This window comes from Streptomyces sp. NPDC031265, assembly GCF_055570295.1.
This window is the reverse complement of sequence record NZ_JBVIHM010000022.1, coordinates 10,221-67,225: the sequence shown is the minus strand read 5'-3', so window position 1 is coordinate 67,225 and position 57,005 is coordinate 10,221. Positions and strand designations below refer to the sequence as shown.

Annotated in this window: 49 protein-coding genes (1 of these 49 only partly in view); 29 read left to right on the top strand and 20 right to left on the bottom strand. The window is 71.8% G+C overall.

The genetic code is table 11. The annotated features are described in order from the left end of the window. The 4 genes from kdpB to ACZ499_RS28370 form a co-directional block, all read right to left on the bottom strand. Window positions 1-1,532 carry the 5' portion of a potassium-transporting ATPase subunit KdpB gene (kdpB, locus tag ACZ499_RS28385; RefSeq protein ID WP_468679199.1) on the bottom strand. Its footprint begins 565 nt before the window's first position, so only the first 1,532 of its 2,097 coding nucleotides appear in the window; its start codon is at window positions 1,530-1,532; the stop codon falls past the left edge of the window. A 32-nt stretch (window positions 1,533-1,564) separates the two neighbouring features. After that, complete coding sequence (gene kdpA, locus ACZ499_RS28380) at window positions 1,565-3,229, bottom strand: potassium-transporting ATPase subunit KdpA (protein WP_468679106.1); 1,665 nt, start codon at window positions 3,227-3,229, stop codon at window positions 1,565-1,567. An 8-nt stretch (window positions 3,230-3,237) separates the two neighbouring features. Then, window positions 3,238-3,327 (bottom strand): K(+)-transporting ATPase subunit F, encoded by a 90-nt coding sequence (gene kdpF, locus ACZ499_RS28375; protein WP_063801986.1) that lies wholly within the window; start codon window positions 3,325-3,327, stop codon window positions 3,238-3,240. Window positions 3,328-3,687: 360 nt separating this feature from the next. Further along, window positions 3,688-5,277 carry a hypothetical protein gene (locus ACZ499_RS28370; RefSeq protein ID WP_468679105.1) on the bottom strand — a complete coding sequence of 530 codons (1,590 nt, stop codon included), beginning with the start codon at window positions 5,275-5,277 and terminating at the stop codon, window positions 3,688-3,690. A 238-nt stretch (window positions 5,278-5,515) separates the two neighbouring features. On the opposite strand from ACZ499_RS28370, the gene ACZ499_RS28365 reads away from it, so the two are divergent. The 5 genes from ACZ499_RS28365 to ACZ499_RS28345 all read left to right on the top strand — a co-directional run bounded on the left by ACZ499_RS28365 (window position 5,516) and on the right by ACZ499_RS28345 (window position 11,094). Next, entirely contained in the window at window positions 5,516-6,055 is a 540-nt protein-coding gene (locus ACZ499_RS28365; protein ID WP_468679104.1) for a hypothetical protein, read from the top strand. A 183-nt stretch (window positions 6,056-6,238) separates the two neighbouring features. Then, the gene (locus ACZ499_RS28360; RefSeq protein WP_385540485.1) at window positions 6,239-6,694 is read left to right on the top strand and encodes a carboxymuconolactone decarboxylase family protein; all 456 of its coding nucleotides are present in this window, start codon (window positions 6,239-6,241) and stop codon (window positions 6,692-6,694) included. A 136-nt stretch (window positions 6,695-6,830) separates the two neighbouring features. Continuing rightward, complete coding sequence (locus ACZ499_RS28355; protein WP_385540483.1) at window positions 6,831-8,045, top strand: FAD-dependent oxidoreductase; 1,215 nt, start codon at window positions 6,831-6,833, stop codon at window positions 8,043-8,045. Window positions 8,046-8,466: 421 nt separating this feature from the next. Continuing rightward, window positions 8,467-9,009, top strand: a complete 543-nt coding sequence (locus tag ACZ499_RS28350; protein ID WP_468679101.1) for a cupin domain-containing protein — start codon at window positions 8,467-8,469, stop codon at window positions 9,007-9,009. Between the two features lie 357 nt (window positions 9,010-9,366). Then, window positions 9,367-11,094 (top strand): MFS transporter, encoded by a 1,728-nt coding sequence (locus ACZ499_RS28345; RefSeq protein WP_468679099.1) that lies wholly within the window; start codon window positions 9,367-9,369, stop codon window positions 11,092-11,094. 53 nt (window positions 11,095-11,147) lie between these two features. Here the strand turns inward: ACZ499_RS28345 and ku are convergent, their stop codons facing one another. Beyond that, complete coding sequence (gene ku / locus ACZ499_RS28340) at window positions 11,148-12,215, bottom strand: non-homologous end joining protein Ku (RefSeq protein ID WP_468679098.1); 1,068 nt, start codon at window positions 12,213-12,215, stop codon at window positions 11,148-11,150. Window positions 12,216-12,255: 40 nt separating this feature from the next. On the opposite strand from ku, the gene ligD reads away from it, so the two are divergent. Next, window positions 12,256-13,140, top strand: coding sequence for a non-homologous end-joining DNA ligase (ligD, locus tag ACZ499_RS28335; RefSeq protein WP_468679096.1), 885 nt, complete (start codon window positions 12,256-12,258; stop codon window positions 13,138-13,140). Continuing rightward, window positions 13,137-14,036, top strand: coding sequence for an ATP-dependent DNA ligase (locus tag ACZ499_RS28330; protein WP_468679095.1), 900 nt, complete (start codon window positions 13,137-13,139; stop codon window positions 14,034-14,036). The genes ligD and ACZ499_RS28330 overlap by 4 nt, the downstream gene beginning before the upstream one ends. 436 nt (window positions 14,037-14,472) lie before the next feature. Here the strand turns inward: ACZ499_RS28330 and ACZ499_RS28325 are convergent, their stop codons facing one another. Continuing rightward, window positions 14,473-15,273, bottom strand: a complete 801-nt coding sequence (locus ACZ499_RS28325; protein ID WP_468679093.1) for an NERD domain-containing protein — start codon at window positions 15,271-15,273, stop codon at window positions 14,473-14,475. Window positions 15,274-15,393: 120 nt separating this feature from the next. Between ACZ499_RS28325 and ACZ499_RS28320 the strand changes: the two genes are divergently transcribed. The 5 genes from ACZ499_RS28320 to ACZ499_RS28300 all read left to right on the top strand — a co-directional run bounded on the left by ACZ499_RS28320 (window position 15,394) and on the right by ACZ499_RS28300 (window position 18,999). After that, window positions 15,394-15,705 carry a zinc-ribbon domain-containing protein gene (locus tag ACZ499_RS28320; protein WP_468679092.1) on the top strand — a complete coding sequence of 104 codons (312 nt, stop codon included), beginning with the start codon at window positions 15,394-15,396 and terminating at the stop codon, window positions 15,703-15,705. A gap of 79 nt (window positions 15,706-15,784) precedes the next feature. Further along, window positions 15,785-16,429: a class F sortase gene (locus ACZ499_RS28315; protein ID WP_468679090.1), complete on the top strand. Its 645-nt coding sequence runs from the start codon at window positions 15,785-15,787 to the stop codon at window positions 16,427-16,429. Window positions 16,430-16,479: 50 nt separating this feature from the next. Next, window positions 16,480-17,226, top strand: coding sequence for a hypothetical protein (locus ACZ499_RS28310; RefSeq protein WP_468679088.1), 747 nt, complete (start codon window positions 16,480-16,482; stop codon window positions 17,224-17,226). Then, window positions 17,223-18,569 carry an ATP-binding protein gene (locus tag ACZ499_RS28305; RefSeq protein ID WP_468679086.1) on the top strand — a complete coding sequence of 449 codons (1,347 nt, stop codon included), beginning with the start codon at window positions 17,223-17,225 and terminating at the stop codon, window positions 18,567-18,569. Before ACZ499_RS28310 ends, ACZ499_RS28305 begins: the two co-directional genes overlap by 4 nt. Window positions 18,570-18,696: 127 nt before the next feature. Beyond that, window positions 18,697-18,999: an SH3 domain-containing protein gene (locus ACZ499_RS28300; RefSeq protein WP_468679085.1), complete on the top strand. Its 303-nt coding sequence runs from the start codon at window positions 18,697-18,699 to the stop codon at window positions 18,997-18,999. A 9-nt stretch (window positions 19,000-19,008) separates the two neighbouring features. Here ACZ499_RS28300 and ACZ499_RS28295 read toward each other — a convergent pair whose 3' ends face one another. Further along, window positions 19,009-19,263, bottom strand: coding sequence for an SHOCT domain-containing protein (locus tag ACZ499_RS28295; protein ID WP_468679083.1), 255 nt, complete (start codon window positions 19,261-19,263; stop codon window positions 19,009-19,011). Between the two features lie 3 nt (window positions 19,264-19,266). Beyond that, on the bottom strand, window positions 19,267-19,701 hold the full coding sequence (locus ACZ499_RS28290; RefSeq protein ID WP_468406259.1) for a DUF6325 family protein: 435 nt from the start codon (window positions 19,699-19,701) through the stop codon (window positions 19,267-19,269). Window positions 19,702-19,824: 123 nt separating this feature from the next. Here ACZ499_RS28290 and ACZ499_RS28285 point away from each other — a divergent pair, with 123 nt between their 5' ends. Further along, window positions 19,825-21,204: an FtsW/RodA/SpoVE family cell cycle protein gene (locus ACZ499_RS28285; RefSeq protein ID WP_468679080.1), complete on the top strand. Its 1,380-nt coding sequence runs from the start codon at window positions 19,825-19,827 to the stop codon at window positions 21,202-21,204. Next, a complete protein-coding gene (locus tag ACZ499_RS28280) occupies window positions 21,201-22,652 on the top strand; it encodes a penicillin-binding transpeptidase domain-containing protein (RefSeq protein WP_468679078.1) in 1,452 nt (483 codons plus the stop codon). Before ACZ499_RS28285 ends, ACZ499_RS28280 begins: the two co-directional genes overlap by 4 nt. A gap of 24 nt (window positions 22,653-22,676) precedes the next feature. On the opposite strand, the gene ACZ499_RS28275 is transcribed toward ACZ499_RS28280, so the two are convergent. Further along, window positions 22,677-23,783, bottom strand: a complete 1,107-nt coding sequence (locus ACZ499_RS28275; RefSeq protein ID WP_468679076.1) for a ferritin-like domain-containing protein — start codon at window positions 23,781-23,783, stop codon at window positions 22,677-22,679. A 285-nt stretch (window positions 23,784-24,068) separates the two neighbouring features. On the opposite strand from ACZ499_RS28275, the gene ACZ499_RS28270 reads away from it, so the two are divergent. From ACZ499_RS28270 to ACZ499_RS28250, 5 genes are all read left to right on the top strand, one after another. Then, complete coding sequence (locus ACZ499_RS28270; RefSeq protein WP_468679074.1) at window positions 24,069-24,998, top strand: AurF N-oxygenase family protein; 930 nt, start codon at window positions 24,069-24,071, stop codon at window positions 24,996-24,998. Between the two features lie 92 nt (window positions 24,999-25,090). After that, window positions 25,091-25,816, top strand: coding sequence for a TetR/AcrR family transcriptional regulator (locus ACZ499_RS28265; protein WP_468679073.1), 726 nt, complete (start codon window positions 25,091-25,093; stop codon window positions 25,814-25,816). Window positions 25,817-25,853: 37 nt separating this feature from the next. Next, complete coding sequence (locus ACZ499_RS28260) at window positions 25,854-26,123, top strand: hypothetical protein (RefSeq protein WP_468679071.1); 270 nt, start codon at window positions 25,854-25,856, stop codon at window positions 26,121-26,123. Between the two features lie 326 nt (window positions 26,124-26,449). Beyond that, window positions 26,450-28,756: an outer membrane protein assembly factor BamB family protein gene (locus ACZ499_RS28255; RefSeq protein WP_468679069.1), complete on the top strand. Its 2,307-nt coding sequence runs from the start codon at window positions 26,450-26,452 to the stop codon at window positions 28,754-28,756. Between the two features lie 146 nt (window positions 28,757-28,902). Next, window positions 28,903-30,057, top strand: a complete 1,155-nt coding sequence (locus ACZ499_RS28250; RefSeq protein ID WP_468679068.1) for a C40 family peptidase — start codon at window positions 28,903-28,905, stop codon at window positions 30,055-30,057. 659 nt (window positions 30,058-30,716) lie between these two features. Here the strand turns inward: ACZ499_RS28250 and ACZ499_RS28245 are convergent. From ACZ499_RS28245 to ACZ499_RS28225, 5 genes are read right to left on the bottom strand one after another with little or no spacing between them, the layout of a single operon-like run. Further along, window positions 30,717-31,958, bottom strand: coding sequence for a styrene monooxygenase/indole monooxygenase family protein (locus tag ACZ499_RS28245; RefSeq protein ID WP_468679066.1), 1,242 nt, complete (start codon window positions 31,956-31,958; stop codon window positions 30,717-30,719). A 58-nt stretch (window positions 31,959-32,016) separates the two neighbouring features. After that, complete coding sequence (locus tag ACZ499_RS28240) at window positions 32,017-32,643, bottom strand: GTP-binding protein (protein ID WP_468679064.1); 627 nt, start codon at window positions 32,641-32,643, stop codon at window positions 32,017-32,019. Then, window positions 32,624-33,022 carry a DUF742 domain-containing protein gene (locus ACZ499_RS28235; protein ID WP_468679063.1) on the bottom strand — a complete coding sequence of 133 codons (399 nt, stop codon included), beginning with the start codon at window positions 33,020-33,022 and terminating at the stop codon, window positions 32,624-32,626. Before ACZ499_RS28235 ends, ACZ499_RS28240 begins: the two co-directional genes overlap by 20 nt. Beyond that, on the bottom strand, window positions 33,019-33,504 hold the full coding sequence (locus tag ACZ499_RS28230; protein ID WP_468679061.1) for a roadblock/LC7 domain-containing protein: 486 nt from the start codon (window positions 33,502-33,504) through the stop codon (window positions 33,019-33,021). Before ACZ499_RS28230 ends, ACZ499_RS28235 begins: the two co-directional genes overlap by 4 nt. Beyond that, window positions 33,501-36,176 carry a sensor histidine kinase gene (locus tag ACZ499_RS28225; RefSeq protein WP_468679060.1) on the bottom strand — a complete coding sequence of 892 codons (2,676 nt, stop codon included), beginning with the start codon at window positions 36,174-36,176 and terminating at the stop codon, window positions 33,501-33,503. The genes ACZ499_RS28230 and ACZ499_RS28225 overlap by 4 nt, the downstream gene beginning before the upstream one ends. Window positions 36,177-36,552: 376 nt before the next feature. Here ACZ499_RS28225 and ACZ499_RS28220 point away from each other — a divergent pair, with 376 nt between their 5' ends. Continuing rightward, a complete protein-coding gene (locus tag ACZ499_RS28220; protein ID WP_468679059.1) occupies window positions 36,553-37,338 on the top strand; it encodes a hypothetical protein in 786 nt (261 codons plus the stop codon). Between the two features lie 94 nt (window positions 37,339-37,432). Here ACZ499_RS28220 and ACZ499_RS28215 read toward each other — a convergent pair whose 3' ends face one another. After that, on the bottom strand, window positions 37,433-37,912 hold the full coding sequence (locus ACZ499_RS28215; RefSeq protein ID WP_468406287.1) for a MarR family winged helix-turn-helix transcriptional regulator: 480 nt from the start codon (window positions 37,910-37,912) through the stop codon (window positions 37,433-37,435). A 111-nt stretch (window positions 37,913-38,023) separates the two neighbouring features. Next, window positions 38,024-40,912: a M4 family metallopeptidase gene (locus ACZ499_RS28210; protein WP_468679057.1), complete on the bottom strand. Its 2,889-nt coding sequence runs from the start codon at window positions 40,910-40,912 to the stop codon at window positions 38,024-38,026. A 437-nt stretch (window positions 40,913-41,349) separates the two neighbouring features. Here ACZ499_RS28210 and ACZ499_RS28205 point away from each other — a divergent pair, with 437 nt between their 5' ends. Both ACZ499_RS28205 and ACZ499_RS28200 read left to right on the top strand, forming a co-directional pair. Next, window positions 41,350-42,174 carry a lysozyme gene (locus ACZ499_RS28205; protein WP_468679055.1) on the top strand — a complete coding sequence of 275 codons (825 nt, stop codon included), beginning with the start codon at window positions 41,350-41,352 and terminating at the stop codon, window positions 42,172-42,174. 184 nt (window positions 42,175-42,358) lie between these two features. Continuing rightward, window positions 42,359-43,150, top strand: a complete 792-nt coding sequence (locus tag ACZ499_RS28200) for a trypsin-like serine peptidase (RefSeq protein ID WP_468679053.1) — start codon at window positions 42,359-42,361, stop codon at window positions 43,148-43,150. A 46-nt stretch (window positions 43,151-43,196) separates the two neighbouring features. On the opposite strand, the gene lon is transcribed toward ACZ499_RS28200, so the two are convergent. Continuing rightward, on the bottom strand, window positions 43,197-45,608 hold the full coding sequence (lon, locus tag ACZ499_RS28195) for an endopeptidase La (RefSeq protein WP_468679051.1): 2,412 nt from the start codon (window positions 45,606-45,608) through the stop codon (window positions 43,197-43,199). A 157-nt stretch (window positions 45,609-45,765) separates the two neighbouring features. On the opposite strand from lon, the gene ACZ499_RS28190 reads away from it, so the two are divergent. Further along, window positions 45,766-46,422, top strand: coding sequence for a GNAT family N-acetyltransferase (locus ACZ499_RS28190; protein ID WP_468679050.1), 657 nt, complete (start codon window positions 45,766-45,768; stop codon window positions 46,420-46,422). Then, window positions 46,419-46,949 (top strand): hypothetical protein, encoded by a 531-nt coding sequence (locus ACZ499_RS28185; RefSeq protein WP_468679048.1) that lies wholly within the window; start codon window positions 46,419-46,421, stop codon window positions 46,947-46,949. Before ACZ499_RS28190 ends, ACZ499_RS28185 begins: the two co-directional genes overlap by 4 nt. Here the strand turns inward: ACZ499_RS28185 and ACZ499_RS28180 are convergent. Continuing rightward, on the bottom strand, window positions 46,908-47,756 hold the full coding sequence (locus tag ACZ499_RS28180) for a rhomboid-like protein (RefSeq protein ID WP_468679047.1): 849 nt from the start codon (window positions 47,754-47,756) through the stop codon (window positions 46,908-46,910). The genes ACZ499_RS28185 and ACZ499_RS28180 overlap by 42 nt on opposite strands. Before the next feature lie 214 nt (window positions 47,757-47,970). Here ACZ499_RS28180 and ACZ499_RS28175 point away from each other — a divergent pair, with 214 nt between their 5' ends. The 4 genes from ACZ499_RS28175 to ACZ499_RS28160 all read left to right on the top strand — a co-directional run bounded on the left by ACZ499_RS28175 (window position 47,971) and on the right by ACZ499_RS28160 (window position 54,747). Further along, entirely contained in the window at window positions 47,971-48,657 is a 687-nt protein-coding gene (locus ACZ499_RS28175) for a spermidine synthase family protein (protein WP_468679046.1), read from the top strand. An 84-nt stretch (window positions 48,658-48,741) separates the two neighbouring features. After that, a complete protein-coding gene (locus ACZ499_RS28170; RefSeq protein ID WP_466824047.1) occupies window positions 48,742-49,479 on the top strand; it encodes a response regulator transcription factor in 738 nt (245 codons plus the stop codon). Further along, window positions 49,476-50,636 (top strand): HAMP domain-containing sensor histidine kinase, encoded by a 1,161-nt coding sequence (locus ACZ499_RS28165; RefSeq protein WP_468679044.1) that lies wholly within the window; start codon window positions 49,476-49,478, stop codon window positions 50,634-50,636. Before ACZ499_RS28170 ends, ACZ499_RS28165 begins: the two co-directional genes overlap by 4 nt. Window positions 50,637-50,895: 259 nt before the next feature. Then, on the top strand, window positions 50,896-54,747 hold the full coding sequence (locus tag ACZ499_RS28160; RefSeq protein WP_468679041.1) for a multifunctional oxoglutarate decarboxylase/oxoglutarate dehydrogenase thiamine pyrophosphate-binding subunit/dihydrolipoyllysine-residue succinyltransferase subunit: 3,852 nt from the start codon (window positions 50,896-50,898) through the stop codon (window positions 54,745-54,747). 86 nt (window positions 54,748-54,833) lie between these two features. Here ACZ499_RS28160 and ACZ499_RS28155 read toward each other — a convergent pair whose 3' ends face one another. Both ACZ499_RS28155 and ACZ499_RS28150 read right to left on the bottom strand, forming a co-directional pair. After that, entirely contained in the window at window positions 54,834-55,046 is a 213-nt protein-coding gene (locus ACZ499_RS28155; protein ID WP_468406306.1) for a DUF6191 domain-containing protein, read from the bottom strand. A gap of 144 nt (window positions 55,047-55,190) precedes the next feature. Continuing rightward, complete coding sequence (locus ACZ499_RS28150; RefSeq protein ID WP_468679039.1) at window positions 55,191-55,886, bottom strand: hemerythrin domain-containing protein; 696 nt, start codon at window positions 55,884-55,886, stop codon at window positions 55,191-55,193. A 325-nt stretch (window positions 55,887-56,211) separates the two neighbouring features. Here ACZ499_RS28150 and ACZ499_RS28145 point away from each other — a divergent pair, with 325 nt between their 5' ends. Then, window positions 56,212-56,913, top strand: coding sequence for a gamma-glutamyl-gamma-aminobutyrate hydrolase family protein (locus tag ACZ499_RS28145; protein ID WP_468679037.1), 702 nt, complete (start codon window positions 56,212-56,214; stop codon window positions 56,911-56,913). Window positions 56,914-57,005: the final 92 nt, after the last annotated feature.

Sequence of the window (57,005 nt, the reverse complement as noted above, 5' to 3'; positions counted from 1 at the left end):
GGGGTGGCCTCGGCGAGGAAGTCGTCCACGCCCGCCTCCTGGGCGATCGCCTTGGCGGTCAGCGGGTTGTCACCCGTGATCATGACCGTCTTGATGCCCATCCGGCGCAGCTCCTCGAACCGCTCCCGCATGCCCTCCTTGACGACGTCCTTGAGGTGGATCACGCCCAGTACGCGGGCGCCTTCAGCATCTTCCAGAGCCACCAGCAGCGGCGTGCCACCAGCCTGGGAAATCCGGTCGGTGAGCGCCTGGGCGTCCTCCGAAACACTGCCGCCCCGCTCCTTCACCCACGCCACGACCGAACCGGCCGCGCCCTTGCGGATCCTGCGCCCGTCGACATCGACACCCGACATACGGGTCTGGGCGGTGAAGGCGATCCACTCGGCGTCCGTCAGCTCGCCCTGGTGGCGCTCGCGCAGCCCGTACTTCTCCTTGGCCAGAACCACGATCGAGCGGCCCTCGGGCGTCTCGTCGGCCAGCGAGGAGAGCTGGGCGGCGTCCGCCACCTCGGCCTCGGTCGTCCCGCGCACGGGCACGAACTCGGACGCCTGGCGGTTGCCCAGGGTGATCGTGCCGGTCTTGTCCAGCAGGAGCGTCGACACGTCGCCTGCCGCCTCCACCGCGCGGCCCGACATCGCCAGTACGTTCCTCTGGACCAGGCGGTCCATGCCCGCGATGCCGATCGCGGAGAGCAGCGCGCCGATGGTCGTCGGGATGAGGCAGACCAGCAGGGCCGCCAGCACGATCATCGACTGCTCGGCGCCCGCGTACTTCGCGAACGGCTGGAGCGTGACCACCGCCAGCAGGAACACGATCGTCAGCGACGCGAGCAGGATGTTGAGCGCGACCTCGTTCGGCGTCTTCTGGCGCGCCGCACCCTCGACCAGATTGATCATCCGGTCGATGAACGTCTCACCCGGCTTCGTCGTGATCTTGATGACCACGCGGTCGGAGAGGACCTTCGTGCCACCGGTCACGGCGCTTCGGTCGCCGCCGGACTCGCGGATCACCGGCGCGGACTCGCCGGTGATGGCGGACTCGTCGACGGAGGCGACGCCCTCGACGACGTCACCGTCGCCGGGGATGATGTCGCCCGCCTCGCAGACCACGAGGTCACCGATGCGCAGCTCGGTGCCGGGCACCCGCTCCTCGACGGAACCGCTGAGCCGTCGTGCGACGGTGTCGGTCTTGGCCTTGCGCAGGGTGTCGGCCTGCGCCTTGCCCCGGCCCTCCGCGACCGCCTCCGCGAGGTTGGCGAAGATCGTGGTCAGCCACAGCCAGCCCGCGATCGCCCAGCCGAACCAGTCGCCCGGATCCTTGACCGCCAGGATCGTGGTCAGTACGGAGCCGATCTCGACCACGAACATCACCGGAGACTTGACCATCACCCGGGGATCGAGCTTCCTGACCGCGTCCGGGAAGGACTTCAGGAGCTGCTTGGGGTCGAACAGGCCCCCGCCGACCTTCCCCTGGTCCTTGTGGCCAGTGGGGACGTCGCTGTGCGGGGCCCGGGTGGGGGTGGCGGTGGACATGGAGCCGGGCTCCTCAGACTTCAGGTTCGTGGTCATGACGCCAGCCCCTCGGCCAGCGGTCCCAGCGCGAGGGCGGGGAAGTAGGTCAGACCGGTGACGATCAGGATCGTGCCGGTCAACAGGCCCGTGAACAGCGGCTTGTTGGTACGCAGCGTGCCCGCCGTCTCCGGGATCGGCTTCTGCTCGGCGAGCGAGCCGGCCAGCGCCAGCACGAACACCATCGGCAGGAACCGGCCGAGCAGCATGGCGAGGCCGATGCTCGTGTTGAACCACTCCGTGTTCGCGTTGAGACCCGCGAACGCCGAGCCGTTGTTGTTGGCGCCCGAGGTGTACGCGTAGAGCACCTCGGAGAAACCGTGCGCACCGGAGTTCGCCTGCGAGGCGGACGTGGAGTCCAGCGACATGGCGATCGCGGTGAAGCACAGCACCAGGGCCGGGGTGATGAGGATGTAGCAGGCCGCGAACTTGATCTCGCGGGTGCCGATCTTCTTGCCCAGGTACTCCGGGGTGCGGCCCACCATCAGGCCCGCCAGGAACACCGTGATGATCGCCATGATCAGCATGCCGTACAGGCCCGAGCCGGTGCCGCCCGGCGCGATCTCGCCCAGCTGCATGCCGAGGAGCTGGATACCGCCGCCGAAGCCGGTGAAGGAGGAGTGGAAGGAGTTGACCGCACCTGTCGATGTCAGGGTCGTGGCCACCGAGAAGATCGCGGAGCCGCTCACCCCGAAGCGGGTCTCCTTGCCCTCCATCGCACCGCCGGCGATGTCGAACGCCGGTCCGTGGTGGGCGAATTCGGTCCACATCATCAAAGCGGTGAACCCGACCAAGATGGTGACCATCGTGGCCAGGATCGCGTATCCCTGCTTGACGCTGCCGACCATCTTCCCGAACGTCCGGGTCAGTGCGAACGGGATCACCAGGATCAGGAAGATCTCGAAGAGGTTGGAGAAGCCGTTGGGGTTCTCGAAGGGGTGGGCGGAGTTGGCGTTGAAGTAACCGCCGCCATTCGTGCCGAGCTCCTTGATCGCTTCCTGGGAGGCGACCGCGCCGCCGTTCCACTGCTGCGAGCCGCCCATGAACTGGCCCACCGAGTGGATACCGGCGAAGTTCTGGATGGCGCCGCAGGCTACCAGCACGAGCGCGCCGATCACCGAGATCGGCAGCAGGATCCGTACGGTGCCGCGCACCAGGTCGGACCAGAAGTTGCCGAGCTCACCGGTGCGGGAGCGGGCGAAGCCGCGTACCAGGGCGACCGCGACCGCGATGCCCACCGAGGCCGAGACGAAGTTCTGCACCGCCAGACCACCGGTCTGGACGACGTGGCCCATGGACTGCTCGCCCGAGTACGACTGCCAGTTGGTGTTCGACACGAACGACGCCGCCGTGTTGAACGCCTGGTCCGCCGGGATCGACACGAAACCGAGCGAACCCGGCAGGTGGCCCTGGAGGCGCTGGAGCAGATAGAGGAAGAGGACGCTCACGGCCGAGAAGGCCAGGACGCCCCTCAGATACGCGGGCCAGCGCATCTGCGTGGACGGGTTGGCGCCGACGGCCTTGTAGATCCACTTCTCGACGCGCAGATGCTTGTCGGAGGAGTAGACGCGGGCCATGTAGTCGCCCAGCGGCCGGTAGGACAGGCCCAGTGCCGCCGCGAGCGCGGCGAACTGGAGCACACCGGAAAGAACAGGAGACATTGCGGGGCTCAGAACCTCTCCGGGTACACAAGGGCGAGGACGAGGTATCCCAGCAGGGCGACAGCCACGATCAGACCGACGATGTTCTCGGCAGTCACAGCTTCGCCACCCCCTTGGCAATGAGCGCCACCAACGCGAATACCGCGATCGTGGTGACGACGAAGGCCAGATCGGCCATCGCGAACTCCAGAACTGGAAGAGGCTCGAAAATGAGCGGGGAATGGGCGGACCTCTAGAGCAAACCTCTCCGCGCCGCCTCCGCACGTTTCGTTGACGGGCCCCATACGGCCACTGGCACGTCCTTGACGCCTTTCATACGCGGCCTCCTGCGCGGCGGCGCGGGGCGGCATGCGAACCGCGTGAAGCGCTGCGAGAAGGCAGTCGGGCCACGCCTGCATGGCCCGTACATCGACCTGGATTCCGTGGGTCGGACGGGCGGGCCCGCCCGTCCGCACCCCTCAGCGGAACTCCGCCAGCCGGGGCCGCAGGCCAAGGCCGATCAGCCCGGCCATCAGGACCAGGGCCGCCCCGGCCGTCGGGGCGAGGGTGGAGATCGCGTCCCGGCCCGAGGCGATCGCCTGGTCGTGGTGGCGGAGGTTGATCGCGGTCACCTCGTCCAGTGCCTTCATCCACACCCCGAAGTGCGCGTTGGAGGTGTCGGAGGCCCAGCCGATGCAGAACAGCGTCGCCTCCTGCTCCTTGCCGTGGGCGACCAGCTCGCGCAGTCTGCGATCGTCGCGCGCGTAGACGGTGTACGCGTCGACGGTCCGCTCGGCGGCGTCGCGCTCACCGGGGAAGGTGACGTTGTCCAGCTCGCGCCGGTACTCGCCGGTGAACCGCTTGTCGTGGATGTCGTTGCGGTACGCCGTCCACGTCACGCTCACCTGAGCGTCGTACGTGTTGATGTCGGCGCTCTCGACGCCGTACAGCTTCTGCGACTTCTCCAGGAACGCGTTCTCGTACCAGGAGCGGTGGCCGGGGTCGAGCAGATAGCGGCTCTCGTCCGCGTTGGCGTCGTAGCCGAGCGCCTTGGACCGGGCCAGCGCGACCACCGAGTCGAAGGCGTCGTGGCGGGCGGTCTTCAGGTCGTGGGCGCCGTCCGTGAGCAGCAGCGTGCCGCACACGGACGCGACCAGGGCGCAGCCGGTGGCGGCGAGCAGGCACGGGTTGAAGACGCGCTGGAAGTGCTGGGCGAGGCGCACCTGGAGGGCGACGAGCGCGAGGAGCAGGAGCGCGCCGAGGACGAGTTGGGCGGCCAGTCGGATGTGGCCGTCCGTGCGCGCCGCGCGGTAGTCCGCCCGGTAGACGGCGTCGTTGGCGTCGACGAGGCGGCCCGCGTCGGGCAGGATCCGGTAGGCGAGGAGGTTGGTGGCCTGGCTGTACTCGGCGCGGGCGGCGGCCTTGCCGCCGGGGTGCTCGTCGTTCTCCAGGGCGCGCCCGATCAGCTCCTGGTAGTGCGCGAAGTCGTCGGTGAGCGCGACCACCGTGTCCTCGGTGGCCGGGTCCCCCTCGGCGGCCGCGCCCAGGGTGCGCAGCGAGCGGCTGATGGTCCGCTGGGCGTCGGTGTAGAGGCCCTGGGCCTTCACGTACGACTCGTCGAGGCGGCCCTTGGCGGTGCCCGAATCACCGCTGGAGAGAAGGGTGTTGGCGGCCTGGGCGTCCATGTCGTTGAGGGCGAGTTCGAGCTCGGTGGCGGCGACCGTGCGGGGCGCGCTGCGGTGCTCGATCGTGTCCCAGGTGGACGAGGCTCCGACGGCTGCCACCACGAGCAGGATCAGCAGCCCGGCCCCCAGCAGTACGCAGCCGGCGCGGGCGAGCCGCAGCCGTCCGGGCAGGGTGGACCAGTGGCGCCGGGCCGCCCGGACCCCCGGCCGGACGAGCCGGGCGACGGCCTCCGGGGGCCGTCGCCACAGCCGTTCTCCTCGCGGCCCCCCTCCGGACCGCGACGGCGGGGCTCCCCCGTGACGAACGGCCGGCGCGGGGTCGGCTCCCGCGGCCGCCGGGGCTCCCGCTCCCTGACCGCGCTCGGTACCGGCGGTGATGGTCACTCACCCTCCAACCTCACCACGGGCCGCTCGTACGATCCCGTGCGGAGACCAGCATCAGGTCAACCGTTCGACGTGCGGCTGCCGTTGACGCCCCTCTGACGCCCGGGGCCCGCACATTGACGGGATCTTGACGCGGCGTCAGGGAGCCATATGCCCGCCGTCAAGACTTGACCGGCGCGCATCAACGGTTCATCAACGGACGCCGACGGGCCCGGGCCCGGTCCTTAGCGTCACGGGCATGAGAGCCAAGGGACGACGGACACGCCTTTCCCCGACGCCACCCGCGGTGTACGACCGGACCTGGGCGGGTGAGGCGCGCTCGGCGGCCGGGTGCGCAGCCGTGCTGCTCGGTCTGCTGCTGCTCATCGACACCGGCGCGGGCACCCTCACGCCCTGGCGCGTCGCGCTGTGGACGGGCCTGGCCGTGCTGCTGCTCCTGGTGCTGTGGCCGGCCCGGGTGTCGGCGGCCCCGGGATCGCTGGTCGCGCGCGGGCCGCTGCGGGCCCGGGCCGTGCGCACCGACCGGCTGGTGTCGGTGCGCTGGTCGGACGGGGTCGCCCAGCGCCTCGTCCTGCGCGACGCGGAGGGCGGCCGGGCCGAGATCGACCCCCGGGTGCTCATCGCCACCCCGCCGCTGTGGCGCCTGGTGGACGCGGGCGCCCGTACGAGCGTGGCGCGCGGGACGCTCCGCTGTGGCGAGACGGCACTGCGGCAGGTCTCGGCCCGGGTCGACCGGGAGACGGCCCGGGGGGTGTTCAGGGTGTCGGGGCTGAACTGAGAGTCGCCGCGGCACCGCACCCCCCCCAGGGGCGCGGGGAACTGCGCGACCGGCCACAGACGGCCCGCAGACGAATATCCGCACCTCCAGCGAAGCGCTCGTCACACTTTTATGTCCGGCTTCGTCAATTCCATGACAGTCGGAGCCCAGGCCACACAGCGAGTGGCAGCCAGGAGAACAGTCATGGAAGCACGGATGCCGAGCCCGGCGACGCTCGTCCCGGGGGCGATGGAGGCCGTTCGGGGACTTCAGAAGGCGACCCACAGCGCCGGAGTGCCCGCCACCACGATGCACCTCGTCCATCTGCGCGCCAGCCAGATCAACGGATGCAGCGCCTGCGTCGACTCCGGCACCCGGTACGCGATGAAGGGCGGCGAGAGCGCGGAGCGCCTGTTCGCGGTGGCCGCCTGGCGCGAGACGCCGTACTTCACGGACGCCGAGCGGGCCGCGCTGGCCCTCACCGAGTCCGTCACCCGGCTCAACGACCGCGCCGAGCCGGTCCCCGACGACGTCTGGGACGAGGCCGCCCGGCACTACGAGGAGAAGCCGCTCGCGGCCCTGGTGCTGTGGATAGGCGTCAGCAACTTCTACAACCGCCTCAACGCGGCCACCCGCCAGCAGGGCGGCCAGACCTGGTGAATCCCAACTTCCGTTTGCTGTACGGATTCTGACGCTCCATCCGATCTGTTCGACCTTGGCACCCACGACACCGGTGGGGCATGCTCGCCGAGATCGACTCCGTACGACATCCATGCGCGACGCCGAGGTGGCACGAATGGCAACCGAGACAACCACCTGCTGCATAGTCGGGGGCGGGCCGGCCGGCGCGATGCTGGGGCTGCTGCTCGCCCGGGCCGGCATCGAAGTCACGGTCCTGGAGAAGCACCGGGACTTCCTGCGGGACTTCCGCGGCGACACGATCCACCCCTCCACCCTGGACGTCCTCGCCGAGCTGGGCCTCGCCGAGCGCTTCCTGGAGCTGCCGCACCGCACCACGCCGGGGATCAACATGGTCACCGACACCCGTGACGTACTCGTCGCCGACCAGCGGCTGCTGTCCGGCGCGTACCCGTACATCGCCTTCGTCCCCCAGTGGGACTTCCTCAACCTGCTCGCCGCCGAGGCCGCCAAGTACCCCAACTTCCATCTGAAGATGGGCGCGGAGGTGCACGGTCTGATCCGCGAGGGCGACACGGCCCGGGGCGTGCGCTACCGCGACGCCGAGGGCGAGCACGAGCTGCGCGCGGTCCTCACCGTGGCCGCCGACGGCCGCGACTCGGTGCTGCGCCGCCCGGCCGGGCTCGTCCCGCAGGGCTTCGGGGCGCCGATGGACGACCTGTGGTTCCGGATCCCCCGCGAGGAGAGCGACCCGCCGGACACCTTCATCCGCATGGGCCAGCAGGGCCTGCTCATCGGCATCTGCCGGGACACGTACTGGCAGTTCGCGTACGTCATCCCCAAGGGCCGGTACGCCGAGCTCCAGGCCGAGGGCATCGACTCGCTGCGCAAGAGCGTGCGCGCACTGCTGCCGTGGATGGGCGACCGGCCGGACAAGATCGAGTTCTCGGACGCGCGGATGCTGGAGGTCCGGGTCGAGCGGCTCAAGCGGTGGTACCGGCCGGGGCTGCTGTTCATCGGGGACGCCGCGCACGCGATGTCGCCGGTCGGCGGGTTCGGGATCAACGTCGCCGTGCAGGACGCGGTGGCCACCGCCAACCTGCTGGCCGAACCGCTGCGGCGGGGCGCGGTGAGCACCGAGGAGCTGGCGGCCGTGCAGCGCCGGCGGCTGCCCGCGGCGGTCGCCATCCAGCGCATGCAGATCCTGCTCCAGAACCAGCTGATCGCGCCGACGCTGCACGGCACGCGCGAGTCCAAGCCGCCGCGGTTCCTGGCGGTAGCGGAGCATGTGCGGCCGATGCGGAAGCTGATCGCCCGGATGATCGGGTACGGGCCGCGGCCCGAGCACGTACGGACCCCCGAGCGGGTCTGAGACGACAGCCGCCGTACGGGCGGGTACGGGCGCACAGCGCGCCCGTACCCGCCCGTCGGCATTTCGGGAAATTCCATGACCGCGACGCGCAGAAAACCGGACAGACATCGGATGGACATCGGACAGATGCCGCAGAGATGCCGGACGGGAAAACGACAGACCGGGGCCTTTCCGACGCATATCCCTGAACTCCCGGCAATCTCGTCGACGGGACACCCAGCGGTAGCCACAACTGTCCGTCCACAACTGTCCAACTGCGGAAATCCCGCGCTCGCACACAGCCGTGCTAGAGCTGTTCACCAGGGGCCTGAGTGTCACTGGAGCCGCGCCCGACGGGCAAGTTGAGCGCTGCTTGACCCGCACCCGCCGCCCCGTGCTAAACCCGTAACCACTTGAGAGAAATCAAGCCAGAGAGGGATTCATGACGACCATCATCTACCCCGAGGACCGTCCTGCCGGACGCCGCGGGTTTGAAATCGTCCTGCCGAGTGGTGCCACGGATGGCGCCGCCGCCCTCGTGGAAGGCGAGATAGCCGCCGCCACCCCCGGACCGCCGCTCCACACGCATGCCGAGTCCGACGAGACCTACTTCGTCCTGGAGGGCTCCCTGGTCATGTACATCGACGGCGAGGTGACCACGCTCGGCCCCGGCGGCATGGCGCACATCTCCAAGGGCACCGAGCACACCTGGTCCACCACGGTCGAGGGCGGCTGCCACTTCCTGACGCTGCATCTGCCGGGCGGTTACGAGCTGTACCACCCGACCGCGCTCGCCGCCGAGCACGAGAAGGGCGGCCCGCTGATCCAGTCCGACCTCTTCGAGCTGGCGGCGAAGTTCGACTGGCGGATGGCGGGCGCCGAGCCGCGGCGTCTCACCCCCGAGGGCGTTCTCGTCCCGGCCGGCCAGGCCGACGCGGAGGCCCAGCGCCTGCTCGCCGAGTTCACCAAGCAGCCCGTCGCTTGAGTGGCTCAGGGCCTGTCCGGCGGAGCATGTGAGTGCCTTCTTGAGCAGTGGTGTCGGCCTGTCATGGACCCAACACCCCTTGCGGGAGGGCGCTTTCATGCGCCCCCGCCCGTCTCCGCCCTGCGCCCCGCCCGATCGCCGGAGCGATCCGCGGGGCGGCCGCCTGTACGGGCGTAAAAGGGGTGTGAACTGCGGAAAGTCACACCCCCAGACCCTGTGTCGTCATCTCGGTGACGCACTTTTTCCTGCCGCTGTGGCAAGGAGACCCGCAAATGGCACTCGTCTCATCACGCTCCATCCGTCATGACCGGGCTCGGACGGCCCCGGTCACCACGATCGGCCAGAGGTAGAAACGCCATGACTCACGACACCCACGCCGGAGCCGACGCGTCCGGCGGAGCGCCGCCGCTCGATCCGCGCCGCTGGCTCGCCCTGATCATCGTTCTGGTGGCCGGGTTCATGGACATGCTCGACGTGACGATCGTCAACGTCGTCATCCCGAGCATCCAGAAGGACCTGCACGCCGACTACACCCAGATCGAATGGGTCGTGGCCGGATACGTACTGGGCTTCGCGGCCCTGCTGATCACCGGCGGGCGGCTCGGCGACATCTACGGCCGCAAGAAGATGTTCCTGATCGGCGTGGCGGGCTTCACCATCGCCTCGACGCTCTGCGGTGTCGCCAGTGGCCCCGGCATGCTCATCGGCGCGCGCTTCTTCCAGGGCGCCATGGCCGGCCTGATGGTCCCGCAGATCCTGGCGATCATCCACGTCACGTTCCCGTCCGAGGAGCGCGGCAAGGTGCTCGGCATCTGGGGCGGTGTGCTCGGCTCCGCGTCGGTGGCCGGTCTGATCGTCGGCGGTGTGCTGGTCGACGCGAACATCGCCGACCTGGAGTGGCGTCCGATCTTCCTGGTCAACATCCCGGTCGGCATCGGCGCGCTGATCGCCGCCTGGTTCTTCGTCGGCGAGTCCAAGTCGCCCGCCGCGCCCAAGCTGGACCCGATCGGCGTGGTGATCGCGGTGACGGGCATCCTGATGCTGGTCTATCCGCTCGCCGAGGGCCGTGCGCTCGACTGGCCGGTCTGGACGTACCTCCTGATGGCGGGCTCGATCGTGGTCTTCGGCATCCTGGTCGTCTTCGAGCGGCACCGCACCCGGACCGTGGGCTCACCGCTGGTGGTGCTCACCCTGTTCAAGGAGCGGGCGTTCACCGCGGGCATGCTGGTGTGGACGCTGTTCTGGATCGCGCTCGGCGGCTTCTTCCTGGTGTGGACGCTGTACATGCAGCTGGGTCTGGGCTGGTCGCCGATGCGCGCCGGTCTGACCGGCGCGGCCTTCGCGGTCGGCGCCGCCGCGGGCTCCGGCCTCGCGGTCGAGGTGTTCACCCCGCGCATCGGGCGCCTCACGCTGATCGGCGGGGCGCTCCTGAACGCGCTCGGCTTCGCCGCGTACATCTTCGTCGCCCACCACTACGGTCCGGACATCCCGTCCTGGCAGATGATCGCGCCGCTGGTCGTGACCGGCTTCGGCTTCGGTCTGGTGGTCGCCCCGATGATCGACGCGATCCTCACCAAGGTGCCCGCCAAGGACGCGGGCTCCGCCTCCGGTCTGCTCGGCACCACCCAGCAGGTCGGCATGGCGCTGGGCGTCGCCCTGGTCGGCGTGCTCTTCTTCGGCCATCTGTCCAGCGACTCCGACCACGGCGTCGACAAGGTCACCCCGGCCCTGCGCCAGGAGCTGGTGGCCGCCGGGGTCCCGGCGGGCGGCGTCGACGACATCGTCAACGGCTTCCGGGCGTGTGTGCACGACCGGTCGGCCGAGTCGGACCCGACCAAGGTCCCGGCCAGCTGTCAGCCCTCCTCGGTGCCGGGCGCCGACAAGGTCCAGCCGATCCTGACCAAGCAGGGCCAGGAGGCCGTCAGCCACAACTTCGTCAAGAGCTTCGACCTCAGCCTCTGGTACGGGGTCGGGATCCTGGTGCTGGTGGCGCTCGGCATGTTCGCGCTGCCCCGCGAGGTGCACGTACGCGACCTGGACGCGGAGCTGGAGGCGCTGGGCGAGCCCGTCGCCCGAGGCGTGTGACGGCGCCGTAAGGGCTGCTCCGATCAAGGCTCCCCGTGGGCGTACGAAGGCCGTCAGGCCGACGCGCGCTTGCGGGGAGCCGTCTTCTTCGCGGTCTTCTTGGCCGTGGTGGCGGTGGACTTCTTGGCGCCCGCGGCGGAGGCCTTGGGGGATGCCGCCGACTTCTTGGCGGCGGTCTTCGACGTCGACTTGGTCGCGGTCTTGGCCGAAGTGGTCTTGGTGGCGGTCCTGGCCGCGGTCTTCGTGGCCGCCTTCGCGGTCTTCTTCGCCGGGGCCGTCTTGCGGGCGGCCGTCTTGCGCGGCTTGAGTTCGGTGACCTCGGCCGACTCCGCCGCCTCCTCGCCGCGCGCCTCCTTCGCCGCGCGCACGCTCTTCTCCAGCGCGGCCATCAGATCGATGACCTTGCCGCCGCCCTTGGTCTCCGGGGCCTCGGCCGGGGGCAGCGCGCCGCCCGCCTTGGAGGCGATGAGGGACTCCACGGCCTCCCGGTAGTCGTCGTGCAGCGACTCGACGTCGACCTCGCCGAGGGTGTCCATGAGGGCATCGGCCAGATCGAGCTCGGCATCGCGGACCTTCACATCGCTGTCCGGGGCGACGCCCTCGGGGGCGCGGATCTCGTCCGGCCACAGCAGCCCGTGCATGGCGATGACGTCGTCCACGACCCGCAGCATCCCGAGCCGCTCGCGCCCGCGCAGCGCGAACTTGGCGACGGCCACCTTCCGGCTCCGCTTGAGCGCCTCCCTGAGCAGGGTGTACGGCTTGGCCGCCGGGACACCGCTGGCGCTCAGGTAGTACGCCGTGTCGATCTGGAGCGGGTCGATGGAGTCGGCCGCCACGAACGCGACGATCTCGATGGTCTTGGCGGTGGGCAGCGGCAGCGCGGCCAGGTCGTCATCGGTGATCGGGACCAGCGACCCGTCCGCGTCCTCGTACGCCTTGCCGATCTCGGACGCCTCCAGCTCCTCGCCGTCCAGCTCGCACACCTTGCGGTAGCGGACCCGTCCGCCGTCCTCCGTGTGGATCTGCCGGAACGAGATCGAGTGGCTCTCGGTGGCGTTGAAGAGCTTGATCGGAATACTGACCAGCCCGAATGAGATCGCACCATTCCATATGGATCGCACTCTTCATCCCCTCTGCCGGGATTAGTGGGATTCTCATCGTATGACGCCGATCACATGGGTGGAGGGGCGGCGGATCGCGCTCTCCCGCCTGGAGAAGGTGCTGTATCCGGCGACCGGCACCACCAAGGGCGAGGTGCTGCACTACTACGCGTCCGTGGCCGGGGCGCTCCTCGCCCATCTGCACAACCGGCCGGTGTCGTTCCTGCGCTACCCGGACGGCCCCGGGGGCCAGCTCTTCTTCACCAAGAATCCCCCGCCCGGCACACCCTCCTGGGTGACGACGGCCCCGGTGCCGCGCTCCGAGGACAGCGAAGCGCGCCAGGTGACGGTCCCGGACCTGTCGACCCTGATGTGGGCGGCCAACCTGGTGGTGGAGTTCCACACCCCCCAGTGGCAGGCGGACGCGCCCGCGCGGGCCGACCGCATGGTCTTCGACCTGGACCCCGGGGACCCGGCGACGGTGGTGGAGTGCTGCGCGGTGGCGCGGTGGCTGCGCGAGCGCCTGACGGCGGACGGCCTGCACGCGTACGCGAAGACCTCCGGCTCCAAGGGCCTGCACCTGCTCGTCCCCCTCGAACCGACCCCGTCCGAGCAGGTCTCCCAGTACGCGAAGGACCTGGCGAAGGAGGCGGAGGCGGCACTCCCGGACCTGGTCACGCACCGCATGGCGAAGGTGCTGCGCCCCGGCAAGGTGTTCGTCGACCACAGCCAGAACGCGGCGGCGAAGACGACGGCGGCGCCCTACACACTCCGGGCGAGGGAGCGGCCGACGGTGTCGGCGCCGGTGTCGTGGGACGAGGTGGAGTCCTGCCGCAGTGCCGCTGACCTGGTCTTCCTCCTGGGAGACATCGAACCGAGGCTGGCACGGGACGGAGACCTGCTCGGCCCCCTGATCAACCTCAACCGGGCGGGGCGGCTGCCGTGAGCGTGCGGCCGCCGGTACGGGTGGCACTGGCGCAGTCCGTACGGGAGCTGCCGCGCGGGCCGGGCTGGTGGTACGAGCCGAAGTTCGACGGCCACCGGATGGTGGTGTTCCGGGAGGCCGACGCGGTGGTGCTCCAGGCCCGGTCGGGGCGGATCGTCACGGCCGCGTTCCCGGACCTGGCGAAGGCGGCGCTGGCGGTGCCGGCGGGGTGCGTGTTCGACGGGGAGGTCGTGGTGTGGACGGGCGGCCGCACGGACTTCGCGGCGGTGCAGCGCCGGGCGGCGGCGACGCCGGGACGGGCCGGGCTGCTCGCGGCCCGGCTGCCGGCGTCGTACGCGGCGTTCGACGTCCTCGCCGACGGGGGCGAGGACGTGCGGCGCCTGCCGTACGGGGAGCGCCGGGCCCGACTGGTGACCCTGCTGGGCCCCTTGGGCCCCCCGCTCCAGCCGGTCCCGGCGACTCGGGACGTGGAGACGGCCCTCACCTGGTACGAGACGCTCCCCGCGAGCGGGATCGAGGGCCTGGTGGCCAAGCGGGACGACTCCCCGTACCGGGGCGGCAGGCGCGCGTGGCGCAAGCTGCGGCACACGGAGACGTGGGAGGGGGTGGTGGTGGGGTACGTGGGGCCCGCGCGGCGCCCCAGCGCGCTGGTCCTGGTGCTGCCGGGGGACGACGAGGTGACGGTCTCCACGCCGCTGTCGTCGTCGCTGCGGGCGGAGGCGGGCCGCGCCCGCCTGCCACCGTCCGCGCCGACGCGCACGGCGATCGCGCCCGGGTGGGGGGAGGTGGGCTATACGGAGGTGGAGGGGGCGGGGTTGCTGGCGGAGGTGGAGCGGGGGTCCGCGCGGTTGGGGGTGACGCGGGTGCTGCGCCTGCGGGAGGCGGCGCCGGGTTGACCCCCACCCCGCCCGTTCCCCTGAACCCTCCGGGGGTGGGTGGGTGGTTGAGGCTCGCTTCCCGGGGGCTGCGCCCGGCCCCTGTTCGTCTGCGGGCCGTCTGTGGCTGGTCGCGCCCACGCGGCGGAGCCGCACATGTCACAGCCCCGCGCCCCTGAAGGGGCGGGGCCTGCGGCCCCCGCCCCTGCCCCTGCCCCGCTCCTCGAACGCCGGAGGGGCTGGAGGTGCCTTGAGGGGCGCGGGGAACTGCGCGACCAGCCCCCACCGGCCCGCAGAAGAACGCGGGGACTGAGGGCGCGGCCCCCGTAGCAGGGTGCAGGGGCCGCAGGCCCCGCCCGGGGTCCGGGGACCGCAGGCCCCGCCCGGAGTCCGGGGACCGCAGGCCCCGGCAAACCGCCTCCACCCCCGGCCCCCGGAGGGTCCGCGGGGTGGGGCCTCAAACCCTCAGCCACGTGCGGCGGTCCCTCGCCGTCCAGTACAGCCCCTCCACATCCGCCGGCTTCAGTACCCCGCCCAGCCGCGCCAGATCAGGAAGTTCCGCGTCGCGGAGGACCCGTACGTCCCGCGGCGGGGCGGCAAGCTCGACCCGGTCGGAGTCCGCCACCACCAACACCCCCCGCACGCCCGCCGCCAACGCCAGCGACGCCCGCTCCGCGTCCCGCCGGACCCACCGCAGTACCGGCGCCGGCGCGGCCCGGCCGACCCCTACCTGGGGGTCGGCGATCCGCACCCGGTGCCGGTGCGCCGCGAGCGTACGGACCGTGAGCACCCCGGCCGGGCCGATCGCCAGGTGGTCGAGGAGGCCGTCGCCCGGCAGCGGCACCGAGTGCAGGACCCGCCACCCCGCCCCCTCCAGCGCGTCGAGGCCCGCCCCGACCCGCTCCTGCGCCGCGAGCAGGACACGGCGCGGGTCCTCGCGGAAGCGGCGCGCCGGGCCCGCGTGTTCCAGTTCTCCGAGGAGCGCCTCGCCGGGGCGGTTCGGCGCCAGGTCGTCGTCGGGGTGGAGGGAGAGCCGGGCCAGGTCGGCGGAGGTCGGTACGGGCGGCGGGCCGACCGTCACCTCGCCCACCACGAAGGGGGCGAGCGCGGCCAGGACGGCGTCGCGGCACTCTTCCAGGAGCAGGCTGACGCGCCCGCTGTCCCTGTCGTACCAGGCGGCGCTCCTGCCGTCCGGGAGGCTGACGTACAGCCGTGCCCGTCCGTGCCGGTGCACCGGTGTCACCCGCAGTCCCGACATCCCGCATCACCCCCACGCCCATGGGAACAGCACCGGCCGCGCAGGGCAATATCGCGGCTCGTATAGTGCGAGCCGCCACTGCGTGCATCCGCGCCGCTTTACCTCGGGAGGGGAAGTCCAATGCTCATTTGGGGCACCAAGGGATATCTGTACCAGCTCGCCATGATGACGCTGGTCTGCGGGAACTGTGGCAATCCGGCCGCTCACGGCCTGCGCAAGTACGTCACGAAGTTCACGCTGTTCTTCATCCCGCTCTTCCCGGTCTCCACCAAGTACCGCACGCAGTGCACCTTCTGCGGCATGGAGCAGCAGATCACCAAGGAAGCGGCCGAGCAGCTGCTCGCGACGGCCGCCGGGCCGCAGCCGGGCCACCAGCCGCAGCCGGGGCAGATGCAGGGGCAGGCTCCCGGGCAGAACCCCTACCAGCAGTAACGACGCCGTCGCCGCGGTTATGGAGAGCTGTGACAAAGCCGGGAAAGCTCCGCAACACCGCCCGCCTACGGTGGTGGCCATGACTGCGTCCACCCCCTCCCGCCCCCACCCGCGCCGCACGGCCCGCCTCGCGGCCGCCGCCGCGCTCGCCCTCGCCGTGGGCGGCGGGCTGGCGGCATGCGGCTCGGGTTCGTCCGGGGCCAAGGCTCCGGACGTCACCGTCCAGAACGCCACCACCACACAGGCCCGCCAGCAGGTGGGCCCGCTGAAGGCGGCCGAGCCGACCCGGGTGGTCATCCCGTCCGCGGGCGTCGACGCGAGCCCGGTGCTGCGTCTGGGCGTGGACGAGAAGCAGGAGCTGGAGGTGCCCCCGGTCGACAAGGCGGGGCTGGCGGGCTGGTACACCGGCAGCGTCACGCCCGGCGAGAAGGGCGCGTCCGTGATCGTCGCGCACTACGACACCGCCAAGGGCCCGGCCCTGCTGCGCGATGTGAAGAAGATGCACGTGGGGGATGTCATCGAGGTCGGGAGGGCGGACGGCTCCACCGCCGTCTTCCGGATCCGCGAGACTCAGCAAGTGGATAAAACAGACTTCCCTACGAATAAGGTCTACGGAAAGACCGACCGCCCGGAACTCCGCCTCATCACCTGCGGCGGCCCGATCAAGAACGGCCACCGCTCGGCCAACATCATCTTCTACGCCGATCTGGTGAAGGTGAAGTAGCCGGGGGCGGCGCCGCTCCCGGCTGCCGCCGTCCGCACGACAGGAGCACCTTGACCCGCCACCGCCGCCCCGCCCGCGCAGCACTCCTGCTGCTCACCGCCGGCGCCGCAGCCCTGCTGCTCTCCGGCTGCGGCGGCGCGGGCAGCCTGGAGGGCGCGGGCGCGACTCCCACGGCGGTCGGCCCGGTCCATCTGTGGCCCGATCTGCCCAAGCCCACGACGACTCCGCTGGACTTCGGCGAGGGCCAGACGGAACGGGTGCCCGGCATCAAGGTGCCGGGCGGCGACGTCCGCACCCTCGACCCGGTCGCGGTCGTCCAGGCCGAGGTGCGGGCCCACCCCGACCAGTACACGGGCGCCGACGGGCTCTACGAGGAAACGGTTCGCCAGCTCAATCAGTGCCGCCAGAAGCCGAAGGGCTGCCCGGTGCTCAAGGCGTACTACCGCGATCTGACCGGCGACGGCAGGGACGAGCTGATCCTCGGCATCAAGATGCCGGAGCAGCAGCTGGCCGTGCGGTGCTACATGCCCGACCGCGGCGCCCTCACCCGGATCATGTCCACCTCGGACCAGCTGATCGGCGTGGAGCTGGCCGGGCGGGACGTCATCCTGCACTCGGTGTCGGCGGGCATCCCGGGGTACGAGTACCGCACGGCCTGGTCGTGGGACGACCACCAGCGCGCGATGCTGCCCACCCGCGACGAGATCATCCGGGTGGAGCCGCAGCACTCCCTCAATCCCCTGCCCCACCCCAAGACCTCCGGCCCGTCGCCGCGCGCCTCCGCGAGCGCACGGTGAGAGGGCCCCGGCTGCCCGCCTGGACGGCGACGCTCACCTGGAAGGCCGCGGTCTTCATCACCGTGATGTGCTGCGCGCTCGCGGCGCTGCTCGGTGTGCTCGTCCATGTCTCGGTGACCCGTCAGACCGTCGGCCAGGCCCGCGACAAGGCGCTCGACAAGCTGGAGGAGGTCTCGCGCGCGTACGAGGCGGGCGAGCCGCTGCCGCCGGGCTCGGGCCTCGACCCGCGGGACCTGCCCGCCTCCCTGCGCGAGCTCGCCGTCTCCGGCAAGCGCGGCACGGTCGTCGCCGACGACCGGGGCCGCCCCACCATGTGGGCGGCGGGCCCGGCCGACGGCCGCGCGATCGCGGTCTCGATCGACTACAGCCAGAGCGCCCGCACCATCACGGGCCTGGACCAGGCGATCCTCGGGTCCTCCATCCTCGCCATCGGCGCCACCCTCCTGGTCGGCGTCTTCGGCGTCACCCGGGTCACCCGGCGGCTGCACCAGACGGCGACGGTGGCCCGCCGGATCGGCGCGGGCGACCTGGACGCCCGGGTCAACGACCCCCGCACGAAGGACCCTTCGCGCCCCCAGGACGAGGTGGCCACGGTCGCCGGGGCGCTCGACACCATGGCCGGGACACTCCAGAACAAGCTGCTGAGCGAGCAGCGCTTCACCGCCGACGTGGCCCACGAGCTGCGCACCCCGCTGACCGGGCTGCACGCGGCCGCCGAACTGCTGCCCGAGGGGCGGCCCGCCGAGCTGGTACGGGACCGGGTGAAGGCGATGCGCTCGCTCACCGAGGACCTCCTGGAGATCTCCCGCCTGGAGGCGGGCAGCGAGCGGGTCGACCTGGACCTGGAGCAACTGGGGCCGCTGGTGGAGCGCGTGGTGCGGACCTCCGGGACGCCCACCGAGCTCATGATCGTCCGCGACGCCTTCGTCGAGACCGACAAGCGCCGCCTGGAGCGGGTCCTGGCCAACCTCCTGGGCAACGCCCACAAGCACGGCGCGCTGCCGGTCGAGCTGCGCGTGGACGGGCCGGTGGTGACGGTGCGGGACCACGGCGCCGGCTATCCCCCGTATCTGCTCGACCACGGCCCCCAGCGCTTCAGGACCGAAGGCGGCAGCAAGGGGCACGGGCTCGGCCTGACCATCGCGGCCGGCCAGGCCTCGGTCCTCGGGGCCCGGCTGAGCTTCGCCAACGCGTCGGACGGCGGCGCGCTGGCGAGGCTGACCCTGCCGGAGTACGTGGACCCCGACGGCGCGCCGGAGGGCCCCGGGCACCCGGACGGGCAGGCCGGGACGGGTGGCGGGACTCCGGCGCGTACCCCGTCCGGCGGTCCTCGCACCCCTTAGCGCTTTGCGGGTGGCAAGAAGCGAACCTAACGTGAGCGGGGCGAGCCAAGGGCCGTGGAACACGGCCCCCCTCTTCCCAGGAGGCACTGTGTCCCCCCGTTCTCCGCTTGCCCTGTTGGGTCTGTGCATGGCCACCGGGGCGGTCGCTGCCCTCGCGGCGGCCGGCCCCGCGACCGCCGAGGAATCCGTCCACAACGACTACCGGGGCCGGGTGACGGCCAAGTCCGGTCTGCTGCTCCGGGACAAGCCGACCCGCAGCAGCCGCATCATCGGCAAGGCGCCGTACGGGTCGATCGTCCACATCTTCTGCAAGACCCGCGGCAGCAGCGTCGAGGGCAACGACCGCTGGTACCTGCTCGAAGACGGCACCTGGGCGTGGGGGGCGGCGTTCTACATCGACAACATCGGCCCGGTGCCCCGCTGGTGCTGAGCCGCCACCTCACAGCCCGAGCAGCTTCGCCTTCGCGGCTGTGAACTCCTCGGGAGTGAGCAACCCCTGCTGGGCCAGCCGCCCCAGCTGGGTCAGCCGGTCCACCAGGGCGGCGTCGCCGGGCCCGGGGGCCCCGGGCGGCGCCCCCGTGGCGGGCGTGGGCTTCGCGGGGCGCGGGCCGCCCACCAGGAGGCCGCGCAGCAACGGGGCGCCGGACGGGCGCGCCACGGGTCGTACCGCCGCTCGGGCGGGCCGGATGAACATGGCTCAGCCTTCCTCTCGTACGGCCTGGGCCCGTACGGCCAGGGCCGCCCTGACCTCCTCCAGGCGCTCCGGCGGGATCCGCACCGACCCGGCGACGTGTCCGCCCGCGGCCCGTACCCCCTTCGCCGCCTCCTCGGCCCACAGGTGCTCGATCAGGACCACCAGCGCGCAACTGCCCAGGTCGAGCAGGTCCGCCGCCTCCTTGACGTCCTCCGGTCCGATCAGCCGCTCGATGCCCTCGCCGACCAGCACCCCGGCGAGCTCCTCGAACGCGTCGAGCTCGGCGGCGAGCACCTCGCCGGCCGCGGTCCTGGTGACCACCAGCGCGTCGACCATCCGTACGGCGCGGGATCTGCGCACCCCCACGAGCGAGTCGACGGCCTGCACCCGAAGCTGCTCCTCGGGGAAGGCGAGGACGATGAACTCCACGGGCCCCATGGCCGTACTCCTCAGTGACGGTCCGTCAGTTTTCCGCCCGCGGTTTCCCGTCCCGGCGTTCCCACCTCTCGGCACACTATGACATAAGGGACATAGCCGCCCTGGCTTGCTACGTTGCCCGACATGACCGCACCGACGGCCGCGGACGAGCCGCCGCCCGCCCTGCGCCTCCCCAAACGCCGGGGCGTCGAACTGACGCTGCTCGCCTGCGCCGTCCTCGCCTCGGTCTACGGGTACGCGGGCGTCGGCCTCGCCAAGAGCGGCGCCGTCCCGCCCGACGCGGCCCGCTACGGCGCGGGGCTCGGGCTGCTCGCCCTCCTCGCCCATCTCGCGGTCCGCCGGCGCGCCCCGCACGCCGACCCTCTGCTGCTGCCCATCGCGGTGCTGCTCAACGGCCTCGGCCTGGTCCTGATCTACCGCCTCGACCTGGAGACCCCGCACAGCGCGGCCGCCGCCACCCAGCTCGTCTGGTCCACGATCGGCGTCGGGCTCTTCATCGCGGTCGTCCTGATCCTGCGCGACCACCGCGTCCTCCAGCGGTACGCCTACCTCTCGGCCGCCTCCGCCCTGGTCCTGATGGCGGTGCCGATCCCGTTCCCCGCAGTGAACGGCGCCAAGATCTGGATCCGGGCGGGCGGATTCTCCTTCCAGCCGGGCGAGTTCGCCAAGATCCTGTTCGCGGTCTTCTTCGCCGGGTACCTGGCCGCCAACCGCAACGCGCTCGCGTACACCGGCCGCCGCTTCTGGCGGCTCCAGCTGCCCACCGGCCGGGTGCTCGGCCCGATCGTGGCGATCTGGGTGCTCAGCGTCGGCGTCCTGGTCCTGGAGCGCGACCTCGGCACCTCGCTGCTCTTCTTCGGCCTCTTCGTGATCATGCTGTACGTGGCGACGGGCCGCACCGGCTGGATCGCGGTCGGGCTGCTCCTGGCGGCGGTCGGCGCGGCGGCCGTCGGCTCGCTGGAGCCGCACGTCCACAGCCGGGTGCAGGACTGGCTCCACCCGTTCGCCTCCATCGACGCGGGCCAGGGCCCCGGCCAGCTCGCCCAGTCGCTCTTCGCCTTCGCGGCGGGCGGCATGTTCGGCACCGGCCTCGGCGCCGGCCACTCCATCCTGATCGGGTTCGCCGCCAAGTCCGACTTCATCCTGGCGACGGCGGGCGAGGAGCTGGGCCTGGCGGGGCTGACGGCCGTCTTCCTGCTGTACGCGCTGCTCGTCGCCCGGGGTTACCGCGCGGCCCTCACACTGAGCGACGCGTTCGGGCGGCTGCTCGCCGTCGGGCTCGCCTCGATCCTCGCCCTCCAGGTGTTCGTGATCGCGGGCGGCGTGACGGGGCTGATCCCGCTCACCGGCATGGCGATGCCGTTCCTGGCCCAGGGCGGCTCCTCGGTGGTCACCAACTGGGTGATCGTGGCGCTCCTCATCCGGGTCAGCGACGGCGCGCGCACCCCGCGCCCGGCCGTGGAGACCGGCACGATCACCCCCGTCCGGACGGGAAGCCGATGATCCGTTACATCCGGCGGGCCGCCGCCTGCTGTCTGGTCCTGCTGGTGGCGCTGCTGGTCAACGCGGCCCGCGTCCAGGTCTTCCAGGCCGACGCGCTCGACGACAACCCCGCCAACCGCCGTACCACGATGGCCCGTTACGGCCAGCCGCGCGGCGACATCCTGGTGGACGGCCACGCGGTCACCGACTCCAAGGACACCGGGCAGCCGCTGCGGTACGAGCGCACGTACACCGACGGGCCGCTCTACGCGCCCATCACCGGATACGCCTCGCAGGTGTACGGCACGACGCTCGTCGAGGCCGCCGAGGACCCGGTGCTCTCCGGCACCTCCCCGCTGCTCACCCCGCTGTGGGGCGGCCTCACCCGCAAGCGGCAGCCCGGCGGCGACGCCGTCACCACCATCATGGCCACCATGCAGCGGGCCGCCTACCGGGGGCTGGCCGGAAAACGGGGCGCGGTCGCCGCCGTGGAGCCGGCCACCGGCAGGATCCTCGCGCTGGTCAGCAGCCCCTCGTACGACCCGGGGCGGCTGTCGGGCACCGGGCGGGCGGTCAAGGGCGCCTGGTCCGCGCTGAACGCCGACCCCGACCAGCCGATGCTCGACCGGGCGATCCGGCAGACCTATCCGCCGGGCTCCGCCTTCAAGATCGTGACGGCCGCGGCCGCGCTCGACGCGGGCGCGGTGACCGATGCGAACGCGCCGACCACCACGCCCGACCCCTACGTCCTGCCCGGCACCAGCACCACGCTGCCCAACGAGGCGGACGGCTGCGGCAAGGCCTCGCTCGCGTACGCCGTGGTCGTCTCCTGCAACACGGTGATGGCGCACCTGGGAGTGAAGGTGGGGCTGCCCGGGATGCTGGAGGCGGTGGGCCGGTTCGGCTTCAACGACACGAGGCTGCGGATCCCGTCCGGGGTGGCCAAGTCCAACTTCGACAAGAAGATGGGCCCGGACCAGCTGGCGCTCTCCTCCATCGGCCAGTTCGACACCACGGCGACACCCCTGCAGATGGCGATGGTCGCGGCGGCGGTGGCCAACGGCGGGGAGCTCAAGTACCCGTACCTGGTGGAGCGGACGACCACCGCGCGCGGCACGACGGTCGCCCAGAACGGCCCCCGCACCTACCGCCAGGCGATGAACCCGGCCACCGCGTCGCGGCTCCAGCAGCTGATGGTGGAAGTGGTGGAGAAGGGCACGGGCGGCAACGCGGCGATCCCCGGGGCGAAGGTGGGCGGCAAGACCGGCACCGCGCAGAACGGCGTGGGCAACCGGGGCCACCCGTACGCCTGGTTCATCTCCTGGGCCCAGGCCGCCGACGCGGGCCAGCCGGCGGTGGCCGTGGCGGTGGTCGTCGAGGACGCCGAGGCCAACCGCGCGGACATCAGCGGCGGCGGCGACGCGGCCCCCATCGCCAAGGCGGTGATGGAGGCGGCGCTGGCCGGGTGAGCGCCGCCTCCGAGGACGTCGCGGTCAGCCCGTCGCGCCCTCCGTGACCGCCTCCGCCACCTCCGCGACCCGCGCCTTCTCCTCCCGGGCGAACCGCTCACGGTCCAGCTGCTCCGCGATCTCCTCGTCCTCGGCCATCAGCAGGTCGAGGTCGGAGTCGCCTAGTTCCAGGACGCCCATGTCCACGTACGCCCGCTGGAGGCGCTTGCCCCACAGGCCGATGTCCTTGACGCAGGGGACGATGCGGCTGAACAGCAGCTTGCGGAACAGGTGCAGGAACTCGTTCTGCTCCGAGAACTCCTCGGCCTCCGCCTTGGGGATGCCGAAGTTCTCCAGCACCTCGATCCCGCGCAGCCGGTCGCGCATCAAGTAGCAGCCCTCGATGACGAATTCCTCGCGCTCGCGCAGCTCCGCGTCGCTGAGCTGCTTGTAGTAGTCGCGCAGGGCCATCCGTCCGAACGCCACGTGCCGGGCCTCGTCCTGCATCACATACGCCAGGATCTGCTTGGGCAGCGGCTTGTCGGTGGTGTCGCGGAGCATGCCGAACGCGGCGAGCGCGAGGCCCTCGATGAGGACCTGCATGCCGAGGTAGGGCATGTCCCAGCGCGAGTCGCGCAGGGTGTCGCCGAGCAGCCCCTGGAGGTTGTCGTTGACCGGGTAGAGCATCCCGATCTTCTCGTGCAGGAACCGGCCGTAGACCTCGGCGTGCCGGGCCTCGTCCATGGTCTGGGTGGCGGAGTAGAACTTGGCGTCGAGGTCCGGCACCGACTCCACGATCCGCGCCGCGCACACCATCGCGCCCTGCTCGCCGTGGAGGAACTGGCTGAACTGCCAGGAGGTGTAGTGCCGGCGCAGCTCGCCCTTGTCCTTGTCGGTCAGCTTGGACCAGTAGCGCGTGCCGTAGAGGGTCATCGCCTCGTCGGGCGTCCCGAGCGGGTCGTACGGGTCGACCTCGATGCCCCAGTCGATCCGTTTGGCGCCGTCCCACTGCTTGTCCTTGCCCTTCTGGTACAGGGCGAGAAGGCGCTCGCGTCCGTCGTCGTAGTCCCAGCTGAAGCGGGCCGCTCCCGAGGCCGGGACCTCCCAGAGGGGGTCTTGTGGGCCGTTCACATACAGGTCGTGCGTCGACACGTGCGGCTCCTTCGCCTCGCGGAACTTCCTGATTCGCCTCGCTGGACTTCCTGACCGGCTTCCCGACCGGCTTCCCGACCGGCTTCCCGACCGGCTTCCCGACCGGCTTCCTGACTGGCTTCCTGACTGGCCGTTACACGCTGCCTCATTGGCAGGCTCACACGTTGGTAGACGCCGGGTCAACAAGTCGGGCCCAAGGGATTGACGAGCTTGCTGACAAGCAGTCTCATAAGACTTGACCGCCGGTAACCCCCTTCGAGGCCGACTCACCGAGGTGCCCCAGCCATGACGACCGAGACGACAAGCGAAGTGCTCCGCGACGCCCTCGGACTGCTCCGGGACCGCGAGGAAGTCGCCGAGCGGCTCCTCGCGTCGTCCGCCAAGCACTCCTTCGACCCCGACAAGGAACTGGACTGGGATGCGCCGTTCGAGGACGGCAAGTGGTTCTGGCCCCCGGAGCTGCTCTCCCTCTACGACACCCCGATGTGGCACAAGATGTCCGAGGACCAGCGCTTCGAACTGGCCCGCCACGAGGCCGCCTCGCTCGGCTCGCTCGGCATCTGGTTCGAGATCATCCTGATGCAGCTGCTCGTACGGCACATCTACGACAAGCCGGTGACCAGCAACCATGTCCGCTACGCGCTCACCGAGATCGCCGACGAGTGCCGCCACTCGATGATGTTCGCCCGGGTGATCAAGCAGGGCGGGGCGCCGACCTACCCGGTCCCCCGGCTCTACCACAACCTCGCGCGCGTCCTGAAGACCGTCTCCACCACCCCCGGCTCCTTCGCGGCCACCCTGCTCGGCGAGGAGATCCTCGACTGGATGCAGCGGCTGACCTTCCCCGACGAGCGGGTGCAGACCCTGATGCGCGGCGTCACCCGCATCCACGTGGTCGAGGAGGCCCGCCATGTCCGGTACGCCCGCGAGGAGTTGCGGCGCCAGATGGTCACCGCGCCCGCCTGGGAGCGGGAGCTGACCCGGGTCAGCTGCGGCCAGGCGGCCCGTGTCTTCTCCACCTGCTTCGTCAACCCCCAGGTGTACGAGAACGTCGGCCTGGACCGCCGGGAGGCCGTCGCCCAGGTGAAGGCCAGCGGCCACCGGCGCGAGGTCATGCAGAACGGCGCCAAGCGGCTCACCGACTTCCTCGACGACATAGGCGTGCTGCGCGGCGCCGGCCGCCGGCTGTGGCAGAGCTCAGGGCTGCTGGCCTGACCGCCGCGCGTGCCTTCACCGTGCCCTTCACTCCCGGCCAACCGCACGCGAGCACCGGCCTGAAGCGCCGACCCGGGGATTACGCTGCCCGTATGACCTCACCGGCCGCCACCCCCGCGTACCGCAGGCTCAGCGTCGAGGAGCGCCGCACCCAGCTCCTCGGCGCCGCGCTGTCGCTCTTCGCGCACCGGGCGCCGGAGGACGTCTCGCTCGACGACGTCGCCGAGGCGGCCGGGGTCTCCCGCCCACTGGTCTACCGCTACTTCCCCGGCGGCAAGCAGCAGCTGTACGAGGCGGCGCTGCGCTCGGCGGCCGACGAGCTCGAACTCTGCTTCGCCCAGGCCCAGAGCGGCCCGCTCACCCAGCGCCTGACCCACGCCCTGGACCGCTACCTCGCCTTCGTGGATGAGCACGACGCCGGGTTCTCCGCCCTGCTCCAGGGCGGCAGCGTCGCCGAGACCTCCCGGACGACCGCGATAGTCGACGAGGTGCGCCGGGCAGCCGCCGAGCAGATCCTCCTCCACCTGAGGGTGGAGTATCCGGGTGCACGGCTGCGGATGATGGTCCGCACCTGGATCGCGGCGGTCGAGGCCGCCTCCCTGATCTGGCTCGACGAGGAGAAGCAGCCGCCGCTGCCGGAGCTGCGCGACTGGCTGGTCGACCACCTGGTGGCCCTGCTCACCGCGACCGCCGCCACCGACCCGCAGGCGGCCGCCGCGGTCCGGGCCGCGCTGGCCCTGGAGTCGGCCGAAGGGCCGGCCGGACTCCTCGCCCGCCGGGTGATCCCGGTCCTCTCCGAAGCCACCCACCTGCTGTGACGCGCGCGGCGCGGACCGCCGGTGTGACACTTGAGGCGTGCAGAGCGAGAACACCCTCTTTGTGGGCGGGCCCCTCGACGGGCGCGTCCTGCCCGTACTGATCGGCCCCACCGGCAAGCCGCCCCAGTGGTACGAGCTCCCGGTGCCGGACGCCGACGGCGGCCCGCCGGCCGTCCACGCGTACCGCCTCGAACCCGCCGGACACAGCAAGCGGCTCGGGCTGCCGCGCGGCTGGAAGTACACCTACGCCCCCGAGGGACGCGAGCCGCGCCGCTGGCCCTGGAGCAAGCCGAAGCCCGGGGCGTAGGGCCTGTCCGGTGGGTCTGGTCGGCCTCGGTTCGGGGTGCGTGTTCGGTGCTGGGGAGCGGGGGTGTGGTGCTTCCCCAAGCTCTCAACTTCGTTCGAGCAGGGGAGACCCCCATGCTGCAAGGCGGAGGATTGAAGCGACGCGGAGCGTCGGTGATTGACGACAACGCCGCTGGGGGTCCCCCCTGGCCCTTTAGGCCTTGGGGGAGGGCGTGCCGACCCCCGCGTGCCGACCAGACCCACCGGACAGGCCCTGGGCGCGCTCACGGTGTCCGTGGGGCGCGATAAGCTCGCTGGTCCACGCCGTGCCGCAGGGGGAGTTGAACCATGGAGGCGCTGACCGCCGAGGAACCGCGCGAGCTCGGTCCGTACCGGATGCGGGCCAGGCTGCGCGAGACCGGCACCGCCCGGGTCTATCTCGCCCACGGGGCGGACGGGCGCGGGGTCTCCGTCACCGCCGCCCGCCCCGACCTGGCCGCGCTGCCCGCCTTCCGCAGCCGCTTCCGCGCCGAGGCGCAGGCGGCCGAGCGGCTCGCCGGGCCCTGGGTGCCGCCGGTGCTCGCCACCGGCCCCGAGGAGTGGCTGCCGTGGCTCGCCACCCCGTTCACGGCCGCGCTCACCCTCGCCGAGGCGGTGGCACTGGCCGGACCGCTGCCCGAGCGAGCCGTGCGCACCCTGGGCGCGGCCCTCGCCGCCACCCTGGAGCGGGCGCACGCGGTGACCGGCGAGGCCTTCCAGGGGCTGGGCCCCGACGTCGTGCTGCTCACCGCCGACGGGCCGCTGGTCACCGCCTTCGGCGTGCTCGGCGGCGCCAGCGCGGCGAGCGCCGGGGAGGGCGGCCGGCTCGGTGTGACCGTCGGCTATCTGACGCCGGAACAGGTCGCCGGGGAGCAGCCCGGACCCGCCGCCGACGTCTTCATGCTGGGCATGCTCCTCGCGTACGCGGCCGGCGGCGCGGGCCCGTTCGACTCCGGCCCGGCCGACGCGGCCGCCCACCGCATCGCGCACTCCGTCCCGGACCTCACCCCGGTCCCGGCCGCCCTGCGCCCCCTGCTCGGCCGCTGTCTGGCCAAGGCGCCCGGGGCGCGCCCGGCCCCGGCCGAGGTGGCCGCCGAGCTGCTCCCCGACGGGGCGGCCCCGACGCCCGGCGCGGGGTGGCTGCCGCCGCGCGTGACGGCCGCGATCGCCGAACGGGCCGCGCAGGCCCAGGAGTTGCCGGGCGCGGTGGTGGCGGACCGAGTGCCGGAGCCCGCCGCTCCGCTGCCGCTGCCCGCGCCGGGGCTCAACGGGCACCCGGCCGCCGCCGCTCCCCCGCAGCCCGCCTGGCCGTCGCCGCAGCCCCTGCCCGTACAACCGGAGCGGGCCCCGGACACGGCCCGGGCCGCCGCCGCCAAGGCCCTCTCCCGGCTCGCCGCCGACCGGCGGGCGCTGCTGACCGCCGGGCTCGCGGCGCTGGCCGGGCTCGCGGTGGGCGCCGCCGGGGTGCTGGCGTTCGACGGGGACGACGGGGACGGCAAGGCCCCCGCCGCCGACAGCAAGCCCACCGCCCGCCCGCAGCCTGTGCCCGGCACGCCTCCGGCCGCCCGCTGGGGGTACGCGGTGCCCGGCGGCAGGCTCCTCGGCACCCCGCTCGTACAGGGCGCGGTCCTGGTCGTGCCCGGCGCCGCGCTCACCGGCGTCGACCTGCGCACCGGCAAGCAGCTGTGGACCCGCCCCGAGCTGGCCGGTCTCGCCCAGCTCCAGCCGGCGGGCCCGGACGCGGCGGTGGCGTTCGGCGTCGGCCCCACCGACTTCACCTGGTTCGCGGTGGCGGACGGCGCGATCCGCCAGAAGGTGGCGTACGCACAGCTCGCACCCGGCATGGGCACCCCCCAGGTGCGCGCGCACGACGGCACGACGGTGTGGTTCACGGCCACGGTCGGCAAGGACACGGCGCTGTACGGGTACGACATCGCGACCCGCACCACGCTGTGGCGCCGCCCGCTCGGCCGGGGCGAGACGTTCGAGTGGGCGACCGTCGTAGGCGGCCGACTGATCGCGCGGCGCCCCGCGCCCAGCCCGCCGAAGGGCGCCAAGCAGGTGCTCGCGCAGTTCTTCGCGGTCGACCCGAAGACGGGCAAGGACCTGTGGGCGCGGTCGTACGGGGCGGTGCTCCCCACCGACGGGGCGGTCCTTTCGCCCGACGGCACGCTGCTGACCACGTCCGGCGGCGGCCTCCAGGCGTTCGACCTGGAGACGACGAAGATGCGCTGGCAGCGGGGCAAGGGCGCGGGGACATACGGAACCCCCTTGGTGAGCAAGGGAGTTGTGTACGCCCCCGACACGACCACCAAGGTGGCGGCGGTCACCTCGGCGGACGGCCGGGAGATGTGGGTCGGCTCGACGGACCTGGCGCCGCCCGCCCCGGTGGAGACCCGCACGGTGGCGAGCGCGTCCGGCCGTACGGTCCTGGCGCTCGACCCGATCCAGGTGACGGCGCTGGACGCGGCGAGCGGCGAGCGGCTGTGGAAGTTCCAGGACGCGGGCAGCAAGGAGCAGTCAGCGGACCGGGGCACCTACCGGGCGGTGGCGGCGGGCACGGACACGGCGGTGGTGTGGCACGGGGCAACGCTGTACGCGCTGCCGGTGCGGTAGTTCGACTCCCCGTACGCACAGGGCGGGCGCTGGGGCAAGCGCCCGCACCGGAGTACGGCCGTACGGGCGACGGATTCGCACCATTCACCCGGCTCGGCGGGCGGCGGTCCTGATCACCGTGCCACCATCCGACCGGAGGTGAGCACATGCCAGACAGATCTCTGCTTACGGTGTGCACGGCTGCGGCCGTCGCGGCGGCCCTCGTCTCGGCCGTCCCCACGGCGCAGGCCGCACCCACTCCGCCGGAGAGGTCGGTGGGCGGTCTGCTGACGCAGATGCAGACGCTGTACCGGCAGGCCGAGGAGGCGTCCGAGGCGTACAACGCCGCCGAGGAACAGCTGAAGCGGCGCAAGGCGGAAGAGAAAAAGGTCGCGGCCGGGCTGACGAAGGCGCGGGTCACCCTGGCGGAGAGCCGGGAGGCAGCGGGCCGACTGGCCCGGGAGCAGTACCAGGGCCGTTCGGAACTCTCCACGTACATGCAGTTGTTGCTGGCCAGGGACCCGCAGGGGGCACTCGACCAGGGGCACCTCATGCGGCGGGCGGCGGACGAGCGCCGGGCGTCGGTCGCGCGGCTCGCGCGGACGGAGAAGCAGGCGGACGGTCTCGCGCGGGCGGCGCGCAAGGCGCTGGACGAGCAGACCCTGCTGGCCGCGCGCCAGCGGCGGGCGCGGGACGAGGTACGGAACCGGCTCAAGGGCGTGGAGGGCCTGCTGGCGTCGCTGAGCGAGGACCAACTCGTCGAGCTGGGCCGCCTGGAGCGGGACGGCATGGCGAAGGCCCAGCGGGATCTGCTGGCCACGGGGGCGCTGAGCGGGGCGCGGGCGCCGTCGGAGGAGGGCGAGCAGGCGCTGCGGTACGCGGTCGGACAGCTCGGCAAGCCGTATGTGTGGGGGGCGGAGGGGCCGGGGTCTTTCGACTGCTCGGGCTTGACCTCGCAGGCGTGGGCGCATGCGGGGCGGGCGATTCCGCGCACGAGCCAGGAGCAGTGGGCGTCGCTGCCGCGCGTCCCGCTCCGGTCGCTGCGGCCCGGGGACCTGGTGGTGTACTACCCCACGGCGACGCACGTGGCCATGTACCTGGGCGACGGCCTGGTGGTCCAGGCCCCGCGCCCCGGCACCCGGGTCAAGATCTCCCCGATCGCGTCGAATCCCCTCCTGGGAGCGGTCCGGCCCGATCCGGGGGTGAGGGCGCTGCGGTCTTATCGGCCGCCGAAGTTGCCCGTGGGGGCGGCGGGGGTGGGGGCGGATGCGGGGGCGGACTCGGACGAGGGCTACGGGTCGGATGCCCCTCCGGGGGATTAGCCCCACCCCGCCCCTTCACCTGGACCCTCCGGGGGTGGGGGTGGGTTGAGGTGGGTTCTCCGGGGGCTACGCCCCCGGACCCCCAGCGCGGGGCCTGCGGCCCCTGCACCCCGCTCACGGGGGCTCCGCCCCCGGTACCCCCGCCGGGTCTGCGCCCCCGCCCCCGCTCCGGGGCTCCGCCCCGGACCCGGCACGGGGGCGGGTGGGTTACCGGGGCTGCTCGCCCCCGGTCCCCACTTCGGGGCTCCGGTCCCCACTTCGGGGCTCCGGTCCCCACTTCGGGGCTCCGCCCCGGTCCCCGCTCCTCAAACGCCGGAGGGGCTGAATTCGCGGGCCCTGCTCCTTGCACACCGGAGGGGCTGGATGTGCCGCGCCCCGCTCCCCGCACGCCTGAGGGGCTGGATGTACGGGCCCCGCCCCTCACGCCGGAGGACTGAATGTGGCCGGGCCCCCTTCTGCCTTCAGGGGCGCGGGGAACTGCGCGACCAGCCCCCACCCACCCGCAGAAAAACGCGGGGTTCGGGGCGCAGCCCCGGCCGGGGTTCGGGGCGCAGCCCCCGGAAACCCCCCCCCTAAGCCCCCACCCACCCAGGCCACGCCGCGGAGCCGCACATGTCACAGCGGGAAGGGGCGGGGTGGGGGCTGTCGCCCCCCGGGCGTCACGCCGCCCGCGCCGCCACCTCCGCCAAGTACGCCCCCGCCTTCTCCTCCTCGAAGAAGAAGTTCTCGAAGTCCGACGGGTCGTCGAAACCGTTCGCGAAGCGGTCGGCGACCGGCTGGAGTTCGGTTGCCGCGCCGATCAGGTTGAGGACGTGCTCCGGCGGCACCCCCAGCATCGCGTTCGTCCACTTCACCACGTGCCGCGCCGTCTCCCAGTACCGGTCGAAGGTCGCACGCATCCACTCCTCGTCGAACGCCTCCTCCCCCCGCTCCACGATCGACGTCAGGTACGACGCCGCACACTTGGCCGCCGAGTTGGAGCCCTGGCCGGTGATGGGGTCGTTGGCGACGACCACGTCCGCCACGCCCAGGACCAGGCCGCCGCCGGGCAGCCGGCCGACGGGGTTGCGGACCGTGGGGGCGTACCGGCCCGCCAATGTGCCCCCGGCGTCCGTCAGTTCGACCTTCGTCGCCCGCGCGTACTCCCAGGGCGTGAAGCGCTCCATCAGCTCCAGGGTCAGGGACAGGTGCTCGCCGGGGTCCGTCACGCCCCGGAACGCGTCCAGCGGGCCGCCGGGGATACCCTCCCAGAAGAGGATGTCCGCCCGGCCCGACGTCGTGAGCGTCGGCATCACGAACAGCTCGCCCACCCCGGGCACCAGGTTGCAGCGGACCGCGTCGAAGTCGGGGTGCTCGGGGCGCGGGCCGAGCCCGTGCACGTACGACACCGCCAGCGCCCGCTGCGGCTCGGTGTACGGGGAGCGCGAGGCGTCGCGGCCGAACATCGACACCAGCTCGCCCTTGCCCGCCGACACCAGCACCAGGTCGTACGTCCGCGCGAAGAAGTCCAGGTCGGAGACCGCCGCCCCGTGGATCACCAGCTGGCCGCCGCGCTGTGCGAACGTCTCCATCCAGCCCGCCATCTTGACCCGCTGGTCGACCGACTGCGCGAAGCCGTCCAGGTGACCGACCCAGTCGACGGGGCGCGAGGCGTCGGGGCCGGCCACCGAGACGCCCAGGCCCTCGATGCGCGGGGCCTGGGACTCCCAGAAGTTCAGGCCCAGGTCCCGTTCGTGCTGGAGGGCCGTGTGGAACATGCACTGCGTCGACATGACCCGCCCGGAGCGGATCTCGTCGGCCGTGCGGTTGGACATCAGGGTGACCTCGTACCCCTTCGACTGGAGTCCGAGGGCCAGCTGGAGCCCGGACTGACCGGCCCCGACTATCAGGATTCTCCGCATGCGAGTGTTCTCCGATACGTCAGCAGATACGTGAGTAAACAAACGAGCGAGTGCCGCGCTACTCCGGCAGCTCTTCCAGCGCGTGCGCCACCAGGGCAAGGAGCGACTCGATCACCGTGATCTTGTCGCGCGCGTCCATGATCACCACAGGAATGTGCGGCGGCACCGTCAGCGCCTCCCGGACGTCCTCGGGCTCGAACGACTCGGTGCCCTCGAAGTGGTTGACCGCCACGATGTACGGCAGGCCGCAGCTCTCGAAGTAGTCGAGCGCCGGGAAGCAGTCGGACAGCCGCCGGGTGTCGGCGAGCACCACCGCGCCGATCGCCCCGCGCACGATGTCGTCCCACATGAACCAGAACCGCTGCTGCCCGGGCGTGCCGAACACGTACAGGACGAGGTCGTCGTCGAGCGTGATGCGGCCGAAGTCCATGGCCACCGTCGTGGTGGTCTTCTCCGGGGTCGACGAGAGGTCGTCCGTGCCTTCGCTCGCCTGGGTCATCACCGCCTCCGTCTGGAGCGGGGTGATTTCCGAGACGGACGAGACGAACGTCGTCTTGCCCACGCCGAAGCCGCCCGCCACCACCACCTTCGTCGCGATGGGGGCCCTCGTGCGGTCCTGCTGCCAGGGCCGCAGCTCCTCCTCGGCGGCTTCGGGCGCCAGGGGTTCAGAGGCGGCGGAGTCCACTCATGACCCTTTCGAGCAGTGCGCGGTCGGGCCGCCCGGGGCCGTGCCCGGTCCCGTACACGCGGATCCTTCCCTGGTCGGCCAGGTCGCTGAGCAGCACCCGGACGACCCCCAGCGGCATTCTCAGCAGCGCCGAGATCTCCGCGACCGTACGCATCGCCCGGCAGATCTCCACGATCGCCCGCATCTCCGGCATCATCCGCAGCGGCGAGCCGCCCAGCGCCTTGCGCTCCTCGGGCGCTTCGATGGCCGCCACGAACGTCTCCACGAGGAGGATGTGGCCGAAGCGGGTGCGGCCTCCCGTGAGCGAGTACGGGCGGACCCGCGCGGGTTTGCGGCCGCCACCTCGTACCGGCAGCTTGGGGGCGGACGAAGTCACTGGACGGCCTCCATCGACTGGCGCAGCTCGCTGCGGAGTTCGGGGGTGAGCACGTGTCCGGCGCGGCCGACGAAGAGGGCCATGTGGTACGCGACGACGCTCACATCGCAGTCCGGGGTCGCGTGCACGCCGAGCAGCGAGCCGTCGCTGACCGCCATGACGAAGACGCTGCCCTCTTCCATCGCGACCACGGTCTGCTTGACGCCGCCGCCGTCCATCAGCCGCGCCGCGCCGTGGGTGAGGCTGGCGATGCCGGAGACGATGGTGGCGAGGTCCGCGCTGGAGCCGCGCGGCCCCTCGGGGCGGGGCTCCGTACGGGTCTGCCGCTGGTCCGGGTCGGACGAGAGCAGCAGCAGACCGTCCGAGGAGACGACCGCGACCGACCGCAGGCCGGGCACCTCCTCGACCAGGTTCCGCAACAGCCAGTGCAGATTGCGGGCTTCGCTGCTCAGTCCGAACGTGCCGGTGCCGGTCGCAGTCAACTGCGTGCCTCCTCGACTGTCTCCCCCGTCTGTGGCCTCTGTGCCTTCTTCTCTTCGCCGTGCGTTTCGTTCTGTACTTCGCTCTGTGATTCCTGGATCTCGGTCTCGGCGTGCCTGCGGCCCTCCAGGGCGCCCTGCTGGAACCCGCCGAGCCGCCGCCGGAGCGCGTCGGCGACGTCCGCGCCGCTCTTGCGTGCGGCGGGGGCGGTGGAGCCCGCCTTGACCACCTTCGGGGTGCGCTTGGGCAGCCCCTTGTCGGTGACGCGCTGTGCGGGGACGGTGGGCCGCGGCTCGGGTTCCGTCGCCTCGACGGCCGTCTCCGGCGTCGGGAGCCGCATCTCGAACGTCGGCTCGTCGACCCGCTCGTGCGTGTCCGCCTCGGCCGGGACGGCAGCCGGGGCGGGGGCAGGGGGCGGGACCGGGGCGGGGGCCGGGGCCTGGGCCTCTGCCTGCGCCTGCGCCTGTGCCTGGGCCGGAATCGGGATCTCCGCCGTGCGCTCCGCCCGCTCGGGCAGCACGTTGGAGTTGGCCTCCGCCAGCGCGCCCGGCAGTGTGAAGCGCGGCGCGTCGCCCTGCACCGGCACCACGTGCGGCGGCTCGGCCGGGGGCGTCTTCGGCAGGATCGGCTCGGGCAGTACGACCACGGCCGCGAGTCCGCCCTGCTTCTGCTCGCGCAGTTCGATCCGCACCCCGTGGCGGCGGGCGAGCAGCGCGGCGACGTGCAGCCCCAGCCCCCCGGTCTCGGTGCCGGGCTCCCCCGGCTCGTACGTGGACGGGTCCGCGAGCCGCATGTTGAGCTCGGTGCGGCGGGCCGGGCTCACGCCGATGCCCTCGTCCTCGACCGACAGCATGACCTCGCCGCTCTCCAGCTGCCAGCCGGAGAGCTGGACCTGGGCGTCCGGCGGCGAGAACGAGGTGGCGTTCTCAAGGAGCTCGGCGACCAGGTGGCTGAGGTCGTCGGCGGCGAACCCGGCCACCTGGGCGTGCGGCGGCAGGGCCTGGATGACGACGCGCTCGTACCGCTCGATCTCGCTGACGGCGGCCCGCAGCACATCGACGAGCGGAACCGGGCCGGGGTGGTTGTGGTGGTGCTCGGCGCCCGCGAGGACCAGCAGGTTCTCGCCGTGGCGGCGGATGACCGTGGCCATGTGGTCGAGCTTGAAGAGCGTGGCGAGCTGGTCCGGGTCCTGCTCGCGCTCCTCCAGGCCCTCGATGATGCCGAGCTGGCGCTCGACCAGACCGAGGCTGCGAAGGCCGAGGTTGACGAAGGTGTGCTGCACGATGCCGCGCGCCCGCTCCAACTGTGCGGTCAACTCCCGTACGGAGTCGGCCAGTTCGGCCCGCTCGGCGGCGAGAGCGGTCTGTCCCTCACGGGCGTCGTCCAGCTCCGCCCCGAGGGCGTCGGCGCGGGCCGCGTGTTCGCGCAGCCGGTCGTGGAGCGCGTTGAGGGACCGTACGGCCTGGGCGAACTCGTCGTTGCGGCCGGTGAAGCGGACCGGCTCCTCCGTCTCGGGGGCCGCCGCGAGCCGGGCCGCGCCGCGCCGCAGCACGGCGAGCGGCCGGGTCAGGCTGCGGGCGCCGGCGGAGGAGACGCCGACGGCGAGCAGCAGCAGTGCGCCGACGAGCGCGACCCGGAGTTCGAGTCCGGTCACGTCGTCGTCGCGCAGCGCCTCGAACCGCTTCACCTCGGCCGTGGCGAGCGCGGACTCGGTGCCGCGCATCCGGTCGATCCGCGCGGTGAGCGCGGCGGCGACCTTGTCGGCACCCAACTTGCGGTCGGAGGCGCTGAGTTGGGGCTGGTCGGTGAGGCGGGCGAGATAGCGCTCGGCGGCGGCCACGTCCGGGCCGGTCACATTGGTGGAGAGCTTCTCGCGCGCGGCGGCGGAGGCCGCCTGGTCGAAGTCGGCGAGCGCGGACTGCTCGCGCACCCGCGTCTGCTGCCCGGCGGCGCTCAAAGCGTCCCGGGTGCGCCCCTCTTCGCCGTCGCCCGCGTCCTTCTGGACGTACCGCCCGGTGATCGGGTCGTAGACCGTGGTGGCGGGCTTCTGCGGCACCGAGAGCGCGGCGACCAGCAGGCCCCGGGTGGCGGAGGCCTGTTCGACGGCGCGGCCCAGGTCGCCCGGGGCGCGGGTGGCCTCGGCGGCGCGCGGGGGCGTCCTGTCGGCCAGCTCGTCGGCGAGGCCGAGCAGCTTGGTGATCACGTCGGAGTACGTGCGGTGCGCCTCCAGGGCGGTGCCCTTGCCGGTGAGGGCGGTGCGGCGCAGGGAGGGGACGGTGGCCAGGTCGCGGCCGAGGGCCGCGGGCGCGGTGGCGCGGATCTCGTCGATGCGGCGGTCGACGCGGGTGGCGCGGTCCTTGAGGGCGGCGTCCTTGCGCGGGTCGCGGCCGCCCGCGATGTACGCGGTGACGTCGTCGCGTTCGTCGGCGAGGGCGTGGGCCAGGGTGACGGCCTGCTGGTTCAGCTCGGCCAGGGTGACCAGGCTCTGGGAGTCGTTGAGGTCCGAGGAGGCGGTGAGCAGCGCGGGGGCGCCCGCGCCCAGGACGGTGAGCGAGACCACGGCGACCGAGGTGACCAGCCGGGTCCGTACACGCACGGTGCGCGCGGCGCCCGCGGTGTCCGCGGCGCCCTTGACGCTCTCGCCGCCCTTGCCCCGAGGCCGCTTGTTCTGCACCGGTGCTCTCAATCCTGTTTCGTCACCCATGAAGCCGAGGTGACGACCGGTCATGCGTCTCTTGCGCCGTTGCGACGCGTTCCCACCCCTGCACGGCTTCCGACCATTCCAGTGGTTTTGGGAAGGAGGCATGCAACATCCACTCCGCCACCCGAACGAGTGAACAACACTCGGGAGTTGGGCTTCAACTCCTGCGGAATGGCCGCCCCCGCTCGTGCGGAAGGCCGGTTGGAACTTCCGCGCGGCCTTTGGCAGGATGCCCGCGCACAGCTTCCCGGCGGCCCGACAGGCCCGGCCGGAGCCGCACTCCGGCCCAGTGGTCCAGGCCAATTGGCGGCCATGAAGGCCAGGTGGAGGCGTCGTGCAGACTGGCCGTATGCGCATCGAGCTCGCCACGGCCCCCGGTGACCCCGCACGCCCCAACGAGGACTGGGCCGCCACCGCGCTGCCCGCCGCCGGACGGGGCGGGGTGCTGGTGGTGCTCGACGGGGTGACCCCACCGCCCGGCAACGGCGACTGTGTGCACGACGTGCCCTGGTTCACCGCGCGGCTCGGCGGCGCTCTGACCGAACTGTCCGGTTCGCGGCGTGAGATACCGCTGACCGGGATCCTCGCCGAGTCCATCAGGCGCACCGCCGACGCCCACCGCTCCACCTGTGACCTTTCTCACCCGCGTACACCTCAGGCGACCGTGGTCGTGGCGCGTTGGGACGAGGAGGCCGTGGAGCATCTGGTGCTCTCCGACTCCGCGCTGCTCCTGGAGTCCCCCGAGGGCGTGGTCCGGGCGGTCCTGGACGACCGGCTCGACCGGGTGCCGCGGTCTGCGCTCGTGTCGGACGAGGTGGCGGACGCGGTGGCCCGTAACCGGGAGGGTGGGTTCTTCACGGCCGCGGCGGATCCGGCGGTGGCCGGGCTTGCGGTCACAGGGCGCACCCCCGTGCGGGATGTGCGGGCGCTTGCCGCGCTCAGCGATGGTGCGTCGCGGTGGGTGGAGACGTTTCGCGAGGGCGACTGGGGTGAGTGTCTGGCGCTGCTGCGCAAGGTGGGGCCGCAGGGGGTCATCGATCGCGTGCGGGAGCTGGAGCTGGCCGATGCCGATCGTAGGTATTTGGGGCGCAGCAAGACGCACGACGACGCCACCGCCGTATACGTGGAGCTTTGAGTCGCGGCTGCGAGCCGTCTTGGGCTGGTCGCGCAGTTCCCCGCGCCCCTGAGGACAGGGGGACCGTGACGCGGTGGGAATCCTCGCCGCGCCCCTAAAAGCGCGGCTGTGTCCCCGGCTCCTGCATGTCCGCTCTCGCGTTCAGCTGGTGAAGCAGCCTCGCCAGTTCCGCGATCTCCTGGCGGTCCCAGTCGGCCAGCTTGGTGACGTACTGGGCGCGGCGGGCGTCGCGGACGCGGCGGAAGCGGGCCAGGCCCTCCTCGGTGAGGCGCACCAGCGAGGCGCGCCCGTCGGCCGGGTCCGGCTCGCGTGCCACCAGGCCCAGGTCCTCCAGGGCGCGCAGCTGGCGGCTCATGGTCGCCTTGCCCACGCCGAAGTACGCGGCGAGCTCGGTGGCCCGCTGCGGGCCGCCCTCCTCCAGGCGCACGAAGAGCCCGTAGGCCGCGGCCTCCAGCTCGGGATGGACCGCGCGGGCCATCTCGCCGGAGGACGCCCGGGCACGCCTCAGGAACACCGCCAGCTCGCGTTCGAGTGCGAGAAACTCCTGGTCCGGACCGTGCACATCAGCTCCCATCCCACGCTGTCCCGACGGGACAGTATTTCCCAGTCCCCTGTGGACAGGGGCCCCCGGCGCCGCGCACCGGGGGCCCTTTGGCTCAATTACGCGTCACGCGGGGAGCGCTTTTCAGCAGGTGCCCGCCGGCCGCTCCCGGGTGACCAGGTCCGTCCAGCCGGTGGTGCCGTCCAGCCAGACGACCTGCCGCCCGCCCGCGGCGGACGGGTACAGCTGTTCGCCGCGGTTGCAGGAGAGGCGCTCCTTGCGAGTGCCGTCGGCGCTGAGCTGCCACAGCTTGGGCAGGGTCTCATTGCGGTACTGGGTGTCCGGCAGCAGGGTGTTCACCGTGACCGCGTCGTCCGTCGCCGTCAGGTCGAACGGGATGAGCGCGCCGGGGCCGGACTCGGCGCTGATGTCCGCCGTGCCGGTGCCCTCCAGGGTGGACCGGCGCACCGCCAGCTGTCCCTGGTCGGCCAGGTTCTCGTCGACGAGCCAGAACACGTTCTTGCCGGTGATGCCGGTCTGGCCGATCGCCTGCGGCTCACCGAGCTGCTGGGCGAGGTGCGTCTTCCCGGTGGCGATGTCGTACGTCTCGACACCGATCTTGTAGTCGCTCTCGCCCGGGTAGAGCTTGGCGTACGCGATCTTGCCGTTCTTCAGCGAGGGCAGCGCGGTGCCGAGCTCGTACTTGCCGCCGTCCACCCAGGTGGGCTCGCGGTCGCCGGGCTTGAGGAAGCCGACGTGCCGCCCGCCGAACGGGTCGAAGGACTCGAAGACCACGGTGCCGTTCTCGACGTGCAGGTTCTGGACGTTGGTGTACGAGGTGTACAGCGTCTTGATGGGGCCGCCCGCGATCGGCCGGGACAGGATGTCGAGGCTGGACGTGCCGAACGCGGCCCACACCACCGTCTTGCCGTCGGTGGCCGGATACACGTGGTAGCGCCCGTCGTTGGGGCTGATCAGCTTGGGCGTGCCGTTGCCGTCGACCCGCCCGGCGTAGATCGAGTACGCCTCGCTGCCGTCGTCGTTGGACTTGGACGTGGCCCACCAGCCGCCGCCCGCGGCCGTGCCCGTACCGGCGATGTTGAGCTTGCCGAAGAGGCGGTCGGAGTCGACGCCGATGGCGTTCTCCCAGCCGGGCACGATGCCGTGGGCGTTGAACGACCGCTTGACGACGTTCTGCTGCTTCGCGGAGAGACCCAGGTCCTTGGCGGCCGCGACGACCGCGTTGCGGGCCTCGGTGTAGCCGTCCAGCGGGGTCATGTACGTGGAGAGCGCCTTGTAGACCAGCCGGTCCGCGAGGAAGGGGTTCTTCGGGTCGAGGTCCTGGCGGATGTCCCACAGGGCGCCGGAGAAGATCGTCGAGTTGAGGTGGACGCCGCCGTTGTCGGTGCCGAAGGAGACACCGAGGTAGTCCTTGGCCGTGGTGCGGCCGTCGTTGAGGTCGCGGAAGGCGCACTCGCGCGGCTTGGTGGTGCGGCACAGGTCCTCGCCGATGAGCCCGGCGTCCGGGTCGTCCATCTTCGCGCCGCTCGCGGTGACGTCGATGGCGTTGCCGAAGTAGTCCGCGAGCGCCTCGTTGAGGGCGCCGGACTGGCCCGCGTAGACGAGGTCCGCGGTGTTCTCGACCACGCCGTGCGTCATCTCGTGGCCGACGACGTCGAGGTCGGCGGAGAGCGTCTTGTACTGCTCGTCCCCGGCGCCGTACACCATCTTCTGGCCGTCCCAGAAGGCGTTGACGAACGGGCCGCCCGCGTACGTCACGCCGACCAGCGAGTTGATGGTCATGCCGCGCCCGTCCAGGCTGTCGCGGCCGTGCACGTTCTTGTAGTAGTCGTAGACCTGCCCGGCCGCCCAGTGGGCGTCGACCGCGCCGGACTCGGTGGCGTCGCCGCTGTAGTCGGGGGCCGGGTTGGTGAACTCCTTGAGCCCGTCCGGCCAGCGGCCCGAGGCGTCGTTGACGTCGACCGCGCGCGCGTCCCAGGTGTGCAGGGTGTTCTTGCTGGAACCCGCCATCCGCGCGTAGTCGACGAGGCTGTACTGCTTGGCCGCGCCGTCGAAGTAGATGTCCAGCGGGACCTGGTCGCCGTTGGACCTGACGCCGGTGCCGCTGGTGCCGGGGTTGGTGGTGGCGGCCGGCGCCGTCCGCCCGGCGGGCTTCGCCGCCGCCTTTCCGGCCGGGTGCGCGGCTTCGCCCCCGGGCTTCGGCGTGTTGATCGTCTTGATCAGGCTGTACTGGAGCACCGGGAAGCCCGCGTGGGCGTCGACGTACACGTCCTGCAGGACCGGCCTGCCGGTGGCGGTGTCGGTGCCGCGCACGGTGACGCGGTAGGTGAGGATGCCCGCGCCCTTGGGAATGACGACCAGGCCGCCCGCCCGCCCGGTGAGCGCGGCCGCCGCCTTCGTCTTCGCGCCCTCGGAGGGCTGGACGTCCTTCTTGCCGAGGGTGGCGCCGCCGATGCGGGCGGCGACCGAGGAGACGGCCCGGCGCACGGCGACGTCCTCGGCGACGGTCGCCTTCGTGGCGGTGGTCAGGCCGGTGAAGTACTTGCCGGAGGTCCCGGTGACGACGCGCTTGCCGTCCTTCTTCTCCATCCGCACCACGTACTGGCCGCCGAGCACCGCGACGCCGTGGTGCTTCTGCTGCAGCCGTACGGTCTCGTCCTCGCCCTGCTTGAGGGTCTGGACGGGGCTGAGGTCGCGGCCGGGGTCGGCTATCCGGTAGCGGCTCTCCTTGGCGGCGAGGTGGCCGCGGGCCGCGTCGGCGGGCGCCGCCTTGGCGTCGGCGCTCTCGTGGAGGCCGTCCACGAGGGCGGGCGTCTCGGTGCCGGTGCCGGGCACGACGTCGGCGGCCGGCGCCTGCGCCGGGGGCGCGGCCTGAGCCGCCGGTACCGCGGTGGCGAGGAGGGCCGCCGCCCCGAGGAGCGCGGCGACGCCCGCGCCCCGGGCCGGTGAGCCGGCCGTCCTGTTCCCCCGGGTGCCGCCTGCTCCGGCTCTGCCTGCTCTGGGCTTGTGCAAGGTCTTTCCTCCACGGGCCGATGCGGATGCCTCCCGCGCACGGCGTCGGCCGCGCGGGGAGGCCGGTGGCGCCGGTGGGCGCCGACTGGTCATGGCCATGCAAGCCTGTGGGGCCTGAACTCCTCAATGGGGCATGTGAGTTGAGATGAGGACTTTGGCGCGAATGCGATCGGGGTGACCGGGCGGGGAGGCGGGCAGCACGGGAAGACGGGCTGATTGCCCGTCAACTGCCCACGGCTGAAAGTTACTTGCAGCCGCTCGCGGTCGGCGCAGCTCGCACCCGCTTGAGCCGTCCCGTCAGAGGCCTGGGCCAATGACAGTTCCAGAACCTCTTTCGCGTCACGTTCTACGTGCGTAGCTTTTCTCGTATGACATGTCCACAACGACATGTCGAATCCCCGGCACGTCCCCCCACCCACGCCTTTCGGAGGCACGCAATGCCCGTGCACAGACCCGGAACGGCCCGTCGCGGTCCCCTCGCCGCGGCCGGAATCCTCCTCTCGGCCCTCGCCCTCCTGCTCACCGCCCCCGGCACGTCCGGCGCGGCCCAGACCCCCGCCCGTGGCTCCGCCACCATGGGCATGGGGGTCGCCGCGCACGACGGCACCGGCGGTCCGCCGCGCGGTACCCGCGCAGTCCAGACCGAGGGCGTCGACACCAGCAGCCACAACGGCAACGTCGCCTGGACAACCCTGTGGAACAGCGGGGTGAAGTGGGCCTACGTCAAGGCCACCGAGGGCACGTACTACACCAACCCGTACTTCGCGCAGCAGTACAACGGCTCGTACAACGTCGGCATGATCCGCGGCGCGTACCACTTCGCGACGCCGGACACCACGAGCGGCGCGACCCAGGCCAACTACTTCGTGGACCACGGCGGCGGCTGGTCGCGCGACGGCCGTACGCTGCCGGGTGCGCTCGACATCGAGTGGAACCCGTACGGCGCCGCCTGCTACGGGCTCTCCCAGGCGGGAATGGTCAACTGGATCCGCGACTTCGTGAACCAGTACCGGGCCCGCACCGGCCGTGACGCGGTCATCTACACCGCCACCAGCTGGTGGACCCAGTGCACCGGCAACTCCGCCGCCTTCGGCTCCACCAACCCGCTGTGGATCGCCCGCTACAACACCGACCCGGGCACCCTCCCGGCCGGCTGGGGCTACTACACGATGTGGCAGTACACCTCGTCCGGCCCGACGGTCGGCGACCACTCGAAGTTCAACGGGGCGTACGACCGGCTGCAGGCTCTGGCCAACGGCTAGCACGGCTGCCCCGGCCGGGGGTCCGGGGGTCATCCCCCGGGAAGACGCAGCCAACGGGGCGTACGACCGGCTGCAGGCCCTGGCCAACGGCTGGTACACGCGCTTGTACGTGAGGCCCCCGGCGCGCCGACCCGCGTCGGAGGCCTCACCGCTTTACGTCCCGTCATACGACAGGATGGTCACCATGCGCGTGCTGCGAACAGTGGGGCGGGTGTCCGCCGCCGGGATGCTGGCCCTGGTCACGGGGTGCGGCTGGTCGGCCGCCTCGGCGCCCCAGCAGGACCGGCCCGACGAGGTGCCGCCCGCGCCCGCCCCGCAGTCGTCCGCCGCCGGGACCGCCGGACTGCCGTCCGTGGGCGTCCTGGTCGACGGCGACAAGCACTGGTGCACGGCCAGCGTCGTCGCCAGCCCCAAGGGCAACGTCGTCGCCACCGCCGCGCACTGCGCGGACTCCGGGTCGGCGGGCTCGATGGCTTTCGCGCCCGGCTTCTCCGGCGCGGTCAAGGGCTCGTACCCGTACGGGACCTGGAAGGTCAGGGCCGTACAGACCGACGAGCGGTGGTCCGGGGACGGCGACGACTCCTTCGACTACGCCTTCCTGACGCTGGAACCGGACGCCAAGGGCCGCAGTGTGCAGAGCGTGGTGGGGGCGGCCGAGCCCGACTGGAGCTCGGGGCCGCGGCGCCGGGTCACCGTCTTCGGCTATCCGGACGAGGACCACAACCCGGAGAACCGGCCCATCGCCTGCACCACCGACACCCGCCCGGACACCGACCTGTCCAGCGACGTGCGGATCGACTGCGCCGGGTTCTGGACCGGCACCAGCGGCAGTCCGTGGCTGGCGGACTACCGGGGGCCTGACCACCTCGGCCGGCTCATCGGCGTGCTGAGCGGCGGCGACACCGATGTGGCCTCCACCGCCGTGCTCTTCGACGCGCGGGCACGGCAGCTGTACGAGAAGGCCGCGCGGGCGTAGCCTCCCGCGCGGCCTTCTCGTACGGCTCTCCCCGTACGGCTCCGGGTTACGCCGCCACCGGCACCCGCACCTCCGCCGGGGCCAGGGCGATCTCCAGGACCTGGCGGACGTCGCTGACCGGGTGGACGTCCAGCTTCTCCAGCACCTCCGCCGGCACGTCGTCCAGATCCGGCTCGTTGCGCTTGGGGATCACCACCGTGGTGATGCCCGCCCGGTGCGCGGCGAGCAGCTTCTGCTTGAGGCCGCCGATCGGAAGCACCCGGCCGGTCAGCGACACCTCACCGGTCATCGCCACGTCGGTGCGCACCAGCCGCCCGCTGAGCAGCGAGGACAGGGCGGTCACCAGGGTGATGCCCGCGCTCGGGCCGTCCTTGGGGACCGCGCCCGCCGGGAAGTGGACGTGCACGCCCCGGTCCTTGAGGTCGGCCACCGGCAGCTCCAGCTCGGCGCCGTGCGAGCGCAGGAAGCTCAGCGCGATCTGCGCCGACTCCTTCATCACGTCGCCCAGCTGGCCGGTGAGGGTCAGACCCGCCGCGCCCGTCTCCGGGTCGGCCAGGGACGCCTCGACGAACAGGACGTCGCCGCCGGCCCCGGTCACCGCGAGGCCGGTGGCCACGCCGGGCACCGAGGTGCGCCGCTCCGCCGGGTCCTGGGCGGACTCGGGGACGTGGTGCGGGCGGCCGATGAGCGCGCGCAGATCGTCGGGCGTGACCGTGAAGGGCAGTTCGCGCTCGCCGGTCTCGTGCTGGGCCGCGGCCTTGCGCAGCAGCCGGGCGAGCGAGCGCTCCAGGTTCCGCACACCCGCCTCGCGGGTGTACTCGCCCGCGAGCTTGCGCAGTGCGGCCTCCTCCAGGACCACCTCACCGGCGTCGAGACCGGCCCGCTCCAGCTGGCGCGGGAGCAGGTGGTCGCGGGCGATGACGACCTTCTCGTCCTCGGTGTAGCCGTCGAGGCGGACGAGCTCCATACGGTCGAGCAGCGCCTCCGGGATGGCCTCCAGGACGTTGGCCGTGGCCAGGAAGACGACGTCGCTCAGATCGAGCTCGACCTCCAGGTAGTGGTCGCGGAACGTGTGGTTCTGCGCCGGGTCGAGGACTTCGAGCAGGGCCGCGGCCGGGTCGCCGCGGAAGTCGGAGCCGATCTTGTCGATCTCGTCGAGCAGCACCACCGGGTTCATCGACCCGGCCTCCTTGACGGCCCGGACGATCCGGCCGGGCAGCGCGCCCACGTACGTACGCCGGTGGCCGCGGATCTCGGCCTCGTCGCGGACGCCGCCGAGGGCCACGCGGACGAACTTGCGGCCCATGGCGTGGGCCACGCTCTCCGCGACGCTCGTCTTTCCCACGCCGGGCGGGCCGACGAGCGCGAGCACCGCGCCCCCGCGCCGCCCGCCGACCACACCGAGGCCCCGGTCGGCGCGCCGCTTGCGGACCGCCAGGTACTCGGTGATGCGCTCCTTCACGTCCTCCAGGCCCGCGTGCTCGGCGTCCAGGACCGCGCGGGCGCCCGTGATGTCGTACACGTCCTCCGTCCGCTCCTGCCACGGCAGTTCCAGGACGGTGTCCAGCCAGGTGCGGATCCAGGAGCCCTCCGGGGACTGGTCGCTGGAGCGCTCCAGCTTCCCGACCTCCTTGAGGGCGGCCTCGCGGACCTTCTCGGGCAGGTCGGCGGCCTCCACGCGGGCCCGGTAGTCGTCGGACTCGTCGCCCTCCGACTCGCCGTTGAGCTCGCGCAGCTCCTTGCGTACGGCGTCGAGCTGGCGGCGCAGCAGGAACTCGCGCTGCTGCTTGTCCACGCCCTCCTGTACGTCCTTGGCGATGGACTCGGCCACGTCCTGCTCGGCGAGGTGCTCGCGCAGGTGCTCGGTGGCGAGCTTGAGACGGGCGACCGGGTCGGCCGTCTCCAGGAGCTCGACCTTCTGGGCGGTGGTGAGGAACGGCGAGTAGCCGGAGTTGTCGGCGAGGGCCGCGGCGCCCTCGATCTGCTGGACGCGGTCGACGACCTGCCAGGCACCGCGCTTCTTCAGCCACTCGGTGGCGAGCGCCTTGTACTCCTTGACCAGTTCGGTGACCTGGCCGGGCAGGGGTTCGGGGACGGTCTCCTCGACCGTCGCGCCCTCCACCCACAGGGCTCCGCCCGGGCCGGTGGTCCCGGCGCCGATGCGCACCCGGGACACACCGCGGATGAGCGCCCCCGGGTCGCCGTCGGAGAGCCGGCCGACCTGCTCCACGGTGCCGAGCACGCCGGTCGCGGCGTAGGCCCCGTCGATGCGCGGGACGAGCAGCACCCTGGGCTTGCCCGCCGAGGGGCCGTCGGCCCGGACGGCCGCCTGGGCGGCCTCCACGGCAGCCCGCACCTCGGTGTCGGACAGATCCAGCGGCACGACCATCCCGGGCAGCACGACCTCGTCGTCGAGCGGCAGCACGGGCAGGGTGAGCGGTGCGGACGAGTGAGCCATGATCTCCCCTTCGGCAGTCAAGTTGAGCTATGCCGACTCAATGCATGTGAGCTGAGGAATGTTCCCCCGCAGCCGTTCGCTCTGAGCGATCATCACTTGTAATAGTCACAGGCAGCAACAGACTATTACTCGTATCGCTACCACGGGAGGGACAGCCATGGAATCCGTACCGGAGCTCGTCGAGGCCTGGGCCAAGGGGTGGGTCGTGTCGCGCGGTGCGGCGGCGCCGGTCGCCGAGCCCTGGGGCTGGACCATCGACGTCGGCCAGGTCAAGCAGGTCGCCCGGCACGTCCTGCCCGAGCCCGACGAGGCCTCGGTGCGCAAGCTGGTCGAGGCGACCTCCGCGCCCGGCACCTGGCTGAAGCTCTTCGCGGACGACGAGACGGTCCGGCCGTGGCTCGGCCCCGGCTGGCAGGACGACCAGCCCGGCTACCTGATGACGGTGCCGCTGGCCCCGGCCGGTACCGAGGTCCCGGCCGGTTACACGCTCACCCGCTGGACCACCGGCGGCGTGCTGCGCGTCCTGGTGCGCACCGAGGCGGGCCACTTCGCCGCGCGCGGCCAGATCGCCCCCACCGGCGCCACCGCCGTGGCCGACCAGATCGAGACGTCGCCCGAGCACCGGCGCCGGGGGCTCGGCAGCCTGGTCATGCGCGCGCTCCAGAACGGCGCGCACGCGTCGGGGGCCACCACCGGCGTCCTGGTCGGCACCCCCGAGGGGCAGGCCCTGTACGAATCGCTCGGCTGGACGACGCGCTCACCCATGGCCAGCCTGTACTTCGCTCCCACTGATCCGGCATCCTCGGCTGCATGAGCCTCACCGGCAGGACCAGGACGACGGCCGGCGCGCTGCTGCTCGTCACTTTGCTCGCGGCGACGGCCTGCGACTCCACGAGCTCCACGGCGGACGGCGCCTCCAAGTCGCCCACCCCGGCGCCGAGCACGACCCTGAGCGCGCAGACCCCGCCGCCCGCCTCACCGGACAGCGCCACGCCCCCGCCGCCGGCCCAGCACGGGCAGCTGCTCAAGATGGTGGTGAGCGGCGGGTTCGCGGGGCTGCACAACGAGCTGGTGGTCAAGGCCGACGGCTCGTACACCTCGACGCGCCGGGACGGGCAGACCACCACCGGCCAGCTGTCGCCCGACGCCCTGGCCAAGCTCCGCGAGGCCCTCAAGGACGCCGACTTCGCGCATCTGCCGCCGCGCCCGACCGGGCGCCCGATCGCCGACGCGCTGATGTACCAGTTCACGTACGAGGGACACGTCGTCCTCACCGACGACATCCATCAGAGCCCGGCGCTACGGGACGTACGAGCCAATCTGCCCGTCGGCTACCGCTGACGGCCCGTCATCGCGCCGGGCGGCCCGGCGCCCGTCCGCCCGGCGCAGCACCGGCCAGCAGGCGATACCGACGAGCAGGGCGGTCGGATGGCCCCAGCTGGCCAGCGGATCCACCATGTCCAGCAGGTCCTGGGCCAGGAGCACGGTCATCACGCCGAGCAGCGGCCACCGCAGCAGCGGGGGCAGCAGACCCGCGAGCGCACCGACGCTGGCCATCAGGCCGAAGCTGATGCCGTAGTCGAGGCGGTGCAGCGACGAGTCCGGAAGCTGCCCCGCCATGACGGAGACGCCCACCGGCACCTCGGTGACCAGCGTCGCCACCACATGCCCGAGCAGGAACACCCCGGCCGTGCGCAGCCCGCCGACGCGGCGCTCGAGCGCGGTGAGGATGAAGACGAAGCCGACGGCCCACGGCGAGGAGATGCCGCCCGCGATCCACAGCGCGCTGGCGACCAGCACGAGCACCGGGGTGCGGGTGAGGTGCTGCACATCCGTGCTGGAGCCTTCGAGCAGCGTGCGGACCGTGTCCGGGTCGCCGAACTCCGTGTACAGCGACGTCATGAGCAGCAGCAGCGTGTACGCGAAGGTGAAGGGCGTGCCCGTCGGGGTCGGCACCAGCCGGACGGCGCGGCGCGGACAGGCACGCGCCCGCGGCCCGGCGGACGCCTCGGCGGACCCGGCCGCCACAGGGGGCTTCGCGATGTCCCCGCCCTCCGGCATCTCGTCCGCCGTCAACCGAGCCGTCGGCCGCTGCCGCGGGATGCCGTCGAGCAGCCCAGCAGGGTCCCGCGTTCTTCCAGGGTGCACCGGTGAGGCCCCTTCCACCGGGCGCCGCACGCTCGCACCCGGAACCACAAGCCGCGCCGGTGATCGTCCGGCCTTGCTGCTTACGTTTCTACAACGCTCACCCTCTGCGAACGCTCCCCACCACGTCTATGACTTGTGCCACATTGGACAACCTTTGGCGCGGACCGCGCGTCAGTCCCCGAGCCGTTCGCTCCGTTCACGAGGAGGTCCTTCGATGCCCATCGCCGACCCGATCGACGCCCCGGTCGTACTCGACCGGCGCGAGGGCCCGTACGGAGAGGTGGTGCTCCGGCGGCGCGGCTCGCACTTCGAGATCATCGCCAACGGCACGTTCCTGATGGACACCTCCGACGGACGCTCGGAGAGGCTGCTCGTGGACGCCGCGTACGAGGCGCTGCCGGGTGGCCGCGAGCGGCCCTCGGTGCTCATCGGCGGGCTCGGCGTAGCCTTCTCGCTGGCGCACGCGGCCGCCGACGCCCGGTGGGGCCGGATCGCCGTGGTGGAACGCGAGTTGGCGGTCATCGACTGGCACCGCTCGGGCCCCCTGGCGCCGCTCTCCCGGGCCGCCCTGGCCGACCCCCGCACCGAGGTCCTGCACACCGATCTGGTCGCCTACGTGACCAGTGCCCCGGACACCTTCGACGCGCTCTGCCTGGACATCGACAACGGGCCCGACTGGACCGTCACCCAGAGCAACGACAGCCTCTACTCCCCCACCGGCCTCGCGGCCTGCCGGGACCGGCTCACCCCCGGCGGAGTACTGGCGGTGTGGTCCGCACAGCCGTCCCCCGCCTTCGAGGGGGCTCTCCGTAATGCCGGATTCTCCGGGGTTAGGACCGAAGAGATCACAGTTGCCCGGGGCGTCCCTGACGTGGTCCATCTCGCCGTTCGCCCTGCGTAGCCGGGACGCGGCCGGTGCCTCTAGTCTCTGACGGACACAGGGGATCACCCCACGGATCCCCGGAAGCAATATCAGGGCGGGGCGATGGAGCAGGGACACACCACCCACAACGGCGTCGCGGCGACCCCCGGCGCCCAGCGCCGGGTGCTGGTCGTCGAGGACGACACGACGATCGTCGACGCCATCGCGGCACGGCTGAGGGCCGAGGGCTTCCAGGTCCAGACCGCCCTCGACGGCCCCGCGGCCGTGGACACGGCCGAGGCGTGGCAGCCGGACCTGATGGTCCTGGACATCATGCTGCCGGGCTTCGACGGCCTGGAGGTCTGCCGCCGGGTCCAGGCCCGCCGGCCGGTCCCGGTGCTGATGCTGACGGCCCGCGACGACGAGACGGACATGCTGGTCGGGCTCGGCGTCGGCGCGGACGACTACATGACCAAGCCGTTCTCCATGCGGGAGCTGGCGGCCCGGGTGCACGTCCTGCTGCGCCGGGTCGAGCGGGCCACGCTCGCGGCGGCCACCCCGCGCACCGGGATCCTGCGCCTGGGCGAGCTGGAGATCGACCACGCACAGCGCCGGGTCCGGGTGCGCGGCGAGGACGTCCACCTCACCCCGACCGAGTTCGACCTGCTGAGCTGTCTGGCCAACACCCCGCGCGCGGTGCTCTCCCGCGAGCAGCTGCTCGCGGAGGTCTGGGACTGGGCGGACGCCTCGGGCACCCGGACCGTGGACAGCCACATCAAGGCGCTGCGCCGGAAGATCGGGGCCGAGCGCATCCGTACGGTCCACGGCGTGGGCTACGCGCTGGAGACCCCGGCGCCATGAGCCGGGCGGCGGCCGGGGCGGTGAACGGGCGGGCCCGGCGCAGCGAGCCGCGCGCCCGGGCCCGCGACCGGGTGCGCGACCGGCTCAGGGGCGGCCTGCGGGAGGTATCCATCTCCATCAAGACGAAGCTGGGCACGCTCGTCGTGGTCTCGGTCTTCATCACCACCGGGCTGCTCATGGTGGCCGTGCAGACCCGCACCGAGCTGCGGTTCATCACCGTCTTCTCGGTGATAGCCACCCTGCTGATCACCCAGTTCGTGGCGCACGGCCTGACCGCGCCGCTGGACGAGATGAACACCGTCGCCCGGGCGATCTCGCACGGCGACTACACCCGCCGGGTGCGCGGCGACGGCCGCCGCGACGAGCTGGGCGACCTCGCCTCCACCATCAACCGCATGGCGGACGACCTGGAGGCCGTTGACCGCCACCGCAAGGAGCTGGTGGCGAATGTCTCGCACGAGCTGCGCACACCTATCGCGGCGCTGCGGGCGGTCCTGGAGAACGTGGTGGACGGCGTCTCGGCCGCCGACCCCGAGACGATGCGCACGGCCCTGAAGCAGACGGAACGGCTGGGGCGCCTGGTGGAGACCCTGCTGGACCTGTCCCGCCTGGACAACGGCGTCGTACCGCTGCGGGCGCACCGCTTCGAGGTGTGGCCGTACCTCTCCGGGGTGCTCAAGGAGGCCAATCTGGCGGCCTCCCGGCGCGGGCTCTCCTCCGGCTCCGGCAACCACACCCGTACCGACGTCCATCTGCACCTGGACGTCTCGCCGCCGGAGCTGACCGCGCACGCGGACCGCGAGCGGCTGCACCAGGTGGTGGCCAACCTCATCGACAACGCGGTCAAGCACTCGCCGCCGCACGGCCGGGTCACCGTACGGGCCCGGCGCGGCCCGCAGCCCGAGTCGCTGGACCTGGAGGTCCTGGACGAGGGCCCGGGCATCCCGAAGTCCGAGTGGCACCGGGTCTTCGAGCGGTTCAACCGGGGCGACGCCTCGGCGCCGCACGGGCCGGGCAGCGACGGCGGTACGGGCCTGGGCCTGGCGATCGCCCGCTGGGCGGTGGATCTGCACGGCGGCCACATCGGCGTGGCCGAATCGTCGCGCGGATGCCGCATCCAGGTCACTCTTCCGGGCGCCCCCCGGACGACGAATTGACGTAGGGTTCGAACCGGAAGCACACGTTCTGCGTATGCGTGGTGAGGGTCACACTCCTCGGGGGGCCGTGGCCGCGGCGAGTCGTACCCACTCACTAGCAGAACCTGATCCGTTTCCCGCCAAATCCTGCCCTGAAACTCGCTTTCCGGTGTGACTTACGCGACTGTGGCACGCCCGGTCTGCACCTCCAGGCCAGGGAGGCGTAGCCTTTATTTCCGCTGTCCATCACCTTGTGAAGCGGAAGAGGGCGGTTGCCGCCGTGTCGTCTCAGTCCCCCAGTAATTCGAGCGTCTCGACCGACCAAGACGGGCAGGGCAAGAACCCTGCAGCCGGCTTTGGTGCCAATGAGTGGCTCGTCGACGAGATCTACCAGCAGTACCTCCAGGACCCCAATTCGGTCGACCGTGCCTGGTGGGACTTCTTCGCCGACTACAAGCCGGGTTCTGCCGGTACGGCGGACAAGCCCGACGCGGGTGCTCCCGCCGCAGCCGCGGGGGCTGCGGTAGCCGCCCCCGACGCCGCTGCCCCGGCCGCCGCGCCCGCCACCCCGGCGCCCGCCGTCCAGGCCCCGGCTCCGGCCGTTCCCGCGCCGGCCCCTGTCGCCCCGGCCCCGGCCGCTCCGGCGCAGCCTGCCGCGGCTGCCCCGGCACCCGCCGTGGCGAAGCCCGCGGCCAAGGCCCCCGGTGCAAGCACCGGCTCCACTGGAGCGGCCAACGCCGCGCAGCCTGCTGCCGAGGCCCCGGCCGGTCCGGAGTACGTCACACTGCGCGGCCCCGCCGCCGCCGTGGCGAAGAACATGCACGCCTCCATCGAGGTCCCGACGGCCACGTCCGTCCGCGCGGTCCCGGTGAAGCTGCTGTTCGACAACCGGATCGTCATCAACAACCACCTGAAGCGCGCCCGGGGCGGGAAGATCTCCTTCACCCACCTCATCGGGTACGCGATGGTGCAGGCCATCAAGGCCATGCCGTCGATGAACTACTCCTTCACGGAGAAGGACGGCAAGCCCACCCTGGTCAAGCCGGAGCACATCAACTTCGGTCTCGCCATCGACCTGGTGAAGCCCAACGGCGACCGCCAGCTGGTCGTCGCGGGCATCAAGCAGGCCGAGACGCTCAACTTCTTCGAGTTCTGGCAGGCGTACGAGGACATCGTCAAGCGGGCCCGCCAGGGCAAGCTGACGATGGACGACTTCTCGGGTGTGACGGTCTCCCTCACCAACCCGGGCGGCCTCGGCACCGTCCACTCCGTGCCGCGTCTGATGCCCGGACAGTCGGTCATCATGGGCGTCGGCTCGATGGACTACCCGGCCGAGTTCCAGGGCACCTCCCAGGACACCCTGAACAAGCTGGGCATCTCCAAGGTGATGACCCTCACCTCGACGTACGACCACCGCGTGATCCAGGGCGCCGCCTCCGGCGAGTTCCTGCGGATCGTCGCCAACCTCCTCCTCGGCGACGGCGGCTTCTACGACGACATCTTCGAGTCGCTGCGCATCCCCTACGAGCCGGTCCGCTGGCTCAAGGACATCGACGCCTCGCACGACGACGACGTCACCAAGGCCGCGCGCGTCTTCGAGCTGATCCACTCCTACCGGGTCCGCGGCCACGTCATGGCCGACACCGACCCGCTGGAGTACCGCCAGCGCAAGCACCCCGACCTGGACATCACCGAGCACGGGCTCACGCTGTGGGACCTGGAGCGCGAGTTCGCGGTCGGCGGCTTCGCGGGCAAGTCCCTGATGAAGCTGCGCGACGTCCTCGGCGTCCTGCGCGACTCGTACTGCCGCACCACCGGCATCGAGTTCATGCACATCCAGGACCCGAAGCAGCGCAAGTGGATCCAGGACCGCGTGGAGCGCCCGCACTCCAAGCCGGAGCGCGAGGAGCAGCTGCGGATCCTGCGCCGTCTGAACGCGGCGGAGGCGTTCGAGACGTTCCTGCAGACCAAGTACGTCGGCCAGAAGCGCTTCTCCCTTGAGGGCGGCGAGTCGGTCATCCCGCTGCTCGACGCGGTCATCGACAGCGCCGCCGAGTCGCGTCTGGACGAGGTCGTCATCGGCATGGCCCACCGCGGCCGCCTGAACGTCCTCGCCAACATCGTCGGCAAGTCGTACGCGCAGATCTTCCGCGAGTTCGAGGGCAACCTCGACCCGAAGTCGATGCACGGCTCCGGCGACGTCAAGTACCACCTGGGCGCCGAGGGCACCTTCACGGGCCTGGACGGCGAGCAGATCAAGGTCTCGCTCGTCGCCAACCCCTCGCACCTGGAGGCGGTGGACCCGGTCCTGGAGGGCGTCGTCCGCGCCAAGCAGGACGTCATCAACAAGGGCGGCACGGACTTCACGGTCCTGCCGGTCGCCCTGCACGGTGACGCGGCCTTCGCGGGCCAGGGTGTCGTGGCCGAGACCCTGAACATGTCGCAGCTGCGCGGCTACCGCACCGGCGGCACGGTCCACATCGTGATCAACAACCAGGTCGGCTTCACCGCCGCCCCGGAGTCGTCGCGCTCCTCCATGTACGCCACGGACGTGGCCCGCATGATCGAGGCGCCGATCATCCACGTGAACGGCGACGACCCGGAGGCCGTGGTCCGCGTGGCCCGCCTGGCCTTCGAGTTCCGCCAGACGTTCAACAAGGACGTCGTGATCGACCTCATCTGCTACCGCCGCCGCGGTCACAACGAGGGCGACAACCCGCAGTTCACCAACCCGCAGATGTACAACCTGATCGACAAGAAGCGCTCGGTGCGCAAGCTGTACACCGAGTCGCTGATCGGTCGCGGCGACATCACCCTGGAAGAGGCGGAGCAGGCGCTCCAGGACTTCCAGGGCCAGCTGGAGAAGGTCTTCGCCGAGGTCCGCGAGGCCACCTCGCACCCGGGCGAGATCCAGTCCCCGGAGCCGCAGGCCGAGTTCCCGGCGGCGGTGACCACCGCGGTCTCCCAGGAGGTCGTGAAGCGCATCGCCGAGTCGCAGGTGAACATCCCCGACCGGATCAAGGTCCACCCGCGACTGATGCCGCAGCTGCAGCGCCGCGCCGCCTCGGTCGAGGACGGCACGATCGACTGGGGCATGGGCGAGACCCTGGCCATCGGCTCGCTGCTGATGGAGGGCACCCCGGTCCGCCTCTCCGGCCAGGACACCCGCCGCGGCACGTTCGGCCAGCGCCACGCGGTCCTGGTCGACCAGGAGACGGGCGAGGACTACACCCCGCTGATGTACCTCACCGAGGAGCAGGCGCGGTACAACGTCTACGACTCGCTGCTCTCCGAGTACGCGGCGATGGGCTTCGAGTACGGCTACTCGCTGGCCCGTCCGGAATCCCTCGTCATGTGGGAGGCGCAGTTCGGCGACTTCGTCAACGGCGCGCAGACGGTCGTGGACGAGTTCATCTCGTCGGCGGAGCAGAAGTGGTCGCAGACGTCCGGCGTCACCCTGCTCCTCCCGCACGGCTACGAGGGCCAGGGCCCGGACCACTCGTCCGCGCGTCCCGAGCGCTTCCTCCAGATGTGCGCGCAGAACAACATGACGGTCGCCATGCCGACGCTCCCGTCGAACTACTTCCACCTCCTGCGCTGGCAGGTGCACAACCCGCACCACAAGCCGCTCATCGTCTTCACCCCGAAGTCGATGCTGCGTCTGAAGGCCGCGGCGTCGAAGGCGGAGGAGTTCACCACCGGCGGCTTCCGCCCGGTGATCGGTGACGAGTTCGTCGACCCGAACGCGGTCCGCAAGGTCGTCTTCTGCGCCGGCAAGGTCTACTACGACCTGAAGGCGGAGCGCGACAAGCGTGGCGCGACGGACACGGCGCTGATCCGTCTGGAGCGTCTGTACCCCCTGCCGGGTGCCGAGCTCCAGGCCGAGATCGCCAAGTTCCCGAACGCCGAGAAGTACCTGTGGGCCCAGGAGGAGCCGGCGAACCAGGGTGCCTGGCCGTTCATCGCGCTCAACCTGATCGACCACCTGGACCTGGCGGTCGGCGCGGACATCCCGCACGGCGAGCGCCTGCGCCGCATCTCGCGCCCGCACGGCTCGTCCCCGGCGGTGGGCTCGAAGAAGCGGCACGAGCAGGAGCAGGAGCAGCTGGTGTCGGAGGTCTTCGACGCGTAGTCGCCGGCCGCTGTGGCTGGAGTGATACGGCTGGAGGGCCCGGTATCCCGTTCTCGGACGGGATACCGGGCCCTCCGGCGTACGTACTAACCCTTACGGTCGTCGGCGCCCTCAGCCGGGTCGGTGTCCCGCACAGGCGGCGGCACCCGTATGACGACGCTGCCGCTGGCCAGATCTATCGGCCCCCGCCCGGGATCGGCGTCCCCCACCTCGTCCAGCGTGATCTCCAGCCTTCGCCGCTCCTCCTCCTCGTGCCGCTTACCAGGCGCGAACAGCTCATTGAGCGCACTACCGAACACGAGCGGTCACCTCCGCATGGGGTCTCCTGCCCGTACAACGCCGTGGGGGCGCTGTGCGCTCCCGATCATGGGGATCGGCGCGTCACTCGGCCCGGCATCCCGGTCACCCCCGGAAGCCGTGCCCCCGGCGTGCGCGCGTGCGCGTCAGTGTGCCGCCAGGCCCAGGGCGTTCTTGCTTTCCACGTACATCTGGAGCAGCTGGGGGCGGTGGGAGCGGAAGGCGAGGGGGAAGCTGGCGATGAGTTCGTCGTAGCCCTCGGCCTGGTCCGGGTCCTCCAGGAGGCCGAAGACCAGGTGGCCGCCGGACTTGGGGCTGCCCTCGGTGATCGCGGTGCGTAGGCGGTCGATCTCCGCGCCGGGGACGCCGGGGAAGAGGTCGCGTACGACCGGCTCCTCCGTGTCGAGGTGGCTCGCCAGGATGTCCCGGACCTTGCGGGCCGCAGCCAGGCCGGCCCGGGCCGCCTCGGTCACCGCGGCGTCGCCGACCTGCTCGCCGCCCTCGTTGGCCGCCGTCAGGAGCTCCACCGCCCGGCTCAGACCGCCCAGTTCCCGGTCCAGCTCCGCGTGCTCCTCGTTGAGGGTGTCGAAGGACACCACCGACTCGGGGTAGAGGCCGTGCAGTACGGGCCAGAAGAGCTCGTCCTCCGACTCGTGGTGGTGGTGCGTGAAGTCGATGAGCCACTGCGTGGTGTCGATGAGTTCCTTGACGCTGACCTCGTCGCCCTCGCCGAGCCGCTCGAATGCGTTCGCCACCAGTTCCGTTCCCCGGCGAAGGATCGCATGGACGCCGAGAAACTCCTGGTACATACGGGCGCCGGGGTTCTCTGTCGCGGCCGTCATGGTTGTCTCCCCCGTTTATTGGACCGGTCGGATCGATGGATCGATCACTTCCGTGAGGGTACGCAGAGGCTCCGCACGCCCCATAGGGGTGTTCGACTGCGATCGCCTCGCAGTTGAACGCGCGCAGTGGCGGGCCGCTTTCTTCCGAAAGGCGGCGATGTTTCCACGATACCTATTTTGGGATTTCTTCCAAAGAGGCGTGCTCTATGTAATTCTTGATCCAAGCCTCCGTACCCGCTGCGGACAAGTGGAGCGCACCCGAGAAGCGCACTAGTAACGCTCTAGTGAAACTCGATTTCGCTGGAATTGGGAAGGACGACATTCTATGACTCGCCCCGTCGTGGCGGTGACCGCCGATCTGAGTACGGTGAACTGGAACATTTGGGGAGATGTTTCGGTGGCCCTGCTCCCCTGGGAGTACATGGAGAAGGTGCACCAGGCGGGTGGAGCGCCGGTTATGGTGCCGCCGATTCCCGAGGCCGTGGACGCCGCGATGGAGAGGGCCGACGCGCTGCTGATGAGCGGCGGCGCCGATATCGACCCCGCGCTTTACGGCGCCGAGCGGGAGAAGTTCACGTTTCCCCCGCACAAGGCCCGGGACACCGCCGAGCTCGCCGCCCTCGCGATCGCCGAGCGGCGCCGGATTCCGGTGCTCGGCGTCTGCCGCGGCCTCCAGCTGATATCCATCATCCGCGGAGGCACCCTCGACCAGCATCTGCCGGAGCATTCCCCGGTCGTGCCCGGGAAGTACGAGCCGCGCGAGATCCAGGTGAAGCCCGATTCACTGCTCGGCAGCACTCTCGGGCCGACCGCCACCGTCTACTGCCACCACCACCAGGGCATCGACAAACTCGGCGCCGGTCTGGTGGCCACCGCCTGGTCGGACGACGGGGTCATCGAGGGCGCCGAGGCCGAGGACCCGTCGGCCCCGTTCCTCGCCGGCCTCCAGGCGCACGGCGAGCTGGGCAGCGACACGCTCCCCCTCTTCGAGGCGTTCATCGAGGCCGCGAGGAAGCAGCAGGGGTGAGTCCGCGGGGGGGGGGGGGGGGGGGGGGGGGGGGGGGGGGGGGGGGGGAGGAGGGGGGGGGGGGGAGGGGGGGGGGGGGGGGGGGGAGGGGT

Excerpts from the sequence above, each read along its gene's own strand:
- ACZ499_RS28290 (WP_468406259.1), bottom strand. The coding sequence starts at position 19,701 with ATGGGGCCCGTGGAGTTCATCGTCCTCGCCTTCCCCGAGGAGCAGCTT.
- ACZ499_RS28295 (WP_468679083.1), bottom strand. The coding sequence starts at position 19,263 with ATGTTCATCCGGCCCGCCCGAGCGGCGGTACGACCCGTGGCGCGCCCG.
- ACZ499_RS28320 (WP_468679092.1), top strand. The coding sequence starts at position 15,394 with ATGCTCATTTGGGGCACCAAGGGATATCTGTACCAGCTCGCCATGATG.
- ACZ499_RS28205 (WP_468679055.1), top strand. The coding sequence starts at position 41,350 with ATGCCCGTGCACAGACCCGGAACGGCCCGTCGCGGTCCCCTCGCCGCG.
- ACZ499_RS28285 (WP_468679080.1), top strand. The coding sequence starts at position 19,825 with ATGACCGCACCGACGGCCGCGGACGAGCCGCCGCCCGCCCTGCGCCTC.
- ACZ499_RS28165 (WP_468679044.1), top strand. The coding sequence starts at position 49,476 with ATGAGCCGGGCGGCGGCCGGGGCGGTGAACGGGCGGGCCCGGCGCAGC.
- ACZ499_RS28185 (WP_468679048.1), top strand. The coding sequence starts at position 46,419 with ATGAGCCTCACCGGCAGGACCAGGACGACGGCCGGCGCGCTGCTGCTC.
- ACZ499_RS28255 (WP_468679069.1), top strand. The coding sequence starts at position 26,450 with ATGGAGGCGCTGACCGCCGAGGAACCGCGCGAGCTCGGTCCGTACCGG.
- ACZ499_RS28245 (WP_468679066.1), bottom strand. The coding sequence starts at position 31,958 with ATGCGGAGAATCCTGATAGTCGGGGCCGGTCAGTCCGGGCTCCAGCTG.
- ACZ499_RS28355 (WP_385540483.1), top strand. The coding sequence starts at position 6,831 with ATGGCAACCGAGACAACCACCTGCTGCATAGTCGGGGGCGGGCCGGCC.
- ACZ499_RS28220 (WP_468679059.1), top strand. The coding sequence starts at position 36,553 with ATGCGCATCGAGCTCGCCACGGCCCCCGGTGACCCCGCACGCCCCAAC.
- ACZ499_RS28215 (WP_468406287.1), bottom strand. The coding sequence starts at position 37,912 with ATGGGAGCTGATGTGCACGGTCCGGACCAGGAGTTTCTCGCACTCGAA.
- ligD (WP_468679096.1), top strand. The coding sequence starts at position 12,256 with ATGACGCCGATCACATGGGTGGAGGGGCGGCGGATCGCGCTCTCCCGC.
- kdpA (WP_468679106.1), bottom strand. The coding sequence starts at position 3,229 with ATGTCTCCTGTTCTTTCCGGTGTGCTCCAGTTCGCCGCGCTCGCGGCG.
- ACZ499_RS28360 (WP_385540485.1), top strand. The coding sequence starts at position 6,239 with ATGGAAGCACGGATGCCGAGCCCGGCGACGCTCGTCCCGGGGGCGATG.
- ACZ499_RS28315 (WP_468679090.1), top strand. The coding sequence starts at position 15,785 with ATGACTGCGTCCACCCCCTCCCGCCCCCACCCGCGCCGCACGGCCCGC.
- ACZ499_RS28270 (WP_468679074.1), top strand. The coding sequence starts at position 24,069 with ATGACGACCGAGACGACAAGCGAAGTGCTCCGCGACGCCCTCGGACTG.
- ACZ499_RS28145 (WP_468679037.1), top strand. The coding sequence starts at position 56,212 with ATGACTCGCCCCGTCGTGGCGGTGACCGCCGATCTGAGTACGGTGAAC.
- ACZ499_RS28345 (WP_468679099.1), top strand. The coding sequence starts at position 9,367 with ATGACTCACGACACCCACGCCGGAGCCGACGCGTCCGGCGGAGCGCCG.
- ACZ499_RS28170 (WP_466824047.1), top strand. The coding sequence starts at position 48,742 with ATGGAGCAGGGACACACCACCCACAACGGCGTCGCGGCGACCCCCGGC.
- ACZ499_RS28175 (WP_468679046.1), top strand. The coding sequence starts at position 47,971 with ATGCCCATCGCCGACCCGATCGACGCCCCGGTCGTACTCGACCGGCGC.
- ACZ499_RS28265 (WP_468679073.1), top strand. The coding sequence starts at position 25,091 with ATGACCTCACCGGCCGCCACCCCCGCGTACCGCAGGCTCAGCGTCGAG.
- ACZ499_RS28365 (WP_468679104.1), top strand. The coding sequence starts at position 5,516 with ATGAGAGCCAAGGGACGACGGACACGCCTTTCCCCGACGCCACCCGCG.
- ACZ499_RS28250 (WP_468679068.1), top strand. The coding sequence starts at position 28,903 with ATGCCAGACAGATCTCTGCTTACGGTGTGCACGGCTGCGGCCGTCGCG.
- ACZ499_RS28300 (WP_468679085.1), top strand. The coding sequence starts at position 18,697 with ATGGCCACCGGGGCGGTCGCTGCCCTCGCGGCGGCCGGCCCCGCGACC.
- ACZ499_RS28190 (WP_468679050.1), top strand. The coding sequence starts at position 45,766 with ATGGAATCCGTACCGGAGCTCGTCGAGGCCTGGGCCAAGGGGTGGGTC.
- ACZ499_RS28325 (WP_468679093.1), bottom strand. The coding sequence starts at position 15,273 with ATGTCGGGACTGCGGGTGACACCGGTGCACCGGCACGGACGGGCACGG.
- lon (WP_468679051.1), bottom strand. The coding sequence starts at position 45,608 with ATGGCTCACTCGTCCGCACCGCTCACCCTGCCCGTGCTGCCGCTCGAC.
- ACZ499_RS28350 (WP_468679101.1), top strand. The coding sequence starts at position 8,467 with ATGACGACCATCATCTACCCCGAGGACCGTCCTGCCGGACGCCGCGGG.
- ACZ499_RS28200 (WP_468679053.1), top strand. The coding sequence starts at position 42,359 with ATGCGCGTGCTGCGAACAGTGGGGCGGGTGTCCGCCGCCGGGATGCTG.
- ACZ499_RS28150 (WP_468679039.1), bottom strand. The coding sequence starts at position 55,886 with ATGACGGCCGCGACAGAGAACCCCGGCGCCCGTATGTACCAGGAGTTT.
- ACZ499_RS28280 (WP_468679078.1), top strand. The coding sequence starts at position 21,201 with ATGATCCGTTACATCCGGCGGGCCGCCGCCTGCTGTCTGGTCCTGCTG.